Genomic DNA, 57,671 nt, shown 5'->3' on the forward strand with positions numbered 1-57,671 from the left:
TTCAACATCTGGAATACCATATCCTATATGGCGTAGTGTAGAAACGCATTCTTTTTTACTGATATTATTAACTTTCTTGGGCCATCGGGCAGATTGAGCTATTAATGCTCTATATAGCAGTGCGGGTGATTCTGGCAAAACCTTTTCAATCTGTGATGCGATGTAAGTGACTTTTGGCGCTGAAAAAGACGTCCCTACATCATCACGTGCAAAAGCAGGACCTTCTGGAGATTTACGAATTAGCTCCGGACATACTTCGGAAGGTGTTGTAAATTGAGGCGGGTCACTCCCTTTAATGTATACATGTGTTCCCCCATATTCGACAACTTCTGGCTTTAGGACATCCCAAATACCCGGCCCTGAGCGCGAGAATGAAGAAACCTCCATTTGCTTTCCCAAGGCAACAAAATCATCAGTTTCTAGCTCAGCCGACGATACGGATCCTACGGTAATTGCTTGTAGGCTCTGCGCTGGATTTGAAATTCTACACAACTCTTTGTCAAGATATTCAGGATATGAATACCCCTTCTGCCAATAGGCCGATATGACATCTGTGGAAATATTCCCAGCCGCCTGTATAAATAAGACATCATGATTGTAAGATTGACTATCGATTTCAGCCGCCCAGGAAGTCATGTGCTTCATTTCACAAGATTGACGATTTCCAATAGAATGATTAAATATTCTCGTCGGTTGTGAACTTTTAACATTATATTTTTGAACTGCAATTGTTATCGTTTGGGGCGGATACACATCTTCTGGCATGCAATTGTTTTCATCTAGAATTCGCATATTGCGAATCCAGCAAGGAAGTTGATAAACTCCATCTGAAGGAACTGTCTTTGGATACAAGACTGCACCGGCTACACGTGTCCCATGCCCTCCTCCAGCAACTTCATCACTTGTGCCTATATTATTTGGGAGTAAACTGATAGATTCATCACTAATAATTGCTGATGCTAAATACTTATGTTCCTCTTGGATTCCACTGTCCATTACACATACAATGGGAGCAGATTTGGTAGGAGCCTCAATTTGAACGTTTTCGGTAAGACTATCGTTATTTTCGGAAGCCTCTCCCATAGCTATTGTCTCAGCTTCAGCGGCTTCAAATATATACGCAAAATTCAACACTAAGTCAATCAAACATTTACCGGATATTTTTAAACGCGCCGAGAAACTGTCAGGCAAATCAGTCATTTCCGGTATACCATCGGCGAGTTCCATAATTTCACCACCATAATCAGAAACAAAACTTTCAATTGTTTTCTCTCGTTTTATCTTGATTTCGTCCCAAGCCATATAGGTAACATTAAACTTTTCCATCCACCGTTGCTCACGAAAAGAATAGTGTTCATCGGTTTCATCATCTTCTCGCTTAGGTCGTTTTGGCAACTCGATGTTTCCACAGCAGCTTACACCAATATCGATTATATATACTTCATCTGGTGAAATAGTTGCCCATTTTGCATAAAGTTCTTTCGACAAAACCCGTGTAAGCCTATCGCCATCTTCACAGAGCGCATAGACTTTTGCTGGCGAATTGCACCTTGCGGTTACATTTGCAATAAAAGCATCTGTTTTCTCATTTAAAACCGAAAGGTCAACATCTTCTGTAGCAACTATAATAAATCCTTCTTCAATTTCACAGATGATTTCAAATCCTAATCCACGTAAAAAATCAATATCAGCTGAAGGATCTATTTCTAGCAGTATTGGAATACCAGTTTCTATTTCAGGCAAGGCATTTTCTGAGCGTTCTGCACGACGTTCTTTCCAAAAACGGGATAATTCAGCAGAGCGACGTTTAACATAGCCACCATGAGCAATTCGATTAGCTGTATTCTTCTTTGTCTGGGCAGATGCTGTACCGCCACCACGCAATTTCGGTTTCCCTTGAAATAATAGTGGAAGAGGTAAATGCGTAAAGTCATTATGTTCTGCCATTGTCATACCTCCTTACAGATTAAAATTTAGAGCTTTCTTTCAATGCTTTTACGAAATGTTCGTTGCATACTTTTTTGCACCCTGCAAGAACACCAATCTTTGCAGCCCGTTGTGTAATCAGAACAATATTAGCTGCAGAGTATCCATCCAATTGATTTGATATTTGATCCATATCGACATCAGGAGAAACCGGTATTGCAGATAATGTCATCTCCAATAAGCGTTTACGTTCTGATTTTCCCGGCATTGGCATTTCAATAACATCATCAAATCTGCGGAAAAGAGCCTCATCAAGCGACACTTTCAAATTTGTAGTGGCTAAAACCAATCCCGGAGCATCGTATTCGTCTAACAAAGTGAGTAACATATTGACGATTCTAGGGACCTCTCCAACATCCTGTGTCGTAATACGAGATTTAGCAATAAAATCACACTCGTCAAGAAGTAAAACGACAGGTTCGCTTTTGCAATAATCAAATACCATTCGAAGATTTGATGCGGACTCCCCAAAGTAAGAAGAAAGCAAAGAATCAAAACGAACTTTTAATAGTGGTAACCCGAGGTTCCATGCAATTCGTTCGGCACTTAAAGTTTTGCCACACCCCGGAGGACCATAGAGGAGTATTTTTCTTTTAGGTACAAGGTTGAATTTTTTTAACCTTTCACGCGCCACATATTCCTGCTCAATTGAAAGAAGTCGTTCTTCAATCTCATTCGGTAAAATCATATGATGCTTTAATTGTTCTCTCGAAATATACGATACTAGTTGTGAATTTGAACGTTTGCTCTTGGGTAAAGTAGATAATCCATTTTCGCTTTTTTTGCTCTCAAACAGAGTATATTTTGGTTTTTCTGTAATTGAAATCTTCTCTAATGAATCTGCAAGAATGTTGTGACCAAGTTTGCGTTCCTCTTGAATAATTGTAATGGCTATTTTCTTCAATGATGATATATCTTCGGAAAAAATGGCCCGAAATAGTCTCTTATATAATTCAGCGTTCATATAGCGAATCCCCCTCTCGAATAGTTGACATTCTAATAGAGTATAAAATTATCAATTTCAACTGACTTTATACTTTTGCCGTCCAGAGGAAGTTTTTTCGATTGGTTTCAAATGAGTTCCAGATGTATGAACATAGTTTAAGAACAAAGCTCTCAATAACAATCTGTCGCTTCTGGATATTCGGTTCCACTTATAATCTTTAAACAAATCTAGTACAAGAAAAATTTCATTAGTATTCAGATGCTTTGTTTCTTTTATAGCTTGAGTTAAAAGATTGTTTGTATTTGACATTTACATCCTCCTCGTTTTAAATAACATTATTTGCAATGTAACACGTAAATATACAAAAATCAAGGGCTTAGATGTGTAATCTTTAAGTTGAAATAATCAATATACTAAAATTAAGCTCTGTAATATCAGTATTATTTGCGACTTTTCCCTCACCGTCTTGACAATAAAACGGATTAGTTGTATATTTACATGTGTTAGCTAACGCTGTATACAAAAAGAGGAGATTTATGCCGAGGGACAAAACCGCCAATCATATAAAAATTATGGCCGCAGCAAAAGCCGAATTTATGGAGAAGGGCTTTGATAAGTCCTCCATGCGAAGTATCAGCAAACGCTGCGGTATGACGGCTGCGGGAATATATCGGCATTGTGTAGATAAAGAAGATCTCTTCGATCAAATTGTCGCTCCTGCAGTGGACCGCATAAATGCGTGGCTGGATGCACATGTTGCACGTTACGCAGAGGCAGTACAGAAGGAAAAGCATATACAGTGGCGCGATTCCGAAATCGATATGATGCGCGAGATAATCTATCCGAATATGGAGGAATATCATCTATTACTGGCAAAATCACAGGGAAGCAAATACGAGAATTTCCTCCACGATCTTACAGAGGGGCAGCAAGCGCAGCTTTTACAATATCTGCCGATGTTGAAAGCGCAAGGATACGCCGTGAAAGACATAGATTCAAAGGAGCTGCATCTTCTGCTTTCGGCATATACGACAGCTCTTTTTGAACCGGTTATCCATAATTACAGTTTGGAAGAAGCATTACATTGCCTGAAGCGGTGGAGGCATTCTTTGTTCCGGGTTGGAAGCAGTTGTTCGGGTTTTAATAACTTGCATAATTGAATTAGGATAAAGGCTCACCGCCTGTCTTTGTTTATAAGAATAGGCAATGAGTTTAAGTGAATGTTAGCTAACGCTAACTATTGTTTGTTAGCTAACAAAAGGAAGTTTGCTTATGAAGGAAAAAGAAAAAAGTCCTTCGCCTATCGCGTGGGCGTTGGGACAAACAGGGGAACACAAAGGTCAATATGTTCTAAGTGTTATTCTCGCAGTTATCGGCGTGGCCTTTTCCATCGCACCGTATTTTGTTGTTGCCGGCATAGTACACGGTTTGATGGGCGGAAACAAAGACCTTTCATATTATATGATACGCTGTCTGATTATTGCAGCGTTTTGGTTTTGCCGTGTACTGTTTCATGCGCTCAGTACATCGACAAGTCATAGGGCAACATTTGCAGTGCTCGGAGAAATCCGAAAACGCTGCACGGAAAAACTGACAAGAATGCCGCTGGGTGCGGTGCTGGAGCAAAGTTCCGGGGCGCTCAAAAATATACTCATCGAACGTATCGATAGCATTGAAACAACACTGGCGCATATCGTTCCGGAGTTCACCGCAAATTTACTGATCCCCGTCATCATTTTGATCTATATTTTTACCATTGACTGGCGTATGGGGCTGGCTTCGCTTGCAACGATACCGGTGGGCTTTTTCTGTTACGGTCTTATGATGAAGGGCAGTCCTCAATTTTATCAACGCACGGTTACAGCCACCAAAGCACTCAATGATACGGCGGTTGAATATATCGGCGGTATTCAAGTCATTAAGGTTTTCGGAAATACAAAAAGTTCCTACGACCGCTTCGTGCATGACGCGTATGAAGCCGCTCACAGCTATATCGATTGGATGCGCTCCTGTATTCTCACCTTTACATTCGCCACGGTAATCATGCCCGCTACAATGGTTTCCGTGCTCCCCATCGGCGGTCTTTTGGTAAAGGGAGGATATCTTTCTCCGCAGAATCTGGTAACAATTATTATTCTGTCTGTGGGCATCATCACACCGCTTATAACCTTGATGAGTTATTCGGACGACTTTCGAACGATGGGAACCATTTTCGGTGAAGTTCAAAGTATTCTGTATGCTCCCGAAATGGAGCGTCCTGTAGACGAAGAAGTTCCAAAAGAAAACACGTTGAAGCTACAGGATGTTCGTTTTTCGTATAAAGAAAATGAAGTGCTTCATGGCATTTCGATGGAAATCCCGGAGGGCAGTTTTATTGCGCTGGTCGGTCCTTCCGGCAGCGGAAAGAGTACCATTGCGCGCCTCATCGCTTCGCTCTGGGATGTGAGCAGCGGGAAAATTTTGCTGGAGGATACGGACATTCGTGAAATTCCGCAAGAAGCATATTCGGATAAGATTGCCTTTGTCTCGCAGGATAATTATCTATTCAACATGACGGTTAGGGAAAATATCCGCATCGGACGGGCGGACGCAACGGATGCGGAAGTGGAGGACGCGGCAAGACAAAGCGGTTGCCATGAATTTATTTTGGAACTGGAGAACGGTTACGATACCGTGGTAGGCACTTCCGGCGGGCATCTTTCCGGCGGCGAGCGGCAGCGTATTTCCATTGCCAGAGCAATGCTGAAGGCTGCACCTATTATCATTTTGGATGAGGCAACCGCATACACCGATCCTGAAAACGAGGCGGTTATTCAGCGCTCTATTTCTAAGCTGACGGAGGGTAAGACGCTCATCGTGATTGCGCACCGGCTTTCTACGATTACCGCTGCCGATTGTATCTATGTCATTAAAGACGGCACTGTTGATGACAGCGGAACCCATGATGAGCTTCTTTCTCATCACGGGTTATATGAAACGATGTGGAATGCACATATTGAGGTAAAAGATCATGCTTAAAGTTATTAGAAAGTTTTTTGCGTTCTGCGGTGAAGAAAACCGCCGGAAATTCATCACTTCCATTAGGCTCAATGTTATTCAGGCGCTGTTTGAGGCGCTAAAGATTCCGGCGATTGCGGTGATGATTCGGGCGCTGATGAACGGAACGGTAGAGACAAAGGATATCCTGCTCTCGTTAGGGATTATGCTGATCAGCATTGCCGGATCGGGATTGCTAAAATCAAAGGCCGTTATGTTGCAGACCGAAGGAGGCTATGACACTTGTGCGAAAAAACGGGTGGAGATTGCGGAGCATCTGCGGTATCTTCCGATGGGATACTTTAATGCCAACAGCCTCGGGCAGATTACATCTATCACAACTAATATAATGGAAAGCCTTGAAAATATTGCTACCCGTGTGGTAATGCTTGTCTGCGACGGCTTGCTTACAACCTTGCTTATTGTCGTCATGCTGTTTTTCTTCGACTGGAGAATCGCCTGTGTGCTGCTCTGCGGTTTTTCGCTGTTTCTTTTTGCAAACAGCCGTCTCCGGATTGCTTCCGAAAAGGTGTCGGGAAAAAAGATACGCGCAGATGAAAGGCTCGTAGAAAAGGTTCTGGAATACCTGCAAGGGATGACCGAGGTTAAGGCTTACCGGTTGACGGGAGTTAAGAGCAAGGAATTAAATGAAGCCATCTCGGAAAACAGTAAGATCAATATCGACATGGAAATGACACTGGTTCCCCGCATAGCATTGCAGAGTTTTATCGCCAAGCTTACCGGTGCGGCAATGGTAGCTTTTTCATGCGTATTCTATTGTGCCGGAAGCATGGACGCGCTGAATGCTGTTGTCATGGTAATCTCCGCATTTATCATCTACACGAGTCTGGAAACGGCAGGACAATATTCGTCACTGCTGCGCGTGGTTGATATGAGTGTTGACCGGGCGCAGGAAATTCTGAACACGCCGCAGATGGATATATCCGGAGAAAATATTACACCGGCAGTGCGTGATATTACTGCGCAGGATATCGCATTTTCGTATGAGAAGCGAAAAATCATCGACGGGATTTCATTGCATATCCCTGAAAAGACCACGACGGCGATTGTCGGCCCTTCCGGCGGAGGCAAAACCACCTTGGTAAATCTGCTTGCACGGTTCTGGGATGTAGACAGTGGAACCGTTATGCTGGGCGGACGCAATGTGAAGGATTACGATATGGATTCTTTGATGGCGAATTTCAGTTTTGTGTTCCAATCGGTTTATTTATTCCACGACACCATCGCCAACAATATCCGCTTTGGTCAGCCCGGCGCTCCGATGGAGGATGTGATCGCTGCGGCGAAAAAGGCCTGCTGCCATGACTTTATCTCAAGCCTTCCCCACGGATATGACACTGTAGTCGGCGAAGGCGGCGCAAGTCTTTCCGGCGGAGAAAAACAGCGCATCTCCATTGCCCGCGCCATGATGAAAAACGCACCGGTCATCTTTTTGGATGAGGCAACCGCCAACGTCGATCCCGAAAATGAAAACGAACTGATGCACGCCATCCACGCGCTCACCGCCGAAAAGACCGTCATCATGATTGCTCATCGGCTGAAAACCGTAGAGAGAGCCGATCAGATTATCGTCGTAGACCACGGCAAGATTGTGCAGCAGGGCACACATGCCGAACTGATGGATCAGGACGGCATATACCAAAACTTTATCGGCGAGAGGCGCGAAGCTGCAAGCTGGAAGGTACATAAATAATTTGTAAAGACCTCTAAAGATCGTTTCCTTACAGGCTTAGAGAGTCAGTAATCCGATTGGCTTGCGGTTTTTAGAGGTTCTAATAGTATAAGCCAAGATTTTTCAAACGAATCTTTTAAACCAAGTATCCAAAAAATCCATTTGTTCTTCAGTATGAAACCAATGCTCTCCCTCATCAAAAATCGTTAAGTCTGCATGTATTTTATTCGCAAAATTCGTTATTGTTTCTAAAGAAGTCATATCGTCTTTTTTACCGTAAAGAATACCGGTAGGAATGTTCCATGCTATAGGATTTTTTCTGACAAAAGAAAGATATTCCCACGATAAGGGTTCGCCGAACTGAATGTTGATGACTTTTTTTAGTCTAAGTGCTTCTTCGGATATCTTTACCCGTTTCATCATGTGTAAAATGATATTTTCCATATCGACAATGGGAGAAACAAACAGTGCTTTTTTGATCGGTTTTTCCGATAAGGCCAACATAGAAAAGTAAGCCCCTATACTGTTTGCAATTAATAAGATTCCATTATAATTTGGAATAAGGGAATCAAAATAGTTTTGAAATTCTTCACCTGCCTGCCAAGGTAACTCCGATTTATAATCAAACCCTAAAACATCATAATCGTCATTAAAAAACTTTTTATAGTAAAGCGCTTCGTCGGCAGAACCGCCTTTTCCGTGTATATATACAACTGCATTTTTCATACACAATACCTCCATTTTAAGGCAATCTGTTCTGAAACTGAAGTTTCCGCACAGGTCTATTAATTAAAAATAGCTATAACCGTGATTATTACCTCACATCGGAAAAAGCTTAAGTTGCGGAATAGCCGCTTACATCAGTTTAAAATGTTTATCGTTTGTCTGGACATTGGTCAAGGTGAATTTTCCCGCTAATGCAAAAAAAGCTTGTTTGTTTTTGGGTTTTGCCTGATCGCTATAATTTTCTGTAAAATCACCTTGCTGAGCTTTAAGCAACTTGATAAAAGCCGATACTGAAGCTAAAAGCTGTTCCGGCAGCATTTTTACTTGTTCAATAACTGTTTCATAAGACATTGAGAGGAAGCTCCTTGTAATTCATATTCAAATTTTTTATAAATTATTATTTTCCTGCCATTATTTGCATTGTAGCAGTTCCAATTAGTTGAACAATGGCACCATAAAACCATCCATGTGTTTCAAAATGCTTTGATATTCTATTCATTAAACTTTCTCTTTTAGGGAGTGATTTATTAGCTTGAATATTATCACAAAGCTCCTTTATCTCTTCAAGTAAATTTCTTAGCTCTTTTTTATCATCTCCGCCTTTCTCGTCTATTTCTTTTTCAATAGATAAGACTTTATTTTCAATTGTAATTGTTGAATGAGATACTGCCCCTAAATTCAAATTACTTCCGGTAGCTGTTAAATTATGAATAGTAATATTTTGAGATGTTTGCTTTTCTTTTTCGGCTTTTTCTTTATCCTCAAAATATGTAAGTGCGTCTGGCGATAGATCTAATATAAAGTCTCCACCCAAAAATATAGTGTAATTATAAATCAATCCATTTTGTTCAAGTTTCTCAAAAATATTGGAAAGACCGTTTTGATAACCTTTTGGAAATAGATCATACTCTCCTTCTAATTCAAAGCTCTGTGTTTTTTTATATAAATTTATCAGAATCTTTAAAATTTTTTCTGCATCTTTACTTAACATAGTTTAACCTTCTGTAATACATTAAAAGTATTTATTTTTTCTTTATTTTCTCAATATTTATCTGCATTTTATCACTGAGTTGTTGTATATCTGAGTAATGTTTAATCGGATGCATTTTACAAAAATCAACAACAAATATCCTTAAAATAGTCTTTGCCAATTCAGAAGTATTTTTATTCTTGATATATTGAAATAAGCGAGTCTTATCAAGGTTTTTACCATAAATAATTTTTATCCCTTCCAAGATTAATTCATTTGCTGGTGTTAAATCTTCATCTGCAATATCTTTCATAAAAGGAATTATTTTTTCAGAACCAATAGAATGAACTGTTTTTTGTATAATGATGTAAACGTATAAGAAATTCATTCCCCAAAAAAAGTTACGAGCAATTTTTTTACATTTCTCATAATCGGTTTCCTGTTCTTTCAAAATTTCTTTCTTTATTGCCTTTGCGAAGAAATCAATAAACTCAGTTTGGACATCATGATTTTTAAATAAACAGAAAAAAGAATCAAGTCCTCTAAGATTGAGATTAATTGCTGCTAATAATAATTTTTTCACTTTTGACTTTTCAATCGAAGTACATCTATTTTTTGCTATTAATCCAATGGCTTCAACAAGTTTTATAGATTTTCTTAAATTCTTTGAGTAGTCATCAGTTGAATCATCCAATGAATTTTCATGAGATTCTGAATATTCTTTTTCACTTTTGGTTTCCAATCGTGTATCACGTTCTATTTTATAATTGTGATTCTTATTTGGCATTGCAACATTAAGGACCGCTTTATAGCTTGTACCAAAAAATTTTGTATCATCTTTATTTAATGAAACAATCTTATTTGTAGTAAAGGCGTTATCTGCTTCATTTAATAGTATTTTATAAAATTCATCTGACTTATTATTATGGGAATAAAAAATAACAATATAAGCGTTTTCATCTTTATGAATATTAGTACATAAATATTTTATTTCTGATATAGCAATATTATTGTTATCTGATAAATATTTTGCAACAAAGTAATAATAGATATATTTATAATCAAATCTATAGGTTCCTAATGAAGTTTTTATAAGCAATCTACTCTTTTCTAATTTTCTAATAAAAATTTCCTTTTTAAAAGGTAAGGCAATTTTCTCTTCATAGTTCGCTAAAAAGGATTCAAAATCATAAACATTACTTTCATAGGCTTCTTTTTTAAATAATTTATAAGCAAAATGAGAAAGAAAACTAATACAGCCTGCAATTTCATCATCCGTTTTTAATCCGATTTTTGTAAATGCAATAATTATCAATGCTTCATAGCAGTAGCCGTAAGAAGTAATTTGTTGGCTAAGAGGTCGATTTAATGTTTCCACATTACTTAAAATTGATAGAATTAAAAAAGGATAAGCAGGCATTATTCCACCATTTAGAGATTTTCCTGTAATAATTTCAATTTGCTCTGCCTTTTTATCGATCTGTTTTACTTTTTCAGGATCTTCGGCTGTTTTTATATCTTCATCAAGATATAGCCATCTCTTAATTAGGGCATCTCTTTTCTTGGGAGAAAATTCTTTGATAGCAAACTTAATTATTTGGTCTCTAATAGCGTTTATTTCCACATCAAGATTATATATTAAATCAACAGTACATATAATTTTTGAAAAAATTGATATTTTTTCGATTATCTTTTTTTTGTTATTAATTTTATGAAAATCATCAAAAAACAAAATAATTTTTTCTTTATTTTCCATCAGAAAACGTTTTATTTTTTCATCAGAAAGTTCTATTTCAAACATCTGTTTAAATTTTCTTACGAGTATATTAAAAATATGCCCGTCAAAATTTTCTTCAGGTAAAAAATAAAAGGTTATAAAATATTTTTCTAATGAACTTTGAATGATTTTCTTTAATAGAGCTGTTTTTCCGGATTGATCATCTCCATGTATAAAAATATATTTATATTCTTTAGATTCGGTAAAAATATTTTCTGAATCAATGTCTTCATCTTTATCTTCATCAATCCTATATTTTCTTAATTGAGGATAGATAAAGATATCCGATAGTAAAAGAGTATTTTTAGAACGGTGAGATGTTTTAAATATATCCGTATCTTCTAAAAAATTATTAAACTCTTGTATTTTTATTGTTTCAAGTTGTTTCAATATTTCAATGTCATTATTTATTGAAATTAGCCGCTCCTTTACTTTCTGTAATTCATTCTCTAATTGTTCTTTACTTAGCGATACTAAATTTTTACCATCCGTATTTAATAATAGATCTTTTGAGATCGAAATATCATTATGCCAATCACATTCTGAGATTATCAAAGATAACATATAAATCCCATCTAATTGTTTTCTTTTCAAAAAAGCATTCTTCTCTTTCTTACAATTTTCGGAATTATAAAATGATTTTGACAATAATAAGATAGCTATATCACTATCTCTTATATGAAAGTCAATAGTATCAAACAGTTCTCCACCTGATCTCAGTTTTCTATCATAAAAAAATTCAATCTTGTTTTTTTGCTGCAACGCATCAAAAAGCGGAATTAGATGTTTTGTCATAAATTCTTCATCATCATGGGAATAACTAATAAATATTTTTGCCATATTTAATTCTCCTTAAATATAATTATGTGTGTGATTATAACTGTCATATCTCTCCTACTCCCCCTCCACAATCTTCACCTCATCCTCAGTCAGCCCGTATAGCCCATAAACAACAGCATTTATCTGCTTATCCAAAACATCAATCCTTTGCTGCAAGAATTTTTTATCAGAATCGGAGATTGCACTGCCCAGCTGTTCCTGTGCGGCAATCATCTGGTCAACTAAAGCACTTATATGTATCTGCTCCGCTTCTGTTGGGACAATCAAAGGTAATCCAAGTAATGGTTCTTTATCTACCTGAAAGTTATCCCCCTGCATTTTTCCCTTATAGCGAAGCCAGAACTTAATCACATTGGAATTTAATACGGCGGTTAAGGATTTAAGATTGAACCGTTCGGTTTTAATAACAAACAATGCGCGTGAAGCATAAAAAGGCTCTGTCGTATAGTAAAACCTTGGAAATTGAGTTCTCCCTTGTGAAATAATTTTTTCATTCCCTGCTTTAAAAAATTGTTCGTCCCTTTCTCTATGCAGATAATAGTAAGGTTTATTTGGTGTCTTATATTTTATTTTTGCTTGCTTAAGATCAGTTTTGAATTTATTAAAATGATTCACAAAATTAGGATAATTAGATAATTTCTTATCTGAAAAATTTTGTGCTGATAAATAAATAATATACTTATCGGTCTTTTGACAACTATATCGGTTAGGTAAACCTGTGTAGTAAGGTTTAATAAATTCTCTTTCCTCATCTGTAAATACCGATAAATCGGTGACTATAAAACACTCATCGGGAGCACCTATAATCCCTTGTACAATTTCGTCTTCCGTAAGCATTGCGTTACTTCTCTCTTTTATGCAATCGAGAACGGCAGAAATTCTATTATTCAAAAAGAGAATATATTTATCCTTGCAAGCCTCCTTTACAATTTCCGCTTCAAATCGGGTTATATTCTCTTCTCCGTTTCCCGCTAAAAAATCAAGCACTTCAGACAGTTCGGCGCGGTCATTATTCAGCCGCGAATATTCAACCGAATAAGGCTCGTTTATTTGCGTTTTTTGCATAATATATATCATGGTTTGAATTGATGCTGTTTGAAATACCTTGTAATTGCCGAAGTCCGTATATGTTACTATCTTTGCATTATCCAATACAAAGTTTCTGAATAAAGAAGCACCTGCATTTGTTATCCAATTATTCGGTGCAATAAATCCGACTAAACCGTTTTCTTTTGCAAAGCGAATTCCTTGATATCCGAAAAAATACCATAAATCCATTTTTCCTTGATAACATGGATGATTATGCAAACCTTCAAAGCAGCTCGTATCGGTATACTCTTTTACATACGGCGGATTCCCTATTACGCAGTCAAAACCGCCGTGTGCAAAAATATCAGGGAACTGTACATCCCAGTCAAATGCATTCACCTTGCGCTGCTCCTCTATACCGAAAAGCGTTAAATCTTTACCGGCGTAATAATCCGTCCCGATAAGGCTGTTTCCGCATTTAATATTGTGCGACATATCTGGTAAAATTTTTGCCTGTATGTCGCTCGTTTTAAACAGTGCAGCCTGTCCAGTTGTAGAAAGAGCCTTGCCCTCATTTTCCAAGAGCTTCAAAAAGAGTGAAAGCTTTGTTACCTCCACCGCCTGCGCGTCGATATCCACACCGTAGATATTGTTTAGCAAAATGCGCTTTTTTTCTTCAATACTCAGCTTATACCCTTGAGTCGCTGCATCCTTGTAGATAAGCCCCTTCTTTTCCGCTTGTGTACGCCGCTCTTCTGCATAGTACCAATCCAAATGCCAGTCCAGCAGATACTGATATGCCCCGACAAGAAAGCTCCCCGAACCGCACGCAGGATCAACAAAACGCAAACTCTTTACTTCATCAGGAGTTTTGCCTGCAAGCTTTTTACCGATTGTGTTTTCAACGATGTATTTAACGATATAAGGCGGCGTATAATACACCCCGCCTGCTTTTTGTACTTCAGGTTTTTCAAGAATTTCTATGCTGTGCCCGTTCTTTGTTTTGCGCGTAAAGCGGATAATCTTTCCCAAAAAACGCTCATAGATAGATCCCAATATTTCAACCGGCAGTACACTGAACTCATACTGACATTCGGGATAATAGAGTGCATTGATAATATTGGTAAGTGTTTTATCCGCAACAGCAAGTCCGTCAAGCCATGTATCGGAAGCAAACAGTCCTGCATTAAATTTAGCATTCGCATTTTCAAAAAGCTTCTGCACATTTTTATAAATATTCGTTTTTTGTGCCGCAATTTTTTTAAGCTGATTTCCTTCTTCGATTTCTTTATCTTCACAAATCCGCAAAAAGAGAATCCGGTCTATAATTTTCTGTACGGCTCCCGTCAAATTGAATTCATCGATTCCTTCGTTATGCAGAGCAATATCTTCGGCAAGCACTGTACGCCATTTTTCGATCATATTCAAAATGTCATCGTCAACGGTTGCCGTTCCCCGCTTATCCTTATTGCCTTCGTGATAAGTATCGAAGGTGCCGAGGTCAACGGCATCCCAGCTGATTTTATTGTACAACTCTTCAAATTTTTCGGTGAGCTTATCGTAGGTTAGATACTCAATGCGGGCAGTTGAAGCAGTGTCTTTTTCGGACGGCTTAATCCGCGTGTCGTAAATTGCCAATTCCTGAAAGTCCGTAAGCACTGCAATAGGCATCTTCGATGTATACGCATACCTCCGCACCTGAAGCGCAGGTTCGGGATTTGTTTTAAGGTCAACGCTCGGCTGCTTTGCTTCCACATACATCTTCCGCTCGCCGCCGTAGCAGAGCGTGTAGTCGGGATGCTTTACCTGTCCGTCCATTACTACGCGGTCTTCGGTAATGACCTCCTGCCGGTCATGCCGCGCACCCTTCTCGTTTTTGACATCCCACTTCAGGCATTCAAGCAGCGGATCGATAAACTTATTGCGCACTTCGCTTTCCACAAAATTTTTGGAAAGATAAAAAGCCTCATTTTCCTTAAATTGCCTTACCAGCTGCGCCACACGCTCCTTGCGTTCAGCCATCGTCATGTCTTTTGCCTTAATGGACACCTCGACTACTCCTATTATTTGTATATTTAGGGTATTATAGCACACTTATAAGGATTTAGTAAAGAAGAAAACTTATAGAAATAGTGAACGCTTGAGAATTAATTCTTCCTAAAAATCCCCAGTGTTTCAATGTGGTGAGTTTGAGGATAAAAATCGAATAGAAAATGTTTTTCTAACTTGTAACCGGATACGAGGAGGCTTGCCGTGTCTCGGGCGAAGGTTATAGGGTCGCAGGAGATATAAAAAATCTGACGGGTCCCGCTTGAGCAAATCCAAGACAGGGCTTCTTTATCTATGCCGCTTCTCGGAGGGTCTACAAATACCGTATCGAATTTCAGTTTTGACTCTCTTGTTTTTGCCCAATTTTTTCCGTCCAAGGCATGATAAAAAATTTTAGGAAATCCGCTTTCTTTTTTTTCTCTGACAATTCCGCTTGATGAGCTGTTTATCAAAAAATTTTCTTCGGCATAAGCGAGGGCGTGTTTATTATGTTCTACAAGATGAATCTCTTTTGCCTGATCATAAGCAAAGAGAGAAAATGTTCCTACACCTGAATAAAAATCCAAAACTCGCCCTGAAATTTTTGCGTATTCAAAAATCGTGTTTATCAGATTTTCGGTCATTTCCAAATTAGATTGAAAAAAGCCCAAGGGATTGAATTTGATCCTTTTTCCTGCAAGCCTTACCTCACAGTCTTTTGCATTATCTTGGGTAAAAATTTTTTCTCCGTCCGAAAAAATATGGATTCTCGAATTCGGAGTATATTCTTTTAAATTCGATTTTAAAAGATTTCTTATTGCAGGTACTGCAATAGGGCAATCCTTTATCTTCACCGAACCGGAACTTTTATTTTCTTTTAAAGAAAGAGAGCTGTCCTCGTCAATGTAAAACTGAAAGCGGGCTCTATAATCCCAGTCCGGGCCGCTTACAAAAACACTTTTTTCAAAAAAATTCTTTTCAAGAGCCGGCTTATCAAAAGCAGCTTTTTCCTTATTTAAACTCAAGGCTCTATCGAGGGCTTCAAGGGCCATGCTTTTTCTTAAAAAATGCTGGTATTCGTCATCGGCTGTTTGTAGGTTGCAGCCCCCGCAAACATAAAAGTAAGGGCACCTAGGTTCTACCCTGTGGGGAGAGGCTTCTAAGATTTTTTCGATTTTTCCCTCGGTATAATTTTTATGTTCTTTTACGATGGAAATTTCCAAAACCTCATCGGGAAGAGAATAGGGAACAAAAACGGTTTTGCCGTCTTTTAAGGAAGCGATACATGAAGCCCCGAAAACCATTTTTTTTGTTTTTACGATTTCTTTTTGCATAATTTTTATCTTCTAATCAGCCTGACTATCTTGCAGAGGCGGAAGATCGGGATGGAGGGCTCGTAAATTTTCGTAAAACCTGTCTTCAATCTTTATACCGTTTTTTGAAGTTGTTCCGAGTTTTCTGTCCTTTCGGATTGAGCCGTGAAAATCGCTTCCGGCAGTTATGGGCATATCTAGGGATGCCGCCAGTTTTTCGAGCCTTTTACAATCATTGTATTTTGTTGAAGAATTCCAAGCTTCAAGCCCCACAAGGCCCTGCCTTTTAAAATCGGCTATAACATCGGGAAGGGAAGACCAAGATAAATAAAGGGACATAGGATGAGCCAAAACGGGAATTCCTCCTGCGGATTTTACGGCAGAAATTGCCGCTGCAAGGTCTGCATTTTCTTTTTCTTCAAAAAAAGGTCTTCCCTTTGCAAAATACTTATCGAAGGCTTCCTGATTTTTTTTGACCATTTTATGAGCCGCCATGTAGGCTGCAAAATGAGGCCGGCCCAAGCCATGATCTCCACCCGCAAAATCTCTCACCTTTTCGTATGAAATATCAAAGCCGGCTTTTTTTAATTTTTCGGCCATCCTTTGATTTCTGTTTATCCTTTCATCCTGCAGATCCTGTAAGAGCGTGTTAAGCTCATTGGACTCTTTACGCAAATCAAGGCCCAATAAATGGAGCTCTCCGGGGCTCCATTTAACGCTTATTTCGACACCGCGTATAAAAATTATACCCTGCCTTTTAGCTTCTGCAGCAGCTTCATCGAGCCCGCTTAAAATATCGTGATCGGTTAAGGCAAAGGCTGAAATGCCTGCCTTTTTAACGGCTGCGGCAAGTTCCGCAGGGGTAAAGGTGCCGTCCGATGCTGTTGAATGAGTGTGTAAGTCCACCATAGAAAAAGATTATATCAAAAAAAACAAAGAAGGGCTAGGTTTTTCTTAAAAAATATGCTAGAATGGTAGAACGCAAGTTTTGTATTGGGAGGCCGTAATGCCTAAGGCTATTAATTACAAGGCAAATTCAGTAGTTTATTTCTCGGGAGATTTTGATGAACGTGTTTTCTTATTAAACACGGGCAGCATAGCTCTTACATCTATAGATATTGAAACCGGAGAACAGGTTACCGACTATATAAAGACCGGAGAATTTTTTGGAGTAAAATCGGCATTGGGCAATTATCCTAGAGAAGAAAGCGCCATGGTTTTAACCGACTCCATAGTTTATTCTTTTACAAGCAAAGAATTTGAAGCCTTTGCACAGACGAATACCCGCATTATTTTACAGATGATAAAGGTGTTTTCCCGCCAGCTTAGGAGTATCCATAAGCAGCTAGCCTCTCTTTTGGACAGTGAAGAAGAAACAAATCCTGAAGAAGGCCTTTTTAATGTTATGAATGCCTTTTATTCCTCCCAACACTATAAGGCTGCAGGACAGGTAGGGGCAAGATATAAGGCTATCTATCCTAGCGGAAAGTATATTTCACAAGTAGACCAAATTGTTAGAAGTACGGCTGAAGTTGCAGGCCGCTCTTTTGGAACCGCGGAAGGACATAATAACGATGCATCTTTTGTTCAGCCTGAAAAGCCGGCCCCTATTGCCGACGGCACGGTATATCTTACGTATAATAAGGCTGAAGATCTTTTTGAAAAGGGAGAATTTGAAGCTGCCTATGATCAGTATCATGCCGTAATCGAGGCAGGGACAGGCGATGAGATTACCGATAAGGCATATATAGGTGCAGGGAAAACTCTTCATGCCCAAAAAGAATATGTGCGCTGTTTACAGCTTTTAACGGGTTTTATTTCCCAGCATCCCAAGTCTTTAAAAATAGGAGATGCCCTTATGTATTTGGGTATGTGTTATATGGATATGGAAAGACCTGATAAGGCGATTGCCTTTTTTGATAAGGCCGCCCTATTGTCGGGGGCCGATATAATCGGAAAAATTAGGGAACTTCAAAAAGAATGCAGCGCTCGGCTGCAAGGAGAGTAAACTATGTCGGATCTTTTTTCTTCATTTTCAAGATTTGCAAAAAATTTTCCTAAAGGGTCTCTTATATTTGCAGAATTTGAACCCGGTTCATCATTCTATTTGATACAGTCGGGCCGTGTTCAGCTTATAAAGATTATAAACGGATTTGAAAAAAACCTTGACATCTTACAGCCCGGTGAAATCTTCGGCGAGATGGCTATTTTGGATAATTCTCCCCGTTCAGCCTCGGCCATAGCTTATGATGATGTGATGGCTCTCGAATTCAATAAAGAAAACTTTGAAATTTTGATGAAGGGAAATCCGGCTATTGCTATGCGGCTTTTAAAGACCTTTGTAAGACGTATCTATGCCCAAAGACGCAGGTTTATGATTTTAACTATTGAAGACAGGCCTGCAAGAATAGCTGATGTTTTCTTGATGCTGGATGAAACACAGCCCAATCTTGACCGCACTACGGAGATGCGCTCCTTCGATACGACAATTGAAGAGGTTGCCCGCTGGGCAGGTCTTTCAAAAGAAGAAACTGAAGACAATATGCGGAAATTTATAGATCAGGGCAGAATTTCCGTCTATGATGATAGAATTATAGTACAAAACATGACCGACTTAACCCGTTATGTTAATACTCGCCGCTCAAAAGAGCAAAATCTATATGTATTATAAGGCAGGATCCTTGTGAATAATAAAAAAGATTATTATCTTCCTTTTTTGCTTACTGCAATAGTTATTATTGTAGACCAAGTTACTAAAATTTTAGTTGTAAAATATATGTCCGTGAATGAGGTAATTCCGGTAATAGGAGACCTTGTAAATTTGAGGTTTGTATATAATACCGGAGCGGCCTTTAGTCTTGGCGCCGGTTTTGGAGAAATTGCAAGAAAGATAATGTTGGTTTTTTTACCGTTTTTACTCTTGATAGCTCTTACCGTTGCATATCTAAAGTCCGTTGAATTGACAAGGGCTCAAAGATGGTTTATATGCGGAATACTGGGCGGCGGTTTCGGAAACCTTATAGACCGTTTTTTTAGATCTGAAGGCGTTGTCGACTTTATAGATATAAAATTTTTCGGTATTTTGGGGATGGATCGTTGGCCGACTTTTAATGCTGCCGATTCTTTTATCGTTTGTTGCGGAATAGGGCTTGGTATAAATTTAATTTTGAGCGGAACAAAACAAAAAAACGCACAAGACAAATAAACCGGAGCCATTATGTTTAAAAAATATATCTTTCTCTTATTTTTAGCTTTTTACATGCTTTTAGCTGTTTCGTGCCGGCCGGCAATAAAAGAATATTCTAAAACATGGTTATCTCTTGGAACCGTTTGCAGGGTGCGTATCCTGACTTCCGAGCCTAAAAAAAAGGCGGAAGAGGCTTTGGAAAAGGTATATGCCGAGCTGACAAAACTTGATTCAATCTTTAATGCAAACACCGATAAGGTTTCTGCAGAAAATAATAATCTAAAGGGACTGACTACTACAAGGGAGTCTGAACTTGAGCGCTTAAACAAAGAGGCTGGGCTTTCTCCTTTGGAAGTTTCTCACGAATTGTACGAGCTTTTGCAAATTTCTCTTATGATGGCGGAGCTTACCGATGGAGCTTTTAATCCGGCTATCGGCCCCTTGGTAAAACTTTGGAACATAGGCTTTGAAAATGAGGCCGTTCCTTCGCCTGAGGACATTAAAGGGATTTTGCCGCTTTTAGACTATAAAAATATAATCCTAAGTGAGGGAAATAAGGTCTTTTTGCAAAAAAAAGGTATGAGGCTGGATCTTGGAGGGATTGCAAAAGGCTATGCCGCCGATAAGATTGCAAAAATACTTTTAGAGCATGGCATAAAAGATTTTCTAATAGACCTTGGCGGAAATATCCTAGCCTCCGGTAAAAACCCGTCGGGAAAAACTTGGAAGACTGCCTTACGGAATCCGGTAATAGGGAAACAAAATCCTGTTATAAGTATGGAGCTTAAAGATGCTTCACTTGTAACATCTGGCAACTATGAAAGATTTATAGAAAAAGATGGGATAATTTATCATCATATCTTCGATTCAAAGACGGGTTATCCTGTACACAACAGTTTAAATGCTTCTTCTATTGTAAGTGAAAGCTCTGCCCTTGCCGATGCTCTTTCTACATCAAGCTATGTTTTAGGGGAAGAAAAGACAAGGGTACTTTTGCAAAGATTGATAATGGTGGATTTTCCTTTTATCGGCAGGTCTAAAATGCCCGCCTGTTTTTTATTTTATAAGGATAATTCCATTTCTGTTTTTGGAAATGATGAGATTTCTGTTGAAATTATCGATCAAAATTTTTTTATAAAGTAGATTAAGTTTTGCTTAAAAAAAGAAAAGAACCCCCGAAAGGAGGATACGAGGGTTCTTTTGAAGTAGTATGTGTATCTTTTCTGTGTGTAGCCATAATATATCAAATTAAATAAAAATTGTCAAGCGTTTTTAAGAAAAAAATGTATTTTTATTGCTTTTATTGCTATTTTATGCGGTTTAATCTAAAATATCTACTTATCCTTAAAATCTGCTCTATATTCTATATATTTTATCTTCTTTTTTTCTATAGCATCTTTTAAAGCTTTTTCAACAGGACTCAAAGTTGATGAGCCTGTTTTTATTTCTATAAAGCTTATATCGGAAATAGTACCTTGGGATGAACCGTTAAAGGCAATGTAGTCTACAGGCTGACCTATAAAGCGTATTTCTGTGGGATTTGCAGGAAAATCCGGAAAAAAAGGAGCCAGCTGCTCTGAAAGTTGCCCGTTCAATACGGCCCGGGATCGTTTTACGGCATCTTTTCTTGCTTCATTTAACTTTTTTAGATTTAAACTTCTTTCTTTGTATTTTCCAATGACCAAACCGAGTAAAAAGAATATTATAATTATAAATATCCCTAAAATAATCTTAATCAATCATTTCCTCCAAATATTCAGGTTCCTGTGGTTCTTCTATATTTTCTTCTTTTTCAAAACTATCCTCCGCCGTTTTGCCGCCGATACCATAAAAAGATAAAATATTATGGGAAAAGGATGAAGTAAATTTTATCAATTCTGCCATTTTAAAAATACCGGCAAGCCGTTGAGATATTTGTTTATCCGGTTTACCAGTTTCAATTTGAGGCATTTGATATAGCCCTTGTGTATCCTTCGCTATAAATTCATTAAATTCCGCCTTTAGAACAAAATCTCTAATGTATAGAAGTTCGGGGCGGTATTCAAAATGCATATTATCCCAGAGAGTCCATTTACCGCCCCAGATAAACCCTTCGCTTTCAAAGGCATCGATTATGGCCTTAGGAGGTATCCATCTTCTGTAAGGCATAATTTTCATCCAGAAATCATCACGGGCGGCTTCCCAAAACCAATAGATTTTTTTATTCTTGTAGTTTGCCGGTAAAAGATCAATAGCCGAGCCCCAGCTGTGGTTGCTCAGTTTACCGGAATCTGCTATAACCCTCCAATTAAAACTCCAACACTGATTTAGTTCTTTTAAAAATTTTTTAACTTCTGTGTTTGTTTTTTGAGCTTCGTATATTTTTGTTTGAACACGCCTTAAAGGCTCGGCAACACGGTGGTGGACCCATACGTCATAGCCCAAAAATCGTGAACGGCGGATTTGTTTTAGAATTTCTTTTCTGTTTCTTCCATTAAATAAAAGCATAAAAAAGGTGTAATTTGGAGGAGGGGAAGCTTTTCTGTTCTTGATTAGACTTTCAGGTTTTAATGCCGATATAAGTTCTTCAGAAAAGTCTTTAGGATTTTGTACCTCGTCGGAATAAAAGTAAGAAATTATAGGAGCCCATTTTTGTCGATTTTGAATATCTTTTTTGGGTAAAAGTCTTCCATCTGCCCAATACAAATTTTGATTTCTTATTGTTATAAACCAATCGTTTAATTCCGAATCAAAAGAAATATTCTTTATAAGATCAGGGTAGGCCGTTTGAATGGCTTTTAAACTAAGCCATGGATTATCAAGATTAAAATTAAAGGCATCAAGCTTGTCTCTATTTTCGCATGGAACAATGCTTAAACTACCTATAAAAAATAAAATAAAAAGAAGTTTTTTTAAATTGTTTAAAATTGTTTGCATTTTGGTACTATCTAAGTACTGAGTCAACAAGAGCCTTAAAATCTTTATTTTCAGGTTTTACCGGCTCTGTTTTACGGATAATAAAGACTCCGTCCTCGTTTACTATTGTTTGCTCTTCGTTTATATCCAGCAAGGGAACAGGTTCACTTTCTCCTACTACATCCAGAGTACCCAATATGGGGCCTTCGTCATATTTTCCCCACAGTGAACGTATAGGGCTGTAAACTTCATCTATGTATTCAACTTTTTTGGCTTCTATTTTTTCCAACTCCGAAATAGGAACATCAAGTTCGGAAAAATCCAAGCCTGAAATAGTATATCCTAAATCATTTAAAAGAAGCATTGGATCATCAACACTTTCCGCTGAATCAAGGGTCATTGTAGTTTCAGAGTGATCTACTTTATCAAATACTTTAGATTCGGTAACTTCCTCTTCATCAAGTCCCTCAACAGTTTTAGCTTCTTCTACTTCAGCGAGTTCTTCGACGGCATCAGCCTCTTCTGCTTCGTTGAGTTCTTCGACAGTATCAGCCTCTTCTGCTTCGCCGAGATCTTCAACGGCATCAGCTTCTTGTACTTCGTCGAGTTCTTCGACGGCATCAGCCTCTTCTGCTTCGTCGAGTTCTTCGACAGTATCAGCCTCTTCTATTTCAGCGAGATCTTCAACGGCAGCAGCTTCTTGTACTTCGTCGAGTTCTTCGACGGCATCAGCTTCTTGTAGTTCGTCGAGTTCTTCGACAGTATCAGCCTCTTCTGCTTCGCCGAGATCTTCAACGGCATCAGCCTCTTCTGCTTCGTCGAGTTCTTCGACAGTATCAGCTTCTTCTATTTCATCGAGCTCTTCGACGGCATCAGTCTTTTTTATTTCAGCGAGATCTTCGACAGCTTCAACCTCAGGGGTCGGTTTTGGTTTATCGGAAGTATCCTTTTGAGACTTAAGTGCCTCCATCAAAAGATTTATAAGTTCCTCAGCTTTTACATTTTTTAGGTCTTGGGTAAGAGATTTGTTTCTTGCGGTTTTGTTTATAATGTCAAATATTTCCTGCCAACTGTTTTGTAAAAAATCATCTACTTCTTTTCCTTTAGTTTCAAGAATTTTCTTTCCTAATCCCTTTTTTATTTCTGCATTTACTTCATGCCTATGATACTCAAGTTCTTTTTGTAGCTCCGTCCAATTTTCTTTTTGAGATGTTTTTAAATAGTTTTTTAGAATTGACCAATGCAGCGTCTGAATTTTATTTTGTGCAATAAATAAACGGCTTCTTTTTATATTCAATAATAAAAAGAACATTAAAAATATTGTTACAAAAACCGTAAATATCAAAAAATATTTAACGGTCATGGGGAACATAAAGACATCTTTTTCGGTTATTCGGCCTATATAACCGAAATCGGATTTTTTTGTAATAAGAACCCAGCAGTCTTCCCCTTCAAGGCTTATTGTCCGTAAATTTTGAGGAACCCTTTCCCAGTCATTGAGAACGGCTTCTTTTAATTCCGGAGAAACAATATTATGGTTACCTGTCAAGATACCTATTATAGTGTGGGATTCGTCGGAGAGGAGGGCCAAACCATCACTGATTGAAAGTATATTTTGTGAAACCAAGTGATATAAAAAACTATTCCCTGAGATATAAAAAACGGCTGTTCCTCTATATACATCATAGGTATCGTAAAAAGGCAAAGAATATAGAATTACATCAAAAGCTGTTGAAGCCGTAATTTTTACTTCCGACTTGTCTGCAGATGCTATATGTTGGTACGGAACTAAATTGCCTGAATCGTTGTACTTTTTATATGAAAGCATTGAGTCTGTTTTGCTTAGAATGTCTTCAGAAAATGTACTAAAGTGGATTTTTTGATATTGTGAATCGATTATCCGCAATCCTGCAAATCCGGGTACGGTCGAGATTATTTTTGAAATGACATTGTTTCTTTCTTCTATGTCGGATGGCTCTTGATCCTGCTTTACTGTTGACATTAATGCTTCTTCATGAAGAAAGTTTCTAAACAACTCAGTATTTGTTTCATTCCAAGCTATAAAAGTTTTTTCAATCTCTTCTAAGTTTTCGTTGATATGCCGTAATATGGACGGTTTGTATATTTTTGTTTCCGTAAAAGATTCATAACCTGAGGCCGTTAAAAATAAAAGCCCCGAAAATACGGCTAAAGAGATAACTAAACTTATAAAAACTTTTAAACTTGTACGCAATTTGAATCTCCAATACCTATTCTATCACATTTGTAAAGGATTAGTAAACCCTCTATAATACTCCAATATTCCAAAATATTCCAAATTCTAAGGCAGAATTAATTATACCTCATTACAGTATCGGCGTATTTTTACAAAGCTTTATAAATTATGGAGGTTTTTATACGCAAGCTTTAAACGGCTATAGCTTCAAGATCAAAACCGTTTCGGGCTGCGATTCTTGCCTTTACAACGGATCCTGGTGCAATCGGATTCCCATCAATGTCTTTTTTGTTTAAATTAAAGTTTAAAACAACGGCTCCGTCAACTTCCGGCGCTTGAAACCAAGCCCGTCCGAGGGCTAAAAATGATTTATCCTCTGTTTGAATAAGCTCTTCTACTAAGACTTCTATTTCTTTTCCCATAAAAGAATCCAGTTTTTTTTCGGTTATTGAGGTTTGAGTATTTTGTATTTCTGCGAGGCGGGCTTCTGCCGTTTTTTTCGGAACCCTGTTCCTAAAAGAATATGAAGGAGTATCCTCTTCTCTTGAATATGTAAAGCCGCCCGACCAAAGAGGTTTTAATTTCTTTAAAAACGTGATAGTTTCATTGAAGTCTTCATCCGTTTCGCCCGGAAAGCCTACCAAAAAGGTTGTCCGTATTTGCGGCTCTCCGTAAGGACTTTTTGCCTTTTCAAAAGCCTCCCGTATATTCTTTACGGTATTAAGGTAAACCTCGGCAGAGCCATTTCGATTCATAGCCCTTATTATTTTTTGTGCCCCCGATTGAAATGGAATATCGAAATAAGGCAAGAATCTTTTATCGGCGGTCATTATAGGCAGAATATCAAGTGGAAAGTGGTCTGGATGAATGTAAAGTAATCTGATTTTAAAGTTGCCGCTTATTGTTGAAATACTCTTTAAAAGCAGGGCTAAACCGGAATAGTCTTCTTTGTGCAGTTTATCTTCATTTAAACCATCTTTTTCGGTTTGATAGGCGGCTAGATCCTGTCCTATCAGGTTAAATTCATAAAAGCCTTTTTTTAAAAAGGTTTTTATCTCATCGCAGATGTCTTTAATAGGCCGGCTTCTTAAGCGTCCCCTGATAATGGGGATAGCACAAAAACTGCAAAAGTTATCACAACCTTCGGTTATTTTGATATAGGTAGAACGCGGAAAGTTAAGTATTTTAGGTCTTTCTCCCCCGCAGATGCCTATTTGCGGAGGAACAAGGGTCTTCTCAATGAATTTTTTCTCCGAAGTCTTTTTAGGAAAAATCGAGTCTATTAGTTGAGGCAGTAGGGAAAGGTTTCCGTTTCCAAAAATACCGTCTGCTTCAAGTAAATCGTTTTTGAGGATATCGGCATAACGTTCGGCTAAACATCCGGCTAATAGAACCTTAGCCCTAGGGTGGGCCGCCTTAGCCTGTAAAACGGCATTTATCGATTCTTCTTTTGCAGAATTAATAAAGCCGCATGAATTGACTATTATCAAATCCGCTTCATCGGGATCGGAAGTGTTTTTCCATGATAAATTTTCCATTATCCCGATTATAAGTTCGGCATCAACCTGATTTTTTGCACAACCGTGCAAATCAATAAAAAATTTCTTTTGAGGCATCTATTTTAATCGACATCTACAACTATGAATTTAAAACGCTTGGTTTCATCATCACGTATCCATTTAAGATCTTTTACGATAACTTCTCCCGGCCGGCTGACTTCCAAATCAACGGTTTTGCCTCCTGCAACTACTTGGAGTTTTACGGCATTTCCGTTGGATGCCCAAATTCTTAAACCGTTATTGGCTTGAACGGTAAGCTGTTCGGCCTTTTGATAGTATCTTTCTTCCCGATTAGTCTTATCTGCTTCATGTCTGAATAAACAGTAGCCCCTAAATGTGGCATTTAAAGTTACAGGGTAGGCTGAACCGCTTTCAAACAGCACCTTGTAAGTTGCTGCGGCTTGAGAGTCTTCGCCGGAAACAACTAAGTCTGATACTGCAGAAGTATTTCTATTTGCAATGCTGTCTCCGGTTAAAACGGATACCAGAGCTCCGGAATCCGAGTTGTTTTTATCTATATCTTCTAAAGTAATTTCAACATCCGGTGTCAAATCGTTATTAAGATCTATTTTAATTGTTTGCCCTAGGCTTATTATTTGATTTCCTGTTTCTGTCTTTAAATTTAATTTAGGGCTTACTTTTTCTACTTGAATATTGTATTCTTTATTTTCTATAGTTAATTTTAAGACATCACCCTCAAATATTCTTTGCTCATATTTTTTCTGGTTTATTTCATGTATTTTTGCTTCCCTTGTTTCTCTGATTTCAGTTTTTACATTTGTCTCACTGTGTTTTTGCTGTATGGCCGGTATCCAGCTTTTAAATGCAAAAAATATTACAGTAATTATTACTGCAATAGCTGCCAAAACACCAAAGCCTATGATAAGGGGTTTAGACAAAGCAAACCCTCTTTTTTCCAATAGAGCATCCGGCGGTAGAGAAGTTTCTTGTATTTTAACCTGCTTATAAAGGTTTGTTATTTCTTCGGGGTCAAGGTCTAAATATTCGCAATAATTTCTCAAAAAACCCACAATATACGGCTCTGCAGGGAAAACACTGTAATCACCGCTTTCCAAAGCTTCCAAATACCTTTTGGCTATATTTGTTTCTCTTGCAACCTGATCAAGCTCAAGATCTTTTTCTATTCTTGTTTCGGTGAGTAATTTTCCGATTTCGTTCATTATTTATCTCCCATACCAAATTAATCGACAAAAAGAAAATCATTAAAGGACTTTGCCGTAGAAGGAGCATCAAAAACAAAGTTTTTGCTGCCTACTCCTACATTTATCCTGTAATTATAAAAGTCGAATGTAATTTTGCCGCCTGAAACAGGAACTGCCTCAATTCGGCGTATCAGTTTACCGTCAGGATAAATCATAACCCGCAGTGTTTTAAAAGTTTCGGTTGCGGATTTTCTATTCATCAATAATATTATAACATTTTCAGAGGAGCCTTCTTCCAAGGGCTGCGGAGCCGATGTCGCATCATATTGAATTGTATAGCCTCTTTTCATAAGGGAAAGGCCTTGAGGGGTTGCCAGCGAAGAACCTCCGGCATTGCTCTGTTCAACATCCTGAGTCAAAATGGTTCTGTATTGAGGCAGGTAAATTGAAAGAGTGTTCCCGTTAAAAACAATACATTGTTCTGCGGGAGATTTAAAGTCCAAGCGAAGTTTATCCGGTCTTTTAAACATGGCCGCAGCCTGCTGTGTCGACGATCCGACGGTTATATTTATGTCGACAATGTAGTCCTGTATTTGAGCGTATCTATCCGATACTGAAGAAAAAAAGTCCCCTGCAGTAGTAATATTTTGAGAAAAACAAAAAGAACTTATCAAAACAAATAAAATAGTAGTTATATTTTTTTTCATGAGGTATATAGTAAACCAAAAAAAGCTTATAAAGTCAAGTGGAGGGCGTTTTAAGATTTAAGCTTTCTATTAAAAGGCCCCGGTCAGTTTTAACTGCCCGGAGTCTTTTGGTATCAGCCGTTTTATTTTTTATATTTTTGCTCAACCAGTTTTTTTACGAACTCGTCTTTAGCAACATAGGGAATAGTGATGTGGCCTTTTGAATAGTTTTTGTTGTATTCGATACTGGTGGTAATGGAGTTTTCGTTGCGGGCCCAGTTTCGGCGGGCTACGCCTCCCATTACGTCCCACATAATGGCCGATTTGATGATTTCGTCGACACGCTCGCTTCCGTCAAGCACGAGGCCGAATCCTCCGTTAATGGATTTTCCTATACCTACACCGCCGCCGTTGTGGAGGGCTACAAGGCTCATTCCTCTGGCTGCGTTTCCGGCATAGCACTGTACGGCCATGTCTGCCATTACATTGCTTCCGTCCTTGATATTGGAAGTTTCGCGGAAAGGTGAATCGGTGCCGCTTACGTCGTGGTGGTCTCGTCCCATCATAACGGGGCCGATTTCGCTCTTGCGAACCATTTCGTTAAACTTTAAGGCAATGTCGCGCCTTCCTTCAGCATCCTGATAAAGGATTCGGGCCTGAGTTCCTACAACTAATCTATTCTTTTTGGCATCGCGCACCCAGTAGTAATTGTCCCTGTCCTGTCCGCGGCGGTCGGGGTTAATGCAGCTCATTGCGGCAGCATCCGTCTTGTCTAAGTCTTCAGGTTTTCCTGATAAGCATACCCAGCGGAATGGGCCGTAGCCGTAGTCAAAGAGTTCGGGACCCATAAGGTCTTCTACATAAGAGGGGAAGATAAAGCCGTCTTTTTCATCGATTCCGTTTTTAGAAACATCCTTTGCGCCCGCATCAAATACGGCTTTGAGGAAGGAGTTTCCGTAGTCGAAAAAGTATGTCCCTCTCGATGAAAGAATTTTGATAAGTTCAAAGTGGTGCTTTAATGTAGAGTCGACTCTCTTGCAGAATTCGTCGCGGTTTTCATAGAGGAGCTTCGTTCTTTCTTCAAAGGTCATCTTTTCGGGACAATAACCGCCCTCATAGGGTGCATGGCAGGATGTTTGATCCGAAAGGAGATCGATGTGAACGTTTTTGTCTACACAATATTGAAGAAGGTCTACAATGTTGCCGTGATAAGCGATTGAGATAGGCTCCTTCTTTTTTAGGTACTCGTCTACCTTTTTAAAGATTTCATCCAAGTTATCGGACATTTCGTGAACCCAGCCTTGTTCAAGACGGGTATTGATTCTCGATTTATCGACTTCGGCAAAAACACCGACGGCATTTGCTATTTCGCAGGCCTTGGGTTGGGCTCCGGACATTCCGCCCAAGCCGGAAGAAATAAAGAGCTTTCCCTTTAAGTCGCCGTCGCTTGCAACTCCCAGTTCCTTGCGGCCTGCTGTGAGGATTGTATTAAATGTTCCGTGAACGATACCCTGAGGGCCGATATACATCCAGCCGCCGGCCGTCATCTGGCCGTAGTTGGCAACGCCCATTTCTTCCGCGACTTCCCAGTCCTTGTAATTGTCAAACATACCTATCATAAGGCCGTTTGTAATTATAACCCTCGGAGCTTCAGGCTTTGAAGGGAAGAGGCCTAAGGGGTGTCCCGATTCCATAACTAGGGTTTGATCTTCGGTTAATTCTTCCAAATATTTTTTGATGAGGCGGTACTGAAGCCAGTCATGGCAGACCGAGCCCGTTTCACCGTAGGTTACAAGCTCGTATGGGTAGAGGGCGACATCGAAGTCAAGGTTGTTGTCTATCATAACCTGCATAGCCTTTGCTGCAAGGCACTTACCCTTGTACTCATCTATTGGTTTTCCGTAAATGTTTCCTGCCGGACGATAGCGGTAGGCGTAAATACGGCCGTAGGTAAAAAGTTCGTCCAAAAACTCAGGAGCGAGCTTTTCGTGAAGTTCTTCAGGCACGTAGCGGAGGGCATTTTTTAAGGCTGTTTCCGTTTGAGCCTTTGTCAAGTTAAAGCCCCTGCTCGGTGCTCTTCTTATTCCTTTTTCAAAAACGGGATCGGGAGGAAGCGTTGCATCAAGTTTGATTGTCATCGCTTGCCCTATTTCTTTGTTTGTAATCATACTCATCATCTCCTTTTTAGTAAATATTATATTGAGTAAAATTGTATCACAATAGTATTAAATTTTAAAGAGCTTAAAATTTACAAGAATTCCATAAAAAGGAATTTATTCTTATAGTTCAAATTCAAGAAGCTGGCAGTTTTTGATTTCTATCTTTTCCAGTTCTTCTTTTGAATAAGATTTAAAATATGTACAAATCATAGTGCTTATCATTCCGTGACAAACAAAAAGTACATTTTCATTTTTGTGTTTTGCTTTGACCTCTTCAATCATACCATAGGCACGGTGTGCAATTTGCACCAAGGATTCTCCTTGCGGGAATCTAAAAAAAGGATTGTCGGTTATTTTTAAAAATTCAGGCTTCCTCCAATCCTCACCTTCAAAAGTTCCGAAATTTATTTCTTTTAAGCGTTCATCTATTTTTGCTTTTATACCCAAAGTTTTTTCGATATAAGCTGCCGTTGCTATGGCTCTTTTAAGCGGAGACACATAGATAAGGCTGATCTTATTTTTATCCTGTTCGGCAGCAAGGCGTTCGGCGAGCTCTTTTGCTTGGCCTTTTCCTTTTTCAGTAAGCGAGGCTTCGGAAACACCGCAAGCCATCATCTTAGAATTCCAGTCGGTTTCACCGTGACGTACAACAAAAAGTTTCATACAAAAATTATATGGTTTTTAGGCTTAAAGGGCAAGGTGCCCTTTAAGCGAATATTGGGTTTATAAATCGTAAAAGATTACTTATAAAAAAAGAGCCCGCTTACGCGGGCAAGCCTAATTCCGTACGAAGGAGGATTACGGAATCAGGCTACACATATCCAACAAAACCGACAACCATAGGTTACATACTATTGTTAAATGTGCATTATTATTTATAAAAAGCTCTATAGGCTTTATAGGCCATATAAAGGTCTGCCTTGCTCAAAATTTCAAATGGAGCATGCATTGAAAGAACGGGAACACCGCAGTCTACAACTTCAGCACCATATTTTGCAATAATATAGGCAATTGTTCCGCCTCCGCCGGCATCTATTTTTCCGAGTTCAGCCGTTTGCCAGACAACCTTGTTATCATCAAAGATTTTTCTCACCTTTTGTAAGAATTCTGCATTGGCATCATTTGAGCCGCCCTTGCCGCCCGAACCCGTATATTTATTGATACAGATACCGTTGCCTATAAAGGCCGAATTCATCTTTTCAAAAACGGAAGGGAAGGCAGGGTCGAAACCTGCAGAAACATCGGCCGAAAGCATATATGAATTGGCAAAGGCCCTTCTAACATCAATATCCCTATAGTTTTTGTTTAAGGCAGCTATTTCTGCAACCATATTTTCAAAATAGAGAGCCTGCATACCCGTATTTCCTACGGAACCGATTTCTTCCTTATCGGCAAAAAGAGCCGCTGCAGTCCTTTTTGGAGATTCGACTTCCAAAATAGCTTTTAAGGTTGTATAAGCACAAACCCTGTCATCGTGGCCGTGTCCGGCAATAAGAGAGCTGTCAAAGCCTACATTTCGGGCCTTTCCTGCTGGAACAACTTCCAGCTCTGCGACCCTAAAATCTTCTTCCACTATGCCGTATTTTTCGTTAAGGATTTTTAAGATATTTTCCTTTACCGGGTTTTTTGACTCTTCTTTTTTATCGTCTTTTTTTTCTTTTGAAGCAGGCTTTTGATTTCCTACAAGGATATTAAGCTGCTCGCCGGTTATACCCTCAGACATTGTTTCCTGAAGCTGTTTTCTTGAAAGGTGTATCAAAAGGTCATTTATAAAAAGAACAGGATCTTTTTCATCTTCACCTATGCAAATGTCAACTTTTTTTCCTTCTTTTGTGAAGATAACCCCGTGAATAGCCAGAGGAATTGTAGTCCACTGGTACTTTTTTACACCGCCGTAATAGTGAGTCTTTAAAAAAGCCATATTTGACTCTTCAAAAAGAGGCATTTGCTTTAAGTCGAGACGGGGGCTGTCTATGTGAGCTCCGATAATATTCATACCCTGAGTAATATCATCACCTAAAACCATTAAAACAACGGATTTTTCCTTATTATTTAGATAAACCTTTGTTCCTTTTTTTGCCGAACCGCTTTTTATGACTTCTTCAAGAGACTTAAAGCCGTGCTTTTTAGCCTGCTTTATAATCTCTACAGTACATTCTCTTTCGGTTTTTCCATTGTTCAAAAAATCCAAATAACTATCTGAAAGTTTTCCTAACTCGGAAAGTTCAGCCTTAGTCAAATTCTCCCACGCAGATTTCTGCTTATAAGATAAATCCATAACGCACCTCTTTAATTTTTACCGTAGTTTACGGTTTTTATACTTCTTGAGTATATACCTTTTTTGAATTTTAGAAAAGCAGGGAAATTTTTATATACGTACTTTTATGATGAAAAAAAATAATAAATCTTGACATATTATAAAAATTTATGTAGATTTATACAAATCAAGGAGTTTGATGATGAAAAAAACATGTATATTTTTAATCTTTTTACTTATGGTAATTTTTTCGGCTTCGTGTAACACAAAATCTACAGAAAATATTACCCGAATGGACGGTTCCCGGCTGGAAGCGATTTTAAACGATGAAACTGAACGGGAAAAATATCTTGTAATCGATGTCCGCGAAGACTATGAATACAAGGCAGGCCATGTGCCTTACGCAATAAATATAAGCGTACAAGAAATAGAAAGCCGAATTTCTGAAATTTCCGATTGGAAAGAAAAAAATGTAATTGTTATATGCCGCAGCGGCAAAAGAAGCAGAACGGCAGCCGAAATCTTAGTAAAACACGGATTTAAGAAAATATTTGATGCAGACGGTGTAAGCAAATACAACTACAAATTGGAAAAATAACCATCTGTATATAATCTGCCGATTTTATAAAAAACTCATTAAAAGGGCTTGCCTAAAAAGCGATTATATGGCAATATAGCCCTTTAGGAGATATATCGTGTCAAACAAAATTAGAATTGAAGATGAAGAACAATTAATTTCTTCCTTAAAGGATGTTGTCGAAGCGATCAAAACACAGGAAAATCCTGAAGAATTAAACTTATATCGCCGCATCTTTAAAAAAGCAGTTCCGTTGACCATGCGGTCTTATGTTGCCGCCTATTTTATTAAACAAACGGGAATGGGGGGCAGCCGTATTTATAAAAAAGACAACCGAAACGGCTTAGGAAAAGGTACTTTTAAACAAAACTCTGCAAGACCTTCAAGACCTAAAGTCATATTGGCAGAAGAAGAGTCAACAAGTCTTTTTATCGGTGTAGGCCGAAAAAGAGGAATCTTTCCGAAAGATATCATAACCTTGTTGATTCAGGGAGCCGGTATTTCACGTGAACACATCGGCGACATAAGAATTTTGGATAATTACTGCTTTGTTCAAGTTATGCAGGATGAAGCTGAAACTATTATCGAAAAACTCAACAACAGCTATTACCGAGGTAAGAATTTAACGGTTAGTCATTCAAGGAAACCGGAGGATGAAAATTTTGAAGATTCCGAAACCTTTGAAAGTATAGAAAATTACGCGGAAGCAGAAAATAACCATAGTCAAACTGAAAGTGCAGTATAGACTTAAAAAAGCCCCTCTTAAAAAGAGGGGCTTTTTTTTAATAGACTTGTAAGAAAAAAATAAATTTGCTAAAATAGGGTATGAAAGATTGTGTTTACTCGGTATATTCGAAAGAAGATGCAAAGCATTTTATTAAAGAAGTCGGGACTTTGTGGAATGTATCTTTAACCTTTGACAGCAGCAAAATAGTAGATATTTTAAAAGAAAAACATTTTGATTTTGTAATTATCGATGCAGAATCAGGCGGTCTTTTTCTACCTGATATCCTTGAATTAATCAAAAACGAATTTCCCAATATTCATATATTTATTATAATCCATTGTAAACAAAATGATTTACAATACAATCTGTTAAGTTCCCATGTATCTGAAGTTTTTGAAATCCCAAAAGATTTTAAAGGAATATACGATAAAATAGAAAATTTTTTTCTGGAAGAACTGTGCAAAGAAAAAACACCGGCCTACACAAAAGAAGATGAAAATATACAAATAATAAAAAAAGAAATTATCGGCATCAGTAAGGAGATCTGCGAGCTTAGAGAATTTATCTACAGAGCAGCAAACTCAAACCTGCCGGTATTCCTATCCGGAGAAACAGGAGTAGGAAAAGGGGTAACGGCGAATTTAATACATAGATTATCTCAGGTCAAAAACAAAAAATTTCTGCCGATAAACGTCAGCTGCATACCGGAATCATTGGCAGAATCTTTTTTATTCGGCACTGAAGAAGGGAGTTTCACCGGTGCAGTTAAAAAAGAAGGAGCCTTTTTTGAAGCCTCCGGCGGCACAATCTTTTTAGATGAAATGGAAACCCTTTCACCGGATATCCAGGCAAAACTTCTGCATGTTTTAGAATCAGGTCTTATAAGCCCCGTCGGCTCGACAAAATCAAAGCAGGTTGAATTCCGTTTAATAGCAGCAGCAAACGAAGATCTACAAAAAATGATTAACGAAAAAAAATTCCGCCAAGACCTCTACTATAGACTTCATGTTCTGCACCATGAAATACCGCCTCTACGTAACAGAAAAGAAGACATAAAGCACATAGCGCAAGCTTATCTTAGCAAGGCAGAAAAAACGATAAGCGACGGCGCACAAGCAAAACTTAATTCTCACAACTGGCCGGGAAACATAAGGGAGTTATACAACTGTCTGGACAGGGCCTGCAATCTTGCCGGCAGTGAGGAAAAAATAGAAAACCGCCATATAAAATTCTAGTCGTTTTCAGCCGGCTTTTGGGTTTGGTGAATCCCCTTTCCTTTTAAGCAAACGGTTCCATCTTTTATAATTATTTGCCCCAATACATTTACCGGTCTATCCGGATCTATCTTTGACACGAAATCACAAAAAACCGGAACAACGCCCTCAAGGATTTGCTTTGTATCGTAGCCGACCAAAAGGTTAAAGGCTGTACTATATGTACCGGTTTGTATATTCGCAGGCATCCCCTTCCATACTACCCAGCAATCAAGATAAAGGAGGGGCTCCTGTTTTACCTGAGCATAAGAATAAATATCCTGTATATTATCAAAGCCTGGTTCTTCAAAATAATCCATCAAAAGTCTGGATTTTTGTTTTATCGAAAAAGAGGCATTTGATGAAAGAAGTCTATTTATCTCAACTTGAGCAGCATTATCCCTATGAGTATTAAAATACGTTTGAGCATCCGAATAAGCTTTTAATATCTGGCTCTGAGTCAATACATAAATATATGAGCCTTCCATATCTACAGCATACTTTCTTTCATTACTGTCCAATTTAAATTCTTCTAAATTAGCTCTTCCGCTGTCTGAAAACTGCCTTGTTTTAGTTATGTACGGCACAATAAAAACAAAAGAAATAATCGAAATACCTAAAACAAGAGCAACGGCAACAATTCTTCCTTTTTTTTCTTCATGCCCCGGACGTGGAAAAAGAGTCTTTATTTTACCTGACTGAACAAAATTGCCTAATTTTTCAGGTGAATTATTTTTGCGAATAATGTCCAAACCTTTTTTTGCAAGTTTACAATTAGGGTTGTGTTCAAGGGCTTGTAAGTAGTATTCTACGGCCTCTGTTGTAAGAGAGCGTCTCAAGGCCATAGCAGCATAAGTTGATAACAGGTCGGAGTCCGTCGGCTTTATTTGTCTGGCTCTTAAAAAATAATCCATAGCACCTTGTATGTCCCCTACATGAAAAGACGCCAAACCTAAATAAAAATGAAAGGCAAAAGAGTCTCTGTATTCAACAACATGAGGCTCCAATAAAGAGATAACATCATTGTATTTCTTTTTAGATAATAATTTCTTGCCTTGATCTACAACGGAAATAGCCATTTTTTATTCCTGTATATTTTGTATTGCAGTATCTGTCTGTTGTATTAAATCCTCAATATATTCATCAGAGGCCATATCGGGATTTGATTCAACTTCAAGAATTTTATTCAATAAGGCTTGTATATATTGGTAATCTTTTTCATTTTTAGGAGGTTCAACTTTATCCTGAGGAGCAGGTGTATTAGTCTTTTCGGGAACTTCCTCTTTTACAGAGGTATTTTTCTTTCTTAAAAAGTCATAACAGCCTATAAACATTGTTACTTTTAAGCTGTCAGTGTTCTCTAATACCTCGTTAGGCCAAACAAAAAGCAGGGCCGAATCATTATGTGAATATTGAGTACTAAATAATCTTCCCTGAACGGCTTTAGGCAGCCACTTAATACTTTGAAGTCTTTCCCAGTTGGCAACATAAATTTGAGCCGGCATTTTTGCTTCGGAATGATTGATTAAAAATAAACAAGCTGAATCGGAATTTGCAGAGATAATGGCAGAATCTTTTTCAAATTTAGGTTCTAAAACCGTTTCTCTAAAAATTCCCGTTCTTAAATCGGTATAAAGGGGAATTTTTCGGTCTTCTCCTAGCTTGGTGTCAAACAGAGCTTTTAATGCAAATTCTGCCGTACCGCCGCTTGTATTTTCAACGATAGTCTCAATCTTTAAAAGCGGGCTGCCGGTACCGTAAGTCTGTTCCGTAAAGGACAATTTTTGAGTAACATAAAAAGAATCATCAAAATCATATATAATTTTTATTGAATCTCCGTCAGCTTCAATGGTAACGGGCTTTCCTACTCTCTTTTTTAATTCATAGACCTTATTATCCTTATAGACATAGAATTTATTGGTACGGCCTAAGGATCTATCATCATAAAGAGGAGTGTATTTACCCTTTCCTCTAACAGAAAGATTATAAAGACAAAAATTTCCCGTCTTTCTAAAAACCACCAACTTAAGATTATCTTTTAAAAGTTCGTAATCAGGCAGTGATTTAGCATGTAAAAAAAACGTTGTCAAACCTAATAATAAAATCGTAAAATATCTTTTTCCTTTCATTGGTCATTTCCCTCCAAAAGTTGGTTATACATATTCTGCAAAATTTTAGCTTTTTTTATTAGAGCTTCAATTGCTGCACGCCTGGCATCCGGATCGGAATAATCAGCTTCAGGAGTTTCCTCATCAGCAACCATTTCCGAGGTGTATTTAGCATCCATTTTTGCTAAGGTTGCCAGCAGCTCTTGATTTTTTAACTCAAGCATTACAAGTTGGTCATGCAGTTCTTCATTACGCTTCCTTTCCATTTTTAGCTGTTCTGAAAGCTCGGCAATTCTCATATCTCCGCCGGTATCGGAAGATTGCTTTTGATATGCAGCAACCGTTTGCTCATAAATTTTTTTATTTTTTTCCGATTCTTCAGAAAGTTTTAAAAGTTCCTCATGGCTTATTTTTAAAAGTTTTAAAAGCTCATCCTGTGTAGAGGCCTGATCTATAAGGGCTATTTTATACCGAGAAGGTTCAACCTTGGCTGAAGAGGGATAATCTATTATAACACGCGAAAAAATAGTTCTTGCATCTTTTAAGCGTCCTACCATGTATAGATTTTCTCCTATCCAGTAATAAGCTGAGGCGGTTTGTCTGTGGTTAGAATATTTTCTTAAAAAGCCGTATAAAATATTTATGGATTGATCATGCTTTGCAGACAAGCAGCATATTCGGCCCTGTTGATACATAATCTCTGCGGCTTTAGGACTGTTTGGAAATCGTTTAAAAAAAGTCTCAATATCGTTTAGAGCAACCTGATAATTACGGGCTGAAGCATTTGCCATTATAAGCCAATATAGAGGTTCATCCAAAGATTTTTTTGAAACTTCCATTGCCTTTTGAAAAGAAAAGAGTGCAGACGACCAGTCAGACCGTGCATAGGCATCCAGACCGGATGACATATAATCGGTGTAATTTTGTGTAAAGGCATTTACAGTAAAAAGTAAAAAAAATAAAATAAAATTTTTTTTCATATTCTTAAATCTCCCGAAAAGAAAGCTGAACCGGACACAATTACGTCGGCACCGGCATCAATAACCAACCCTACATTTTTTGAATCGATCCCGCCATCGACAGAAATCAAATAATTATATTTTTTTTCGTCACGCAATGACCTTAGCCGCTTAACTTTTTCTAAACAATAAGGTATAAGCTTTTGTCCCCCGAATCCGGGATTAACACTCATAACCAAGATAAGATCGGTCAAAGGCGCTATTTCTTCAAGCATTCCTACAGGTGTGCTAGGCACGATGCTTACTCCGGCCTTCATCCCGTGAGAACGGATATCGGCAATAAGTCTGTCTGAATGAATAGATGCTTCAGCATGGAAGGTAAAATAATCCGCACCTGCATCCGCAAAGGCCGCGACCAAGTTTTCAGGATTATTGACCATTAGATGCACATCAAAAACCAGCTTGGAACAAGGGCGTATAGCCTTTATTACCGGAGGGCCGAAGGTTAAATTAGGCACAAACTGCCCATCCATAACATCTATATGAACCCAATCGCCGCCGTTTTTTTCTATAAAGGCCAATTCTTCACCTAATTTTGAAAAATCGGCACTTAAAAGCGAAGGGCTTAATTTAAAACACCTATCCATATATACCATATTAGCAAACAAACAAATATATGTAAATAGGTAAATACTAAAAATTAATAAGTAGTATCATCCATTTTCATAAACTCTTCCCTAACATTTTGAAGACGGAGGAGCTCCCTTTTTATAGTCCTTTCATAGTTTAAGTCTCCGGAAGCAATGCGGGCTCTTTCATTTTCCCAAAAAGGAAGACTGTCTAAAAATAAGAATTGGAATTCTCTCATATTGGCTTTTTCCGCCCATAACTTTGCTTCATGCCAATAAACAAGAGCTGTTTCATAGAATTCTTCAGCCTTAGACAGGCTTTCTATGTTTTGTTCTTTCCAAGGATAGTTGTAAAAATAAGCAGCCTGCTTATCGTATTTATTTCCCAATCTTAAATGCTGTTCGACCATTTTAAGGTTGAGGTGCATCATAAACATGTACCGGTATTTTTCCCATTCTTTTTTGGTAGTAATCTTTCCTAGAGCATGAAGGGGATTACAAAAATCGGCGTTTATAGCCCTTTCAAGCCAATAAATATTTTCGACGATATCATCAGGAGCTTGCTCATAATGAATATGGTAGAGCTTATAGTATTGCTCCTTATATTCCACAAAATAAGGAAAGATTTGACTAGAGAAAATAAAAAAACATAAAATTACAAAAAAGAAAAATCGCCTTTTCATCGATTATATTTTCGGCAAATCTTTTAGAATACTCCATAATTTCTCGTGAATTTCTTCAATTTGCTCAACGGCGTTAATTACTACTATGTTCATTTTAGGTTCTTTTAATCTGTACTCATCTATAATTTTCTTATACTCGTCCTGAACCTTATATTGAAAAGTTTTTTCTTCATATATTTCGAGTGTATTGCTGCGCTCCATTACCCGATTCATAGAAATATCTACAGGCAGATCAAAAAAGAATAGAAATTCCGGAAGGGGGAAACCCTCGTTTTGCAGTTTTGCAAGGCCGGCAGCCCCTGCTGCAGCTTGATAGGCAAGGCTAGAAAAAACATACCTATCCGAAAAAACAGCCCTTCCATCATTAACCTGTTTAATAATGCCTTGTAAGCCGTAAATATGCTCGCAGCGGTCAGCTGCAAATAAACGGGTCATCGTTTCAGGGGCAAGCTTAAGAGAACCTTGAAGAGCCGAACGGATTAAAGTTCCGATAGGGCCGGATGTGGGTTCCTGTGTAAACGAAACAAGGGAGCTCTTATCTTCGGACTCAAACCTTTCCTTTAAGAGCCTCATCTGGCTGGTAGTCCCTGAGCCGTCTATACCTTCAAATACAACAAAGTTGGGTAATATCATGAGGCCTATCATAACATTTTTTTTTTTGATATAATAGTAGGCTGGTGAAAAATATAAAAAAAATACGCATCATAGAAATTATCGTTTTTCTCGCAATAGTTGTAAGCTCTTTAATAGTTTTTTATCCGGCAGCCAAAGCACTGGAAAAACAGCTGGTATATGTAAGGGATAAGCTTATAAAAACTGTGGAAGACGAATTTGAAATAAAAATCACCTATGAATCCATATCTCCTTCTTTTTTTGACAGAATAAAAATACGGGATGTTACTATTTACAATGCCGCAACAAACGAAAAAATAGCTCATTTTTCCCAGCTCTCCATTGATTATAGGCTCCTCTCCTTGATCAAAAAAAATTTTACTTCCGTAATTGCCTCCTTAGGCGTTTATGACGGAATTATAGATTTTAACATTGAAAAAAATAAAAATATTTTAAAAAAATTAAACACGGAAGACAATGCCGTAGATAAACCGGTAAAGGATCAAAAAAAAGAGAAAAATGCCGAATCTTCGGTAGATATATTAACAATTATCGAAGCGGGTTCACAAAAAATTAAAAATACAAAACCCATAAAACTCGAATTAAAAAATATTGCTTTAAACTACAGCAATAAAAGCTCAAATATAGGTTTTTATACCTCAAGCGGGAAACTTACATTGGATTCAGGTAAAATTGACTTTTATATAAATTCAAGTCTTAGATATAGTAATTTTATACAAACAAATTTTCCGGACTTAAGTACACTCATGAATATAAACGGTTCATTTTATCCCGGTAATATGTCGGCCTCATCGATACTAAATTTTTCGGATATAAAAATGGGAAATATTTATATCGATAAATTTTCTCTATTTGCATCATACTTAGACAAGATAGCATCCATTACGACCATGCAAGATATTCAGCCCATTGATGTAAAAGTCTCTTGGAATACGGCGGAAAATACAGGCAGCATAAATCTTGAATGTAATGACTTAAAACCTTTATTAGCCGTTTCCCCTTCTGAAGGAACAGTCATTCTTAAAGAACTAAAAGATACAGCCTTTACAGGGCAGTTTAATTTAAGTTTTTCTAAACCTGAAAAACTTTTGTGGAATACTGCTTTTTCGATTAAGCTGCCGAAATTCCAAATAGCCGGCAACAAAATCGATAAATCCATACTCAGCTTTAAGGCTGATGGAACCGATGACCTTATAAACCTTAAAAACCTAAAATTAACTAATTCCGATATAAATTTATCTGCCCAAGGCTCCTATAAAATAAAAGAAATTTTACCTAATTTTTATTTAAATATTTCAAAATTTAAATTACCATCGGGCGAAAATATGGCTATGAACCTAAACGTCTCGTCAAATAAAAATAAAATATTTTTAAAAATTCCCCGTGCCGATATCGGCAAGGCCTCGTTAGAAAACATACAGGGCCTATTTGAGAAAAAAATAGGAAAAACGGATATGTATCTTTCCGGAAAAGATCCCAGCGGAGGTTTCAACATTGACGGAACATGGACTCATCCGGCAAAAAACGGATCGTCCAACAAAAATCAGGGTTATTTAGAGCTTCATGGAACCATAGACAGCATAAGTATTGAAAATATTTACAATGGAGCGGTTTCCGTTACCGATTTAACCGTTCCCATGCAAAAATTATTGGAGACTTCAATCGCTCCCGTTCAAATGACAAGCGAATTTTATATATCAAGCGACTTTGAACACTTTTCGTATAATATAATACAGGCTGTTCTTGCATCAAAATCTAAAAACGGATTTTATAGCTTGTTTTCTCTGCAAGGGAACGAATCTTCTCTTAATATAAGCGATATCGATGTTCTCTTTAATAATATGAATCTACGGGGAAACATAAATTCGGCCTTTGAAAAGGACAGCATGATTTTTGATTCGCTTCTAACCTTAAACGATATAAGCTATAAGGTTTCAGGTCTTTTGACTGATGAAATGATAAGTATTTACGGAGATTATGATCTAAACATAAATATTTTAAAGAATACCGAAAAAAAGTTAAAAGGAACTATGCAGGTAAAAGAACTTCCCGTTCCGTTTATAGGTTCTCTTTTTTCTGCTGATACTTCTTTTGAATATGACAATAATACAAATTGGGAACTTACCTGCAATTATGCGAAATTGGAATATCTTGAAACCGATATTACAAAAACCGATGAAAGCCTTGAATTTTATGCGGAAGGCTATGCAAAACCTACAGAAGTTTTTTTTCATAATGTAAAAGCCGGAATAAAAAATAAGCAGCTTGAAGGAACTGCAGCTTTTAATTTAATCCCTTCTTCAGACGAAAATATTAATCAATACGCATCCAATCTTTATCTTTCGGATAAAAATAAAACCGAAAACTTCATATTAAACTCATTATTTACCATTTCGGATAAAATTTACTTTGACGGAACATGTAAGATAGATGATATATCTCTTAACCGTTTTTTAAAAAAACAAAAACCTGAAAATAAAATAGCAGCCGAATTTATATTTCTGGGGAATAAAGACTCTCTTTCGGTAAAAGCCGACTTAAAAAATATATCGTTTAATCTAAACGGTAAAAATCTTGAGGGAAAGGCATCTGCCTTTATCGATAACGATAAGATGAATCTTTACGAATCATCCTTTAAGTGGGGGATTCACAATATTGATAGCATTGAAGCTTTTATAAATCCTTTAGAACAAAAAGGTTCTCTTACATTTTTATATGAAATAGACACAAAAAAGCAAGACAATCAAGAAAAGTTAGATACAAAAGCTTATTTTTCTTTTAATTTTACATCTACAGCAGATAAAAAAAATACTGAAACCCGAAACATAATCGAAAATGCTATCGGTTTGACTTCTCATTTTAATATTGACATGAAAATATCCGATTGGATCCTCGCCGGTCAAAAGGGAGATGGAAGCATCAAGGCTTCATTGGTAAAAGAACCAAGCATTATAGCTCTGTATGCCGGTAACAATGATGAAATATACGGTTTTAAAACGGATGACGGGCTCGTGTCCCTCCACATAGATGAATCCTTTCCGTTTCACCTAAATATTGACGGAATTTTATCCCGGGATAATATAAATCTTTCCGTATCAAATATAGGCATAGATCTTGCAAAGGTTATAAACATTATACCCAATAACAATATTATAAAATTCTCAGGCGGTAATGTTCAAGGCGATCTCCAAATAAGCGGCACTCAAAAAGACCCTCTGTTTTACGGGACTCTTAAAGGAGAAAAGATGTTTTGTACCTCACCCGGATATTCTCCCGATACCTATGGTCCCGTAGAAATTCCCATACAGTTTGACGGAACCCTTATATCCGTACCATATACTATTCTTCACGGAAAAATCGGAAACCTATGGGGTGAGGCTTCATCGGAATTTATAGGATGGATTCCCTATTACACTACCGTAAATTGCGGAGTCCTTGAAAATACACAGGCCTTGATAAAAACGAAAAATATAGCCTTTCATGCGGACGGAAGAGCTGAAGGTAAAATAAAACTTGAAATAAATCCTGAACTGGTTACTCTTGAAGGTGATGCTTATTTCGATAAGGGCTATTTTTCGGTCCCGTTTGCAGATCTGCAAAAACAAAGTGAGCAAGCATTAATTATCAACAAGGTACCCGCTTTTTACATGAATTTAAATTTAAATTTGGGAAAAAAATCAGAATTTAGATACCCATCAACGGAGTTGCCTTTTTTAAGAGCCCTAGCTTATACCGAAAATGAGCCTTTTAACCTAAACCTTGACACAAGTACGGGAAAATTTGAAATGTCGGGATCTGCAAAAATTCGTACAGGTGAAATATTTTACATAAAAAGAAACTTCTATATAAAGGAAGGAGAGCTAAAAGTTCTTAATTTGCCTTTTCAGCAAATTGAACCTATAATATCGGTAAGAGCGGAAATAAAAGATAAAATGGCCGACGGCCAGCCTCTCACGATAAATTTGACGGCAAAGGACCAGCATCTTGATCTTGAACGTTTCAGACCGGTAATCACAACCTCACCTCCAATGGCTATGTCGGATTCCGATACAATGAACTTGATGGGTCAGGTCGCTTTAGGAGATTTAAAAAACGGCAATATTTTAAAAGAAACACTCCGCAATACCTCGGATATTTTAGCAAATATGGGTATAATGAGGAGAGTGGAGCAAGAAGTTAGAAACTTTCTGCATATAGATGTATTTTCCTTAAGAAGTTTACTTATACAAAATGTTATTTTGGAAAATTTATTCAGGTCTTCAAAGGATAAGCCATTGACAATCGGTAACTATTTTGATAATACAAGTGTTTACATTGGTAAGTATTTCGGTTCTGCCATATACGCAGATGCAATGCTGCATCTTAGCTATTACGATCCGCTTTCTGCAAAAACAGATGCTGTTAGGAAATCGGTTTACGAGAATTTACTGTTTCAACCGGAAATAGGTTTTGAAATGAATACTCCGTTTTTCCAGCTTAGATGGCACATAGCTCCGAGCAACCTCGATTCTCTGTTTGTATCAGATACAGGATTGACACTATCATGGAAATTTTCTTATTGATTAAGGGGATAAAAATGTTGAAGAAAAAAATTGTAGGTTTTATGCTGATCTTATTTGCTTTAAATTGTTTTACTCAAGAGCCTGAAGGATGGTATAATGGAAAACCTGTTTTAGAGATTCAGTTTAAAGGTTTACAAAATATCGCCAGTTCAGAATTAGATGAAATCTTCAAATCATACAAAAAAAAGCCTTTCTCCGATGAGCTATATTGGGAAATATTACAAAAAATCTATGCATTGGATTATTTTACCGATATCGTTCCTAAGGCAATACCGGCAGACGACAAATATCAATACGTATTTTTGGAATTTATAGTCAAAGAAAAGCCGGCCGTAAATAATATTGCATTTACAGGTAACAGCAATATCAGAAAGGCAGACTTGCTCTCAGCTATCAAAGTAAAAAAAGGCGACATTTTTAATGAAGTTAATATAAAAAATGCTGAAAGAGCTTTAAAAGACTTTTATATCGAAAAAGGATTTACAAAAGCGGAAATATCAAGTAAAACTTCTGAAGATAAAGAAAAAAACAATATAAATGTCGAATTCTTTATAAAAGAAGGCAAAACTTCTGTTATAACTAAGATACTTTTTGAGGGAAATTCAAAATTCCCCGAAAAAGCCTTAAAAAAGGTGCTTGCATCTAAGGAAGCAAGGTTACTACAAAAAGGAATTTTTAAAGAGGAAGCTCTACAAGCCGATAAAACTGCAATTAAGCTATTGTATGGAGAGCACGGATATATAGATGCCCATGTTGAAACTATAAAAAAGGACATAGATGCAGAATCAGATCCGCAAAAAGATCAAATTACTCTTACCTATGTAATAATGGAAGGAGAACAGTTTACCTATGCAGGAGTGGATTTTGAAGGGAACTATATTTTTTCAACAAAGGAATTAAGCGAAAAATTCAAGCTTAAAAAGGGTGATGTTTTTAATTTAAAGAAATTTGAAACAGGGTTTGGAGATGTAGCCAACCTGTATTTTGAAAACGGTTATACCGGAAACTATATAGATAAAAAAGAAAACCGTAATACATCAACTAAAGAAGTTTCCTATACAATTATAATCGTGGAACGCGAAAGAAGCCATATAGAAAACATAATAATAAAAGGGAATACAAAAACTAAGGACCATGTTATTCTAAGAGAAATCCTGCTAAAAGAAGGAGACGTATTCTCTAAATCAAAACTGATAAATAGTTTTAGAAACTTAGCCAACCTAAGATATTTTTCAACCGTTTTACCCGATGTTTTACAGGGTTCGGAACCTGATCTTGTAGATGTTGTCATCAATGTTGAAGAACAATCGACGGCAGGAATTCAATTCGGTGTTACTTTTTCAGGTTCGCCGGATCCGGATACCTTTCCTATGTCGGTATTTGCACAATGGGAAGAAAAAAACTTACTTGGAACAGGAAGAGAACTTTCGGCTAGTGTCAATGCTGCAAGCGATACACAGAGCTTAATCCTAGGTTTTACCGAGAACTGGCTTTTAGGTAAACCGCTTTCACTAGGAGTTGACTTTTCCATAGCCCATAAGACCAAATATGCTTATCAGGATTTGGATTATAATAATATAGCAGATCCTTTTTTGACTGAATCGGAATTTAATGCAAATTCTTCATTGGCAGATGCCTTTAAAATGAAATATGATCAGCTTAAATTCGGTATCGGTATGAATACGGGCTACAGATGGTTTCCTAAATTTGCTATTATAACTTTGAGAGGCAGTATAAACTTTGACATTGTAAAAAATTTTTATAATAGTAATTTATATAGACCTCTTGAGGAAAAAATAAGAAAACAAGAGAAGCAATGGCGCTTAAGCAACTCCATAAAAGTAAAACTATCTGTGGATGATAGGGATCTTACATATGATCCTTCTAAGGGATGGTTTTTAAGTCAGGAAATAGGTTTTTATGGTCTTTTTCCAAAAATTGAAGATGAGTACTTCTTTCAGTCGGATACAAAGGGCGAGTTTTATATTACACTTTTGGACTATCCTGTAAGCGAAATATGGAATCTGAAATTTGTTCTAGGTTTTTACTCAGGCTTTTCCTTCCAAATTCCTCTTGATAAAAAAACAATCAGTTTTGACAGGATGCTTTATATCGACGGAGCCTTTAAGGGGCGCGGCTGGATTGGTATGGGCACACAAGGTGCGGGAACGGTTATGCAAAATAACTGGATAGAATTTAGATGGCCATTAGCTCATGGAATTTTATCTTTTGACTTTTTCTTTGATGCCGTAGCTGTCAAACATAACCTACAGGATTTAAAATCGTTAAGTATAAACGATTATTATTTCAGTTTCGGCCCCGGATTGCGCTTTTCAATACCTCAATTTCCACTGCGCTTAATGTTTGCAAATACGTTTAGATCAGTAAACGGAAAACCGGTCTGGGGCAACGGAAAAGGTGCCGACTGGAAATTCGTTCTTTCATTCAATATACCCAATTTATAGGAGTTTAGTATGAATAAAAAAAGTACCTTAATTATTCTTGTTATGTTATTGATGTCTCTTGGAATCTATGCACAGCAGATTACCCGTTTTGCAGTTATAGATACAGGCCTTATCTTCGACACTTTTAGGCGTGATGCAAAGGCGGCGAGGGACTATCAGGAAAAAAAAGAAAAGTTCGAAAATCAAAAGAAACTTCTCGAATCCGAGATCGTACAGCTTAGACAAAAAAAAGTTAATGCCGAAGCCGATGGAAAGGAATCTGAAGTAAAAAAATATGAAGAAAAAATAAAAAGCAAGATAACCTTATTGATGGAATATGTAAAGGCTTCCAATGACGAGCTTAATATGCTTCGAAAAAATCTTATCAATGATGATGTTTTTTACAGCGACCTGTACGAATCTGTCCGCCGTGTTGCAGAATCCGAAGGCTACACAATGGTTTTAAGCTATGAGCATAACGCAGGTATCATATGGTATAGTCCGACTGTAGATATTACGGACAAGGTTATTCAAGAATTAAGAAAACGAAGTGAATAAGCCTCAAACGCCCATGATGAGGCAATACCTCAGCATTAAGGCAAAATACAAAGACGAAATACTTTTTTTTAGGCTCGGCGATTTTTATGAGATGTTTTTTGATGAGGCCGTCGAAGTAAGCCGAATCTTAAACCTGACCCTCACAAAAAGAAACGATATACCTATGTGCGGTATTCCATATCATGCCGCAAAAATCTACATAGCCCGCCTCCTGCGTGCAGGAAAAAAAATTGCTATATGCGAGCAAATTACGGAACCCGTAGCAGGAGGCTTGACAGAACGCAAGGTAGTTGAAGTTATTACTCCCGGTACCGTTGCCGAAGACGACTTTTTAGAACAGGGAAGCAATAACTACCTTGCCGCAGTCTATTGCTCAAATAAAAAAACGGAAGGAAACAGCGGATTAGACTACTATGCAGGCCTTGCCTATATAGATATTACCACAGGCAATTTTTTTGCTACTTCTTTCCCCAAAACAGACTTTAAAGAGCAGTTTTTAAAAGAAATAGGAAGAATTAACCCCAAGGAAATTTTAATTCAGCAGTCGATTCAAAGCGAATTTCCTGCCTTAAAGCAAATCCTTTCGGAATTTCCTTCGATGATGCAAAACTTTTACCCAGATTGGAGTTTTAACCCCGATCAAGCCGAGAAAAGACTTTGCTCAAGCTTCGGGACAGAAAACTTAAAGGGCTTTTTACTCAATACCGATTCGCCTGAAGTTCCGCCCGCCGGCCTCTTACTTCAATACTTGGAAGAGATTTCGGGAAGGGATATTTCCCATATTTCCGGCATTAAAATCTATGCCGAAAGCGACTTCGTTTCCTTGGACGATTCCACGAGGAAAAATTTAGAGCTTTTGACAAACTTGAGGGATAACAGCCCCTCATACAGCCTTTTTGAATCCGTGAATTATACAAAAACGGCCATGGGCACCCGCCTTTTGAGGAGGAGGATAAGCTATCCGCTCCGCTCAAAGAAGGAAATAGACAAGAGGCTTGACAAGGTAAACAGTCTTTTTAAAGACGGAAAGGCATCAGCTATTATACGGGAGACTCTTTCTTCCATACTCGATATTGAACGGCTTTCAGGCCGCATTGCAATGCAAAAGACTCACGGCAAGGATCTTCTTGCCCTAAAACAAAGTCTTAACTCCGTAATAAAAATGGGCAGCCTAATAGAAGAAAAGAAACTCAATTTTTTGCAGCTTAACGATGAAGAAAAAAAATTGCTGGCCGAAATCCGAAACCTTTTGGAAAATTCGATAGATGATGATTGCACTATAGCCTTAAATGACGGAAAACTTATAAAAAAAGGCTTTTCAAAAAAAGTAGACACGATAAAAAATATAAAAGAAAATGCCCACGAGATTCTTGAAAAGTATTTGGACGATGAACGGAAAAAAACGGGCATCACTAACCTAAAAATAAAATACAATAGAATGATGGGCTATTTTTTGGAAGTGTCTTTAGGAAATATCTCGGCTGTTCCCGATTATTTTATCCGCCAACGCTCCCTGTCAAATGCAGACCGTTTTACCACCGAAACCTTAAAACAAATTGAAGATAATATAAATAACTCGGAAGAAAGACTGATTGAAGCCGAAAAAGAAGTTTTTGATGAGGTTTGTGCAGAAATAGGCTCCCATCACTGCTTCTTACAAAAACTTGCCGAAGAAGTTGCCGAACTCGATGTAAACCAATCCTTTGCACAGGCCGCAGTTTTACACGCTTGGACAAGACCCGAACTTTGCAGCGATTCCGGCATCTTAAATATAACCGGCGGCAGGCACCCCGTAGTCGAAAACCATCTTAGAGCCGGAGACTTTGTACCCAATTCCATTAAGCTCTTATCCGGCGAAAATTCCAATCCTGAAGATGGAAGCATTCCGTCTTTTGCCGTCATTACGGGACCCAATATGGCGGGAAAAAGCACCTTTTTGCGGCAGACAGCCTTAATCTGCCTATTGGCCCAGATAGGCTCCTTTGTTCCGGCCGAAAAAGCCGTTTTAAGCCCCGTAGATAAGATTTTTTGCAGGGTGGGAGCTACGGACAATCTTGCCCGAGGGGAATCAACCTTTTTGGTCGAGATGATAGAAACAGCCTATATCCTTAATTCGGCTACCCGAAACAGCCTTGTTATTATGGACGAGGTCGGCCGAGGAACTTCTATGGAGGACGGTCTTGCCATTGCACAGGCCGTAAGCGAACACCTTCTTAATACCATAAAGGCAAAAACCCTCTTTGCAACCCATTACCATGAGCTTACCCGCTTGGAGCACGAAAAAATCATAAACCTAAAATTGGACGTACTCGAAGCGGAAGGAAAGATAGTCTTTTTAAAAAAGGTTGTCCCCGGAGCTGCAGGAAACTCTTATGGCATCCACGTTGCAGGCCTCGCAGGTATTCCTCAAAGCGTTCTAACAAGAGCCGAAAACCTCTTATACATGCGAAGCCAATTTCAAAAAGAACGAACCGGCCAAGAAACAAGTAATTCCGGCTGCACAGCTATAACCTCCAAAGAAAAAGCTCCTTCAAGTCAGGCTGCAAAAGGTCTATCCCTCTTCCCTGAAGAAGAGCTTATCTTAAACGAAATCCTTTCAACCGATCCCGACGAAACGGCCCCTATAAAAGCCCTCCAGCTAATCGCCTCATGGAAAAACAAGCTCTCAGGAAAATAGAAAACTTAAATTCCGAGGAACAAACCGCAAAACGTTGAGCTTATGCTCAACTCCTCACCCTCTACGATACAGCTTATTACCCTCTTTTAGATATTTTTATTTTAGTTTTTCTATAAATTCTATACGATTGAGACGGAGCTCATCAACAAAATTTTAATTTTTTTTTAAATAAAATCTTGACAAAACGGGAGGGGGGGGTAGAATAATATTATAGAATTAATAACAAATAATAAAAATTAGGAGGCCGGTATGAAAAACAAAGCCAATTATTATGCACAGAATTTAAATGCACAAAAATTATTCCGAGTATACGATACGGCTCTTCCCCGTGTGCGGCAATACCTCAATGAAGAAATAAATTTTATCAAACGGAATTTAACCGGAGCCGAATCGGTCCTGGAAGTCGGCTGCGGGTATGGGAGAATATTAAAAGAATTGTCTCCGTATGCAAAGCGTCTTATCGGTATCGACATTTCCGAAGATTCGGTTGCCTTTGCAAAAGAATTTTTAAAAGACAATTCCAACGCAACAATGCAGGCGGCGGACGCTTACAACCTTGCGTTTAATAGTGAATTTGACATGGTGCTCTGTTTGCAAAACGGACTTTCCGCAATTAAAGGTTCTGCAGAACGCCTTATTACCGTATGTATGCAAAGTCTCAAGAAAGGCGGAAAAGCCTTTTTCAGCACCTATAGCGGAAAATTCTGGAAAGACCGGCTTGAATGGTTTCGGGAACAGGCGAATAAAAAGCTTTTAGGCGAAATCGATGAAGAAAAAACAAAGGACGGTATCATTATCTGCAAAGACGGTTTTAAGGCAGTAACCTTTACCGAAGAAGAACTTAAAAAACTCGGCATTCAATCGGGCTTTCGATATGAAATAAAAGAAATAGATGAATCAAGTTTGTTCTTGATATTGACAAAATAGATATAAGGAATATGCCTTACAAAAGTGTAAAGACTGTGATATACTAATAGATAAGGGGGATACTTTATGGCAAAACACAATCGCCGGTACAAAGACTCGGTATTCGTAGATTTATTCAGCGAAGATAAAACTGCCAAAGCCAACTTTTTATCGCTCTACAATGCCCTGCACGGCACACACCTTGATTCTTCGGCGGAATTGAAGCCGCTTAAACTTGAACAGGCGATGTATACAAAATTGTCCAATGATGTATCGTGTCTGATTGATAATAAAATCATTGTGCTGGCAGAACACCAATCGACTATAAATGAAAATATGCCTTTGCGCTGCTTACAATATGTAGCACGTCTGTACGAACAAATCCAAGACCCGAAAGCAAAATATTACAGAACCTTGCAAAAAATTCCCATACCTGAATTTTACGTCTTCTATAACGGCACGGCAAAATATCCGGTTCAGAAAACGCTCAAACTTTCAGAGGCCTACATCGCAAAATCGGAACAAGTTCCGCTGGAACTAACGGTTCAAGTGCTTAATATTAACACAGACAAAGCGAATAAGATTTTAATGACCTGTAAACCATTGGAAGAATACAGCCTGTTTGTAGAAGCCGTACGCCGCCATACCGCGCTTGATAAAGAAAAAGGCTTTGAAAGTGCTATAAAAGAATGCATCCAAAACGGCATTTTAAAAGAATATCTACAAAGAAAATCACGGGAGGTGATAAATATGTTACTGGCAGAATATGACTATGATACTGATATAGCGGTGCAGCGTGAAGAAAGCCTAATGATTGGAATACAGCAAGGCTTTGCCGAAGGCTCATACCAAAAAGCTCTTGAAACGGCTGCAGCATTTAAACGGCTTGGGCTTGATATTGTTAAAATAGCCGAAGGAACAGGCTTAAGCCGTGAAGAAATCGAAAAGCTTTAAAATGTGAGGTAATCAATATGTTGCCGGCATAATATGATTATGATAAGGAGATATGATAAACAGTTCGGCAGGAATTCAGCCTCACTGTTTATCTGCCGAGTTTGCCTTTCGGCAAACGTCGCATTATTGTATGCAGTTTGTAAACAAACTGCGTGAAAAAACTTTTTTCAGGATTTGATAATCCTTGCAAAAAGTTTTTATGGGAGAATTTTTATGAGTGACGAAAAAAGAAACGGAACAGCTGTTCCCGAAGGAAAGACGGAACCGAAAACTATAATCCGGTTTGTGGTTTATAGTTTGATCGGTATTTTTATGTTTTTTATTCCGATTGCAATCGGAGGAAAAAAGACGATTCCATTGGATCATATTGTGGGATTGATTCAAAAGATTCCCTATTATGCAAAATACTGGGGGCTTTTGCTTTGCTGTGTGGGAGTAGTTTTTCCATTTGTAACGGGGGCATGGAAAAAGACCAAGGTAAAAATGGTATTTTCCTTTATCAACATTCTTGCAATCCCCTTTGCAATTATGACGGTGTTCAATGTAGGGCCTGAAGCTCTTTTAGCCAAAGGAATGTTGCCTTTTATTTACGGTAAAATTGTAGTTCCGGTCACAACCATCGTTCCTATAGGCTCGGTATTTTTAGCTTTTATCGTCGGCTACGGCCTCATGGAATTTGTAGGCGTATTTATGCGTCCTGTAATGAAACCTGTCTGGAAAACTCCCGGCCGCAGTGCTATTGATGCCGTTGCTTCTTTTGTAGGAAGCTATTCTATAGCCTTGCTCATTACAAACCGTGTTTACAAAGAAGGAAAATACACTAATAAGGAAGCTGCAATTATCGCTACGGGCTTCTCGACCGTGTCTGCAACCTTTATGATAATAGTTGCAAAAACCCTAGGGTTTATGGAACACTGGAACTTCTATTTTTGGACAACGGTTATAGTTACCTTTATCGTAACAGCAATTACTGCAAGAATATATCCTCTATCCAAAAAAGCCGACTCCTATTATGAAGACAGCAAGGGCGATATCGAAACCGATGTAAAGGGGAATAAATTTAAAATTGCCTTGGGAGAAGCCGTAAAGGTTTGTTCTTCAGCTCCTTCTCTTCCCCAAAATGTAAAAATAAATTTGCTTGACGGTATAAAACTTGCAATAGGTTTGGCTCCGTCTTTAATGGCAATCGGAGGTTTGGGGCTTATCATTGCAAAATATACGCCTGTCTTTGACATAATCGGATATATCTTTGTGCCATTTACGTGGCTGATACAACTGCCGGAACCTGTGCTTGCTGCAAAAGCTCTTGCCACAAGCATTGCGGAAATGTTTTTGCCGGCTCCATTAGTTGCGAGTGCCTCGGCCGGTACAAGGCTTGTAGTAGCTGTAGCCTGCGTTTCCGAAATATTATTTTTCTCGGCCTCAATCCCCTGTATGATGAGCACTGAAATTCCATTGAAGATGAAGGACTATCTTATAATCTGGGTTGAAAGAGTTATCCTTTCGATTCTGTTGACGGCACCCTTTGTATATTTGTTTACATATATAATAGCAAAATAAGCGATAAAGCTGAAAAATGTGCCGATGCAATGCGAGGGCTTTACAAAGTTTTATTTTTATGATAGAATGAGCCTTCAATGAGCCGGCGTGGTGAAATGGTATACACGATAGACTCAAAATCTATTGGGGGTGACTCCGTAAGGGTTCAAGTCCCTTCGCCGGTATTTGCTTAACCGTTCATTATATAAATGAACGGTTTTTTAATTGGTGCAAATATAACCGCTTAAAAAAACATTATTGCCTTTTGAGAATTATGCCTATAGGTAAATGATCGGAATAACCCTTTCCTGAATAGACGGAATATTTATCCGGTTTTCCGGAAGTATCGGTCAGCGGTTTTAAGTTAATTACGCAAAAGAAGCTTAGATCGAAGTTCTTTCCATCGCTTAAATTATCCGAATAGAAAAAATGATCGATTCCTTCCCAGCTTTCCTTGTAAAAATAGCTTCCGGTGGGTTGACTTCCTTCTTGGGCTGCAGTCTGATAGGCTTCAATATTCCAGCAATTGTCAAATTCGGATAAAAGAGAAAATTCCTCCAGAGTCTGATTAAAGTCGCCGCATATGATAAATGGCGTTTGAGGTTCCGCCGCTTTTAATTCTTTTAGTCTTTTATAGGCCTGTTCTTCCTGTTGTCTCCGAATAGAGTCTGTATCGGAGCTTCCTACCTTGGATTTCCAATGAACATTTAAGAGCACCAGTTCGTTATCCCCCGTAGAATTGCCTATCTGAATTCTGGTTTCAATCAGGGGCCGCAATGACCTTTTGCCTGAATATACATTAAAAACCTTTGTTTCGGTTATAGGAAATTTTGAAAGCAGGGCAGTGCTGAAGGCTCCGCCGTTTTGGGGAGGAATAAAGACTGCATATTTGTATGAGTTATTCATCGGGAGAATTTTACAAAAATCATCTATAACGGCACGGCTTTCTATTTCCTGTAAAACGAGGATATCCGGTATGGCCTTTTCCCCTAAACCAAGGGCAAGGCATGAAAGATTAACAGCCTCTTTTAGCCTGAAAAGCCTTTCGGTATACTTTTCCTTAGACCATTTTGTCTTTGAACCCTTGAATTCTTTAAATTCTCGTCCGTCCTCTACGGCATCAAAAAAGGTCTGTGCATTATAGCTTACAATCGAAATCTCATCTTTTCCGATGTTTTGTAAGCGGAATACATTTGTACATCCTGTGCAGGCGCACAAAATGAAACAAAAACATATAAAAATAGATAAAGTCAAAATTTTTCTTAAATTTTTCATAACTATCACCTCTACTATCATTGTATGTTTTTTTGTAAAAGAATATCAAAATATTAAAAGAAAATATATTTTTTTTCAAGTAAGATCTAATAGAAAATTGAACGGGTTGCCTAGTTTAATTTTGAATGAATTTATGTTATACTTCCGAATATGGAATATCAAGTAACAGCGACACGGAGGAGGCCTCAGCGTTTTGAAGATTTGCTGGGTCAGGAATTCGTAGCCGCAACATTGCAAAAATCAATTGAAGCAGGTAAGATAGCCCATGCCTATCTTTTTTCGGGCCCAAGGGGCTGCGGAAAGACAAGCTCGGCCAGAATTTTAGCCAAGGTGCTCAACTGTGCCGAGGGGCCTAGGCCTACTCCTTGCGGTCATTGTACTGCCTGCGAAGAAATTACGGCCGGCTCGTGTTTGGATGTAATTGAAATTGACGGCGCTTCAAATACGAGCGTAAATGATGTAAGACAGATAAAAGATGAGATTTTATTTCCGCCGAATTCGAACAGGTATAAAATTTATATAATTGACGAAGTTCACATGCTTTCGACAAGTGCCTTTAATGCTCTATTAAAAACGATAGAGGAGCCGCCTCCTTATGTCGTGTTTATTTTTGCGACCACCGAAATTCATAAGGTTCCGGCGACAATTAAAAGCCGCTGCCAGCAGTTTAATTTTAAGCTAGTATCGATAGAGATACTAAAGCAGGCCTTGGCAGATGCCGCAGCAGAGCTGGGTATAAAGGCAGATGATGAGGCTCTTTATTGGATTGCCCGTGAGGCAACCGGAAGTGTAAGAGATGCTTATACTCTTTTTGACCAAGTTGCGGCTTTTTCGGACGGGCATATAACCTTCGAGAAGATACACGAAAAACTCGGCCTTACGGGTGTCGATTCGATCAATAAACTTGTGTCGGCCTGTGTTGCAAAAAAAGGTCAAGAAGCCCTGTCTATCTTGGATGGAATTTTGCAGGGTGGAATCTCGGTCGAGCAGGTAGTTTCGGATTGTGCGGATTATTTTAGAAGCCTTTTATTGGTAAAGCACGGTATTACAAAGGAAGCTCTTATCGGACAAAGAGCCGACCGTTTTCCGCAGGATATCCTGCAGGGATGGGAGGCTGTGCAAATAGAAAGAGCCCTAAGTATAATGCTTCAGCTTTTTAAGGACCTAAGGTTTTCTATTGATCAGCGTTATGAATTGGAGCTTGCAGTTTCGCGCCTTTCTTGGCTCGGCGACTATGTATCACCTGCCGATTTAAAAGCCGCCTTTGACGCAGCTCAAAGCCTTATTTCCGGCCGAGGGGCAAATATTGAAGCAGCAAGACCTCTTCCGCACCGCGAAGAAAATCGGTCTAAAGAGACCATGCCGAGGGAGCCTTCCCAATCTTTTAACAATGCGGGCAGTTTGACCGAACAATTTAAAGCCGTTTTAAGACGGGATAATAAATTGGACGGGTTTCCGGAAAAAAAAAATGAAGAGAAACAGCCGGTTTCAAATAATGTACCTTCAGATAATGTATCTTTTGAAAAAAAAGATGAAGAACAAGAAACCGTACTTCAGACTGCCCGCAGTGTAGAAAATGCTTTTAATACTGTAGAAGAGTTAAAAGAGTCTTTAATTGAAGCTCTTTTAGAAAAGGGCGGGATATTGTCTTCTGCTGTGGGGCAAAGTAAGGATTGGGTTTTGAAGGATGACAGCCTTACACTTTTTGCCCGCAGCTCGTTTGATTATACGCTGATTCAAAAACAAAAGGATACGGTTATCGACTCTATTTTTGAAATTACAGGAAAAAAATTTAAACTAATTTTAAAAGAATATATTCCGCCTCAACCTGAAAATAAAGTTGAGGAGACGGTTAAGGAGCCGGAAAAAATACGTACCATAACTGATGTGTTTATGGGAAAAATAGTTGAATGTAAAAATTTGATATTAGAAACTGAAGAAGGGGAGGAAAATGAAGTTCAAAATGTGCAAAATCCTGCTGCAATGCAGGAGCAAAATTCTTGAAAACAAAAGCCCCAAGAAAACTCTTGGGGCTTTATTTTACGGATTGTTATTCTTTACAGGTTCTTATCCATCGTAAATGAAAGTTTTGAATACTTAAACGATTCCAACATCAAATCGGAAAGATATTCTTTTGTTCTTTTTAATACATGCTCTGCTGTTTTGCGGTTTTCTTCAGTTAAAAATTCGCTTAAAGATTTTGAAGGTATTTTAGCCGCTGCGTCAGTAATTTCTTTTACTCTGGCTCTTCCGTAACTTTGCATTTCGGTAAGATAGGCATTATTATCATCCTTAAATGTAGAGTAATGAGCTTCAACAAAATGGCCGATTAGCTTAAATAACCAGTAAGCATTATCAGTAGAAACCATACGAGTCATTCTTTTATAGGCCGTCGGAGTATCCAAAACATTTGTAAAAAACGGAATATACGGAACAAATGCTGTTGTTCCGAGTGCCAGCCACTGTATTCCTTCAAGCCCTTTTGGAGATTTGGGTCTTAATTGTAAAATATGGGATTCGGCCGTACGTGAAAGCGAAATACCTCTAAAGCGTGTTTTATTAAACTCACTATTGCCTATGCCGATAGGATCAAATTCCGTTTCATTATAGTGAGAGCTTAGTATGTATTCGACATCTTCAACCGAGATAAGGCGGTTTGCTTTTTGGATAAAAGGAATATCGTTGGATACCGGAGATTGTTCTATTTCGGGATTGAGATATT

General features: G+C 38.1%; 44 protein-coding genes, 1 tRNA gene and 1 pseudogene (2 of these 46 running past the window's edge). 19 read left to right on the top strand and 27 right to left on the bottom strand.

Annotation, left to right across the window (positions count from 1 at the left end):
- The 3 genes in view from E4N80_RS00550 to E4N80_RS00560 are tightly spaced (at most 57 nt apart) and all read right to left on the bottom strand, a layout consistent with a single transcriptional unit that may run on beyond the window.
- Nucleotides 1-1,953, bottom strand: the 5' portion of a protein-coding gene (locus E4N80_RS00550) for a S8 family peptidase (protein WP_253699659.1). Its footprint begins 606 nt before the window's first position; only the first 1,953 of its 2,559 coding nucleotides appear in the window; it begins with the start codon at nt 1,951-1,953; its stop codon lies off the left edge, out of view.
- Between the two features lie 13 nt (nt 1,954-1,966).
- Nucleotides 1,967-2,950: an AAA family ATPase gene (locus E4N80_RS00555; protein WP_253699660.1), complete on the bottom strand. Its 984-nt coding sequence runs from the start codon at nt 2,948-2,950 to the stop codon at nt 1,967-1,969.
- A 57-nt stretch (nt 2,951-3,007) separates the two neighbouring features.
- Nucleotides 3,008-3,241, bottom strand: a complete 234-nt coding sequence (locus E4N80_RS00560; protein WP_253699661.1) for a DUF1413 domain-containing protein — start codon at nt 3,239-3,241, stop codon at nt 3,008-3,010.
- 227 nt (nt 3,242-3,468) lie between these two features.
- Between E4N80_RS00560 and E4N80_RS00565 the strand changes: the two are divergent.
- The 3 genes and pseudogenes from E4N80_RS00565 (at nt 3,469) to E4N80_RS00575 (ending at nt 7,682) form a co-directional block, all read left to right on the top strand.
- Nucleotides 3,469-4,076: pseudogene (locus E4N80_RS00565) on the top strand (TetR/AcrR family transcriptional regulator).
- Nucleotides 4,077-4,204: 128 nt separating this feature from the next.
- Complete coding sequence (locus tag E4N80_RS00570; protein ID WP_253699662.1) at nt 4,205-5,950, top strand: ABC transporter ATP-binding protein; 1,746 nt, start codon at nt 4,205-4,207, stop codon at nt 5,948-5,950.
- The gene (locus tag E4N80_RS00575; protein WP_253699663.1) at nt 5,943-7,682 is read left to right on the top strand and encodes an ABC transporter ATP-binding protein; all 1,740 of its coding nucleotides are present in this window, start codon (nt 5,943-5,945) and stop codon (nt 7,680-7,682) included. The genes E4N80_RS00570 and E4N80_RS00575 overlap by 8 nt, the downstream gene beginning before the upstream one ends.
- A 102-nt stretch (nt 7,683-7,784) precedes the next feature.
- Here the strand turns inward: E4N80_RS00575 and E4N80_RS00580 are convergent, their stop codons facing one another.
- From E4N80_RS00580 to E4N80_RS00610, 7 genes are all read right to left on the bottom strand, one after another.
- Nucleotides 7,785-8,387 carry an alpha/beta hydrolase gene (locus E4N80_RS00580; protein ID WP_253699664.1) on the bottom strand — a complete coding sequence of 201 codons (603 nt, stop codon included), beginning with the start codon at nt 8,385-8,387 and terminating at the stop codon, nt 7,785-7,787.
- 129 nt (nt 8,388-8,516) lie between these two features.
- On the bottom strand, nt 8,517-8,738 hold the full coding sequence (locus E4N80_RS00585) for a hypothetical protein (RefSeq protein WP_253699665.1): 222 nt from the start codon (nt 8,736-8,738) through the stop codon (nt 8,517-8,519).
- A gap of 46 nt (nt 8,739-8,784) precedes the next feature.
- The gene (locus E4N80_RS00590) at nt 8,785-9,378 is read right to left on the bottom strand and encodes a hypothetical protein (RefSeq protein WP_253699666.1); all 594 of its coding nucleotides are present in this window, start codon (nt 9,376-9,378) and stop codon (nt 8,785-8,787) included.
- 31 nt (nt 9,379-9,409) lie between these two features.
- Nucleotides 9,410-11,974: a TIR domain-containing protein gene (locus tag E4N80_RS00595; protein ID WP_253699667.1), complete on the bottom strand. Its 2,565-nt coding sequence runs from the start codon at nt 11,972-11,974 to the stop codon at nt 9,410-9,412.
- A 54-nt stretch (nt 11,975-12,028) separates the two neighbouring features.
- Nucleotides 12,029-15,052: an Eco57I restriction-modification methylase domain-containing protein gene (locus E4N80_RS00600; RefSeq protein ID WP_253699668.1), complete on the bottom strand. Its 3,024-nt coding sequence runs from the start codon at nt 15,050-15,052 to the stop codon at nt 12,029-12,031.
- Nucleotides 15,053-15,150: 98 nt separating this feature from the next.
- Nucleotides 15,151-16,365 (bottom strand): class I SAM-dependent RNA methyltransferase, encoded by a 1,215-nt coding sequence (locus E4N80_RS00605; RefSeq protein ID WP_253699669.1) that lies wholly within the window; start codon nt 16,363-16,365, stop codon nt 15,151-15,153.
- 12 nt (nt 16,366-16,377) lie between these two features.
- Nucleotides 16,378-17,253, bottom strand: a complete 876-nt coding sequence (locus E4N80_RS00610; RefSeq protein WP_253699670.1) for a PHP domain-containing protein — start codon at nt 17,251-17,253, stop codon at nt 16,378-16,380.
- A gap of 97 nt (nt 17,254-17,350) precedes the next feature.
- Between E4N80_RS00610 and E4N80_RS00615 the strand changes: the two genes are divergently transcribed.
- From E4N80_RS00615 to E4N80_RS00630, 4 genes are read left to right on the top strand one after another with little or no spacing between them, the layout of a single operon-like run.
- On the top strand, nt 17,351-18,352 hold the full coding sequence (locus E4N80_RS00615) for a cyclic nucleotide-binding domain-containing protein (protein WP_253699671.1): 1,002 nt from the start codon (nt 17,351-17,353) through the stop codon (nt 18,350-18,352).
- Nucleotides 18,353-18,355: 3 nt separating this feature from the next.
- The gene (locus tag E4N80_RS00620) at nt 18,356-19,015 is read left to right on the top strand and encodes a Crp/Fnr family transcriptional regulator (protein ID WP_253699672.1); all 660 of its coding nucleotides are present in this window, start codon (nt 18,356-18,358) and stop codon (nt 19,013-19,015) included.
- 12 nt (nt 19,016-19,027) lie between these two features.
- Entirely contained in the window at nt 19,028-19,549 is a 522-nt protein-coding gene (lspA, locus tag E4N80_RS00625) for a signal peptidase II (RefSeq protein WP_253699673.1), read from the top strand.
- Between the two features lie 12 nt (nt 19,550-19,561).
- Nucleotides 19,562-20,674 (top strand): FAD:protein FMN transferase, encoded by a 1,113-nt coding sequence (locus E4N80_RS00630; protein WP_253699674.1) that lies wholly within the window; start codon nt 19,562-19,564, stop codon nt 20,672-20,674.
- A 191-nt stretch (nt 20,675-20,865) separates the two neighbouring features.
- Here the strand turns inward: E4N80_RS00630 and E4N80_RS00635 are convergent, their stop codons facing one another.
- The 9 genes from E4N80_RS00635 to E4N80_RS00675 all read right to left on the bottom strand — a co-directional run bounded on the left by E4N80_RS00635 (nt 20,866) and on the right by E4N80_RS00675 (nt 32,486).
- A complete protein-coding gene (locus E4N80_RS00635; RefSeq protein WP_002667220.1) occupies nt 20,866-21,270 on the bottom strand; it encodes a Holliday junction resolvase-like protein in 405 nt (134 codons plus the stop codon).
- Nucleotides 21,263-22,474, bottom strand: a complete 1,212-nt coding sequence (locus tag E4N80_RS00640) for a M15 family metallopeptidase (RefSeq protein WP_366797065.1) — start codon at nt 22,472-22,474, stop codon at nt 21,263-21,265. The genes E4N80_RS00635 and E4N80_RS00640 overlap by 8 nt, the downstream gene beginning before the upstream one ends.
- Nucleotides 22,455-24,659: a hypothetical protein gene (locus E4N80_RS00645; protein ID WP_253699676.1), complete on the bottom strand. Its 2,205-nt coding sequence runs from the start codon at nt 24,657-24,659 to the stop codon at nt 22,455-22,457. Before E4N80_RS00645 ends, E4N80_RS00640 begins: the two co-directional genes overlap by 20 nt.
- A gap of 173 nt (nt 24,660-24,832) precedes the next feature.
- Nucleotides 24,833-26,236: a MiaB/RimO family radical SAM methylthiotransferase gene (locus tag E4N80_RS00650; protein WP_253701072.1), complete on the bottom strand. Its 1,404-nt coding sequence runs from the start codon at nt 26,234-26,236 to the stop codon at nt 24,833-24,835.
- Nucleotides 26,237-26,262: 26 nt separating this feature from the next.
- On the bottom strand, nt 26,263-27,381 hold the full coding sequence (locus tag E4N80_RS00655) for a helix-turn-helix domain-containing protein (protein ID WP_253699677.1): 1,119 nt from the start codon (nt 27,379-27,381) through the stop codon (nt 26,263-26,265).
- A gap of 20 nt (nt 27,382-27,401) precedes the next feature.
- On the bottom strand, nt 27,402-28,070 hold the full coding sequence (locus E4N80_RS00660) for a LolA family protein (protein ID WP_253699678.1): 669 nt from the start codon (nt 28,068-28,070) through the stop codon (nt 27,402-27,404).
- Nucleotides 28,071-28,192: 122 nt separating this feature from the next.
- Nucleotides 28,193-30,217, bottom strand: coding sequence for a urocanate hydratase (hutU, locus tag E4N80_RS00665; protein ID WP_253699679.1), 2,025 nt, complete (start codon nt 30,215-30,217; stop codon nt 28,193-28,195).
- Nucleotides 30,218-30,328: 111 nt separating this feature from the next.
- Entirely contained in the window at nt 30,329-30,871 is a 543-nt protein-coding gene (locus E4N80_RS00670) for a histidine phosphatase family protein (RefSeq protein WP_253699680.1), read from the bottom strand.
- Between the two features lie 208 nt (nt 30,872-31,079).
- Complete coding sequence (locus tag E4N80_RS00675; protein ID WP_253699681.1) at nt 31,080-32,486, bottom strand: aminopeptidase; 1,407 nt, start codon at nt 32,484-32,486, stop codon at nt 31,080-31,082.
- Between the two features lie 181 nt (nt 32,487-32,667).
- Between E4N80_RS00675 and E4N80_RS00680 the strand changes: the two genes are divergently transcribed.
- The 3 genes from E4N80_RS00680 (at nt 32,668) to E4N80_RS00690 (ending at nt 35,004) form a co-directional block, all read left to right on the top strand.
- Nucleotides 32,668-33,063, top strand: a complete 396-nt coding sequence (locus E4N80_RS00680; protein ID WP_253699682.1) for a rhodanese-like domain-containing protein — start codon at nt 32,668-32,670, stop codon at nt 33,061-33,063.
- 97 nt (nt 33,064-33,160) lie between these two features.
- Nucleotides 33,161-33,787 carry a DbpA RNA binding domain-containing protein gene (locus E4N80_RS00685; RefSeq protein ID WP_253699683.1) on the top strand — a complete coding sequence of 209 codons (627 nt, stop codon included), beginning with the start codon at nt 33,161-33,163 and terminating at the stop codon, nt 33,785-33,787.
- Nucleotides 33,788-33,867: 80 nt separating this feature from the next.
- Nucleotides 33,868-35,004, top strand: coding sequence for a sigma 54-interacting transcriptional regulator (locus E4N80_RS00690; RefSeq protein ID WP_253699684.1), 1,137 nt, complete (start codon nt 33,868-33,870; stop codon nt 35,002-35,004).
- Here E4N80_RS00690 and E4N80_RS00695 read toward each other — a convergent pair.
- Genes E4N80_RS00695 through tmk form a run of 6 tightly spaced genes read right to left on the bottom strand, consistent with a single transcriptional unit; the run spans nt 35,001 to nt 40,046 of the window.
- Nucleotides 35,001-36,101, bottom strand: a complete 1,101-nt coding sequence (locus E4N80_RS00695; RefSeq protein ID WP_253699685.1) for a tetratricopeptide repeat protein — start codon at nt 36,099-36,101, stop codon at nt 35,001-35,003. The genes E4N80_RS00690 and E4N80_RS00695 overlap by 4 nt on opposite strands.
- 3 nt (nt 36,102-36,104) lie before the next feature.
- On the bottom strand, nt 36,105-37,151 hold the full coding sequence (locus E4N80_RS00700; protein WP_253699686.1) for a hypothetical protein: 1,047 nt from the start codon (nt 37,149-37,151) through the stop codon (nt 36,105-36,107).
- Nucleotides 37,148-38,110 (bottom strand): tol-pal system YbgF family protein, encoded by a 963-nt coding sequence (locus E4N80_RS00705; protein ID WP_253699687.1) that lies wholly within the window; start codon nt 38,108-38,110, stop codon nt 37,148-37,150. Before E4N80_RS00705 ends, E4N80_RS00700 begins: the two co-directional genes overlap by 4 nt.
- Nucleotides 38,107-38,736, bottom strand: coding sequence for a ribulose-phosphate 3-epimerase (gene rpe / locus E4N80_RS00710; RefSeq protein ID WP_253699688.1), 630 nt, complete (start codon nt 38,734-38,736; stop codon nt 38,107-38,109). The genes E4N80_RS00705 and rpe overlap by 4 nt, the downstream gene beginning before the upstream one ends.
- A gap of 53 nt (nt 38,737-38,789) precedes the next feature.
- A complete protein-coding gene (locus tag E4N80_RS00715) occupies nt 38,790-39,401 on the bottom strand; it encodes a DUF8513 domain-containing protein (RefSeq protein ID WP_253699689.1) in 612 nt (203 codons plus the stop codon).
- Between the two features lie 3 nt (nt 39,402-39,404).
- Nucleotides 39,405-40,046 carry a dTMP kinase gene (gene tmk / locus E4N80_RS00720; protein WP_366797068.1) on the bottom strand — a complete coding sequence of 214 codons (642 nt, stop codon included), beginning with the start codon at nt 40,044-40,046 and terminating at the stop codon, nt 39,405-39,407.
- A 32-nt stretch (nt 40,047-40,078) separates the two neighbouring features.
- Here tmk and E4N80_RS00725 point away from each other — a divergent pair, with 32 nt between their 5' ends.
- The 8 genes from E4N80_RS00725 (at nt 40,079) to E4N80_RS00760 (ending at nt 53,859) form a co-directional block, all read left to right on the top strand.
- On the top strand, nt 40,079-44,596 hold the full coding sequence (locus E4N80_RS00725) for a translocation/assembly module TamB domain-containing protein (protein WP_253699691.1): 4,518 nt from the start codon (nt 40,079-40,081) through the stop codon (nt 44,594-44,596).
- Between the two features lie 14 nt (nt 44,597-44,610).
- Complete coding sequence (gene bamA, locus E4N80_RS00730; protein WP_253699692.1) at nt 44,611-47,061, top strand: outer membrane protein assembly factor BamA; 2,451 nt, start codon at nt 44,611-44,613, stop codon at nt 47,059-47,061.
- Nucleotides 47,062-47,070: 9 nt separating this feature from the next.
- The gene (locus E4N80_RS00735; RefSeq protein ID WP_253699693.1) at nt 47,071-47,598 is read left to right on the top strand and encodes an OmpH/Skp family outer membrane protein; all 528 of its coding nucleotides are present in this window, start codon (nt 47,071-47,073) and stop codon (nt 47,596-47,598) included.
- 13 nt (nt 47,599-47,611) lie between these two features.
- Nucleotides 47,612-50,275 (top strand): DNA mismatch repair protein MutS, encoded by a 2,664-nt coding sequence (gene mutS / locus E4N80_RS00740; RefSeq protein WP_253701073.1) that lies wholly within the window; start codon nt 47,612-47,614, stop codon nt 50,273-50,275.
- A 249-nt stretch (nt 50,276-50,524) separates the two neighbouring features.
- The gene (locus E4N80_RS00745; protein ID WP_253699694.1) at nt 50,525-51,202 is read left to right on the top strand and encodes a class I SAM-dependent methyltransferase; all 678 of its coding nucleotides are present in this window, start codon (nt 50,525-50,527) and stop codon (nt 51,200-51,202) included.
- Between the two features lie 66 nt (nt 51,203-51,268).
- Nucleotides 51,269-52,135, top strand: coding sequence for an Rpn family recombination-promoting nuclease/putative transposase (locus E4N80_RS00750; protein WP_253699695.1), 867 nt, complete (start codon nt 51,269-51,271; stop codon nt 52,133-52,135).
- 213 nt (nt 52,136-52,348) lie between these two features.
- The gene (locus E4N80_RS00755; RefSeq protein ID WP_253699696.1) at nt 52,349-53,695 is read left to right on the top strand and encodes a YjiH family protein; all 1,347 of its coding nucleotides are present in this window, start codon (nt 52,349-52,351) and stop codon (nt 53,693-53,695) included.
- An 81-nt stretch (nt 53,696-53,776) separates the two neighbouring features.
- Nucleotides 53,777-53,859 (top strand) — tRNA-Leu (locus E4N80_RS00760).
- A gap of 70 nt (nt 53,860-53,929) precedes the next feature.
- Here the strand turns inward: E4N80_RS00760 and E4N80_RS00765 are convergent.
- Entirely contained in the window at nt 53,930-54,949 is a 1,020-nt protein-coding gene (locus E4N80_RS00765) for an endonuclease/exonuclease/phosphatase family protein (protein WP_253699697.1), read from the bottom strand.
- Nucleotides 54,950-55,099: 150 nt separating this feature from the next.
- On the opposite strand from E4N80_RS00765, the gene dnaX reads away from it, so the two are divergent.
- Entirely contained in the window at nt 55,100-56,953 is a 1,854-nt protein-coding gene (gene dnaX, locus E4N80_RS00770) for a DNA polymerase III subunit gamma/tau (protein WP_253699698.1), read from the top strand.
- Nucleotides 56,954-57,006: 53 nt separating this feature from the next.
- On the opposite strand, the gene E4N80_RS00775 is transcribed toward dnaX, so the two are convergent.
- Nucleotides 57,007-57,671: the 3' end of a C69 family dipeptidase gene (locus E4N80_RS00775; RefSeq protein ID WP_253699699.1), read on the bottom strand. 787 nt of this gene lie beyond the right edge of the window; the window shows 665 of its 1,452 coding nt (coding positions 788-1,452); the start codon falls outside the window, past its right edge — the gene reads right to left on this strand; its stop codon occupies nt 57,007-57,009.

Source organism: Treponema denticola, from assembly GCF_024181605.1.
GTDB classification, from domain to species: domain Bacteria; phylum Spirochaetota; class Spirochaetia; order Treponematales; family Treponemataceae; genus Treponema_B; species Treponema_B denticola_B.

Bases quoted from the DNA above. Each gene is read 5' to 3' on its own strand.
- E4N80_RS00680 (WP_253699682.1), top strand. From the start codon at position 32,668: ATGAAAAAAACATGTATATTTTTAATCTTTTTACTTATGGTAATTTTT.
- E4N80_RS00560 (WP_253699661.1), bottom strand. From the start codon at position 3,241: ATGTCAAATACAAACAATCTTTTAACTCAAGCTATAAAAGAAACAAAG.
- E4N80_RS00615 (WP_253699671.1), top strand. From the start codon at position 17,351: ATGCCTAAGGCTATTAATTACAAGGCAAATTCAGTAGTTTATTTCTCG.
- E4N80_RS00670 (WP_253699680.1), bottom strand. From the start codon at position 30,871: ATGAAACTTTTTGTTGTACGTCACGGTGAAACCGACTGGAATTCTAAG.
- E4N80_RS00690 (WP_253699684.1), top strand. From the start codon at position 33,868: ATGAAAGATTGTGTTTACTCGGTATATTCGAAAGAAGATGCAAAGCAT.
- rpe (WP_253699688.1), bottom strand. From the start codon at position 38,736: ATGGATAGGTGTTTTAAATTAAGCCCTTCGCTTTTAAGTGCCGATTTT.
- dnaX (WP_253699698.1), top strand. From the start codon at position 55,100: ATGGAATATCAAGTAACAGCGACACGGAGGAGGCCTCAGCGTTTTGAA.
- E4N80_RS00570 (WP_253699662.1), top strand. From the start codon at position 4,205: ATGAAGGAAAAAGAAAAAAGTCCTTCGCCTATCGCGTGGGCGTTGGGA.
- E4N80_RS00675 (WP_253699681.1), bottom strand. From the start codon at position 32,486: ATGGATTTATCTTATAAGCAGAAATCTGCGTGGGAGAATTTGACTAAG.
- E4N80_RS00755 (WP_253699696.1), top strand. From the start codon at position 52,349: ATGAGTGACGAAAAAAGAAACGGAACAGCTGTTCCCGAAGGAAAGACG.
- bamA (WP_253699692.1), top strand. From the start codon at position 44,611: ATGTTGAAGAAAAAAATTGTAGGTTTTATGCTGATCTTATTTGCTTTA.
- E4N80_RS00745 (WP_253699694.1), top strand. From the start codon at position 50,525: ATGAAAAACAAAGCCAATTATTATGCACAGAATTTAAATGCACAAAAA.
- E4N80_RS00555 (WP_253699660.1), bottom strand. From the start codon at position 2,950: ATGAACGCTGAATTATATAAGAGACTATTTCGGGCCATTTTTTCCGAA.
- E4N80_RS00715 (WP_253699689.1), bottom strand. From the start codon at position 39,401: ATGAAAAGGCGATTTTTCTTTTTTGTAATTTTATGTTTTTTTATTTTC.
- E4N80_RS00705 (WP_253699687.1), bottom strand. From the start codon at position 38,110: ATGAAAAAAAATTTTATTTTATTTTTTTTACTTTTTACTGTAAATGCC.
- E4N80_RS00735 (WP_253699693.1), top strand. From the start codon at position 47,071: ATGAATAAAAAAAGTACCTTAATTATTCTTGTTATGTTATTGATGTCT.
- E4N80_RS00590 (WP_253699666.1), bottom strand. From the start codon at position 9,378: ATGTTAAGTAAAGATGCAGAAAAAATTTTAAAGATTCTGATAAATTTA.
- E4N80_RS00655 (WP_253699677.1), bottom strand. From the start codon at position 27,381: ATGAACGAAATCGGAAAATTACTCACCGAAACAAGAATAGAAAAAGAT.
- E4N80_RS00610 (WP_253699670.1), bottom strand. From the start codon at position 17,253: ATGGTGGACTTACACACTCATTCAACAGCATCGGACGGCACCTTTACC.
- E4N80_RS00620 (WP_253699672.1), top strand. From the start codon at position 18,356: ATGTCGGATCTTTTTTCTTCATTTTCAAGATTTGCAAAAAATTTTCCT.
- mutS (WP_253701073.1), top strand. From the start codon at position 47,612: ATGATGAGGCAATACCTCAGCATTAAGGCAAAATACAAAGACGAAATA.
- E4N80_RS00700 (WP_253699686.1), bottom strand. From the start codon at position 37,151: ATGAAAGGAAAAAGATATTTTACGATTTTATTATTAGGTTTGACAACG.
- tmk (WP_366797068.1), bottom strand. From the start codon at position 40,046: ATGATAGGCCTCATGATATTACCCAACTTTGTTGTATTTGAAGGTATA.
- E4N80_RS00660 (WP_253699678.1), bottom strand. From the start codon at position 28,070: ATGAAAAAAAATATAACTACTATTTTATTTGTTTTGATAAGTTCTTTT.
- E4N80_RS00695 (WP_253699685.1), bottom strand. From the start codon at position 36,101: ATGGCTATTTCCGTTGTAGATCAAGGCAAGAAATTATTATCTAAAAAG.
- E4N80_RS00580 (WP_253699664.1), bottom strand. From the start codon at position 8,387: ATGAAAAATGCAGTTGTATATATACACGGAAAAGGCGGTTCTGCCGAC.
- E4N80_RS00595 (WP_253699667.1), bottom strand. From the start codon at position 11,974: ATGGCAAAAATATTTATTAGTTATTCCCATGATGATGAAGAATTTATG.
- E4N80_RS00750 (WP_253699695.1), top strand. From the start codon at position 51,269: ATGGCAAAACACAATCGCCGGTACAAAGACTCGGTATTCGTAGATTTA.
- E4N80_RS00630 (WP_253699674.1), top strand. From the start codon at position 19,562: ATGTTTAAAAAATATATCTTTCTCTTATTTTTAGCTTTTTACATGCTT.
- E4N80_RS00575 (WP_253699663.1), top strand. From the start codon at position 5,943: ATGCTTAAAGTTATTAGAAAGTTTTTTGCGTTCTGCGGTGAAGAAAAC.
- E4N80_RS00765 (WP_253699697.1), bottom strand. From the start codon at position 54,949: ATGAAAAATTTAAGAAAAATTTTGACTTTATCTATTTTTATATGTTTT.
- E4N80_RS00605 (WP_253699669.1), bottom strand. From the start codon at position 16,365: ATGCAAAAAGAAATCGTAAAAACAAAAAAAATGGTTTTCGGGGCTTCA.
- hutU (WP_253699679.1), bottom strand. From the start codon at position 30,217: ATGATTACAAACAAAGAAATAGGGCAAGCGATGACAATCAAACTTGAT.
- E4N80_RS00585 (WP_253699665.1), bottom strand. From the start codon at position 8,738: ATGTCTTATGAAACAGTTATTGAACAAGTAAAAATGCTGCCGGAACAG.